This window comes from Noviherbaspirillum album, from assembly GCF_035916955.1.
In the GTDB taxonomy this organism is placed as follows: Bacteria; Pseudomonadota; Gammaproteobacteria; order Burkholderiales; family Burkholderiaceae_D; genus Noviherbaspirillum; species Noviherbaspirillum album.
Map to the genome: position 1 here is coordinate 169265 of NZ_JAWIIV010000003.1, position 56067 is coordinate 225331.

At 59.4% G+C, this 56067-nt stretch carries 59 protein-coding genes and 1 other RNA gene (1 of these 60 running past the window's edge); 43 read left to right on the top strand and 17 right to left on the bottom strand.

Translation table 11 applies throughout. The features are described 5' to 3' along the window. Window positions 1–473 carry the start of a 4-hydroxybenzoate 3-monooxygenase gene (pobA, locus tag RY831_RS05620; RefSeq protein ID WP_326505342.1) on the bottom strand. 709 nt of this gene lie to the left of the window's left edge, so 473 of the gene's 1182 nt are visible here — the first part of the coding sequence; it begins with the start codon at window positions 471–473; its stop codon lies off the left edge, out of view. A 159-nt stretch (window positions 474–632) separates the two neighbouring features. Here pobA and RY831_RS05625 point away from each other — a divergent pair, with 159 nt between their 5' ends. Both RY831_RS05625 and folE read left to right on the top strand, forming a co-directional pair. Beyond that, window positions 633–1562, top strand: coding sequence for a helix-turn-helix domain-containing protein (locus RY831_RS05625; RefSeq protein WP_326505343.1), 930 nt, complete (start codon window positions 633–635; stop codon window positions 1560–1562). 72 nt (window positions 1563–1634) lie between these two features. After that, window positions 1635–2204 carry a GTP cyclohydrolase I FolE gene (gene folE, locus RY831_RS05630; RefSeq protein WP_326505344.1) on the top strand — a complete coding sequence of 190 codons (570 nt, stop codon included), beginning with the start codon at window positions 1635–1637 and terminating at the stop codon, window positions 2202–2204. 163 nt (window positions 2205–2367) lie between these two features. Here folE and RY831_RS05635 read toward each other — a convergent pair whose 3' ends face one another. Next, window positions 2368–3651: an NAD(P)/FAD-dependent oxidoreductase gene (locus tag RY831_RS05635; protein WP_326505345.1), complete on the bottom strand. Its 1284-nt coding sequence runs from the start codon at window positions 3649–3651 to the stop codon at window positions 2368–2370. Window positions 3652–3802: 151 nt separating this feature from the next. Between RY831_RS05635 and RY831_RS05640 the strand changes: the two genes are divergently transcribed. After that, window positions 3803–4765 (top strand): LysR family transcriptional regulator, encoded by a 963-nt coding sequence (locus tag RY831_RS05640; protein ID WP_326505346.1) that lies wholly within the window; start codon window positions 3803–3805, stop codon window positions 4763–4765. Here RY831_RS05640 and hpaI read toward each other — a convergent pair. The 4 genes from hpaI to xseA all read right to left on the bottom strand — a co-directional run bounded on the left by hpaI (window position 4762) and on the right by xseA (window position 8365). Next, the gene (gene hpaI, locus RY831_RS05645; RefSeq protein WP_326505347.1) at window positions 4762–5568 is read right to left on the bottom strand and encodes a 4-hydroxy-2-oxoheptanedioate aldolase; all 807 of its coding nucleotides are present in this window, start codon (window positions 5566–5568) and stop codon (window positions 4762–4764) included. The two genes, RY831_RS05640 and hpaI, sit on opposite strands and share 4 nt — an antisense overlap. Window positions 5569–5704: 136 nt before the next feature. Beyond that, window positions 5705–5923, bottom strand: a complete 219-nt coding sequence (locus RY831_RS05650; RefSeq protein WP_326505348.1) for a hypothetical protein — start codon at window positions 5921–5923, stop codon at window positions 5705–5707. Between the two features lie 316 nt (window positions 5924–6239). After that, complete coding sequence (gene sodB / locus RY831_RS05655) at window positions 6240–6818, bottom strand: superoxide dismutase [Fe] (RefSeq protein WP_326505349.1); 579 nt, start codon at window positions 6816–6818, stop codon at window positions 6240–6242. A gap of 173 nt (window positions 6819–6991) precedes the next feature. Next, the gene (gene xseA / locus RY831_RS05660; protein WP_326505350.1) at window positions 6992–8365 is read right to left on the bottom strand and encodes an exodeoxyribonuclease VII large subunit; all 1374 of its coding nucleotides are present in this window, start codon (window positions 8363–8365) and stop codon (window positions 6992–6994) included. Between the two features lie 312 nt (window positions 8366–8677). Here xseA and RY831_RS05665 point away from each other — a divergent pair, with 312 nt between their 5' ends. From RY831_RS05665 to RY831_RS05710, 10 genes are all read left to right on the top strand, one after another. Next, complete coding sequence (locus RY831_RS05665; protein WP_326505351.1) at window positions 8678–9283, top strand: MotA/TolQ/ExbB proton channel family protein; 606 nt, start codon at window positions 8678–8680, stop codon at window positions 9281–9283. 9 nt (window positions 9284–9292) lie between these two features. Next, window positions 9293–9727, top strand: coding sequence for an ExbD/TolR family protein (locus tag RY831_RS05670; protein WP_326505352.1), 435 nt, complete (start codon window positions 9293–9295; stop codon window positions 9725–9727). Continuing rightward, window positions 9724–10737 carry a tetraacyldisaccharide 4'-kinase gene (gene lpxK / locus RY831_RS05675; protein WP_326505353.1) on the top strand — a complete coding sequence of 338 codons (1014 nt, stop codon included), beginning with the start codon at window positions 9724–9726 and terminating at the stop codon, window positions 10735–10737. The genes RY831_RS05670 and lpxK overlap by 4 nt, the downstream gene beginning before the upstream one ends. Continuing rightward, window positions 10718–10906 carry a Trm112 family protein gene (locus RY831_RS05680; protein ID WP_326505354.1) on the top strand — a complete coding sequence of 63 codons (189 nt, stop codon included), beginning with the start codon at window positions 10718–10720 and terminating at the stop codon, window positions 10904–10906. Before lpxK ends, RY831_RS05680 begins: the two co-directional genes overlap by 20 nt. 161 nt (window positions 10907–11067) lie before the next feature. Beyond that, entirely contained in the window at window positions 11068–11826 is a 759-nt protein-coding gene (gene kdsB / locus RY831_RS05685; RefSeq protein WP_326505355.1) for a 3-deoxy-manno-octulosonate cytidylyltransferase, read from the top strand. A gap of 136 nt (window positions 11827–11962) precedes the next feature. Next, a complete protein-coding gene (gene adk / locus RY831_RS05690) occupies window positions 11963–12619 on the top strand; it encodes an adenylate kinase (RefSeq protein WP_326505356.1) in 657 nt (218 codons plus the stop codon). A 388-nt stretch (window positions 12620–13007) separates the two neighbouring features. After that, window positions 13008–15155, top strand: coding sequence for a sodium-translocating pyrophosphatase (locus tag RY831_RS05695; RefSeq protein WP_326505357.1), 2148 nt, complete (start codon window positions 13008–13010; stop codon window positions 15153–15155). Window positions 15156–15313: 158 nt separating this feature from the next. Next, entirely contained in the window at window positions 15314–16072 is a 759-nt protein-coding gene (locus RY831_RS05700) for a 3-hydroxyacyl-CoA dehydrogenase (RefSeq protein WP_326505358.1), read from the top strand. A gap of 87 nt (window positions 16073–16159) precedes the next feature. Next, the gene (ggt, locus tag RY831_RS05705; protein ID WP_437126222.1) at window positions 16160–17980 is read left to right on the top strand and encodes a gamma-glutamyltransferase; all 1821 of its coding nucleotides are present in this window, start codon (window positions 16160–16162) and stop codon (window positions 17978–17980) included. Window positions 17981–18115: 135 nt separating this feature from the next. Further along, a complete protein-coding gene (locus RY831_RS05710; protein WP_437126223.1) occupies window positions 18116–19339 on the top strand; it encodes a patatin-like phospholipase family protein in 1224 nt (407 codons plus the stop codon). A 103-nt stretch (window positions 19340–19442) separates the two neighbouring features. Here RY831_RS05710 and RY831_RS05715 read toward each other — a convergent pair whose 3' ends face one another. Next, window positions 19443–19784 (bottom strand): hypothetical protein, encoded by a 342-nt coding sequence (locus RY831_RS05715; RefSeq protein ID WP_326505360.1) that lies wholly within the window; start codon window positions 19782–19784, stop codon window positions 19443–19445. A gap of 259 nt (window positions 19785–20043) precedes the next feature. Between RY831_RS05715 and RY831_RS05720 the strand changes: the two genes are divergently transcribed. The 7 genes from RY831_RS05720 (at window position 20044) to RY831_RS05750 (ending at window position 26084) form a co-directional block, all read left to right on the top strand. Beyond that, complete coding sequence (locus tag RY831_RS05720; RefSeq protein WP_326505361.1) at window positions 20044–20418, top strand: guanyl-specific ribonuclease; 375 nt, start codon at window positions 20044–20046, stop codon at window positions 20416–20418. A gap of 4 nt (window positions 20419–20422) precedes the next feature. Beyond that, complete coding sequence (locus RY831_RS05725; RefSeq protein ID WP_326505362.1) at window positions 20423–20881, top strand: barstar family protein; 459 nt, start codon at window positions 20423–20425, stop codon at window positions 20879–20881. Between the two features lie 95 nt (window positions 20882–20976). Further along, window positions 20977–21597 carry a phosphoribosylglycinamide formyltransferase gene (gene purN / locus RY831_RS05730; protein ID WP_326505363.1) on the top strand — a complete coding sequence of 207 codons (621 nt, stop codon included), beginning with the start codon at window positions 20977–20979 and terminating at the stop codon, window positions 21595–21597. 15 nt (window positions 21598–21612) lie between these two features. Further along, window positions 21613–22869, top strand: coding sequence for an RsmB/NOP family class I SAM-dependent RNA methyltransferase (locus RY831_RS05735; RefSeq protein WP_326505364.1), 1257 nt, complete (start codon window positions 21613–21615; stop codon window positions 22867–22869). Beyond that, window positions 22866–23447, top strand: a complete 582-nt coding sequence (locus RY831_RS05740) for a phospholipase D family nuclease (protein ID WP_326505365.1) — start codon at window positions 22866–22868, stop codon at window positions 23445–23447. Before RY831_RS05735 ends, RY831_RS05740 begins: the two co-directional genes overlap by 4 nt. Continuing rightward, window positions 23444–24781, top strand: coding sequence for a mechanosensitive ion channel family protein (locus RY831_RS05745; protein ID WP_326505366.1), 1338 nt, complete (start codon window positions 23444–23446; stop codon window positions 24779–24781). Before RY831_RS05740 ends, RY831_RS05745 begins: the two co-directional genes overlap by 4 nt. 109 nt (window positions 24782–24890) lie before the next feature. After that, window positions 24891–26084, top strand: coding sequence for a DesA family fatty acid desaturase (locus RY831_RS05750; protein WP_326505367.1), 1194 nt, complete (start codon window positions 24891–24893; stop codon window positions 26082–26084). 312 nt (window positions 26085–26396) lie between these two features. On the opposite strand, the gene rpmG is transcribed toward RY831_RS05750, so the two are convergent. From rpmG to radC, 3 genes are all read right to left on the bottom strand, one after another. Further along, window positions 26397–26564, bottom strand: coding sequence for a 50S ribosomal protein L33 (gene rpmG / locus RY831_RS05755; RefSeq protein ID WP_088708878.1), 168 nt, complete (start codon window positions 26562–26564; stop codon window positions 26397–26399). A 23-nt stretch (window positions 26565–26587) separates the two neighbouring features. Continuing rightward, entirely contained in the window at window positions 26588–26824 is a 237-nt protein-coding gene (gene rpmB / locus RY831_RS05760) for a 50S ribosomal protein L28 (protein WP_151636989.1), read from the bottom strand. A 143-nt stretch (window positions 26825–26967) separates the two neighbouring features. After that, a complete protein-coding gene (radC, locus tag RY831_RS05765; RefSeq protein WP_326505368.1) occupies window positions 26968–27642 on the bottom strand; it encodes a RadC family protein in 675 nt (224 codons plus the stop codon). A 180-nt stretch (window positions 27643–27822) separates the two neighbouring features. On the opposite strand from radC, the gene RY831_RS05770 reads away from it, so the two are divergent. After that, the gene (locus RY831_RS05770) at window positions 27823–28278 is read left to right on the top strand and encodes an FKBP-type peptidyl-prolyl cis-trans isomerase (RefSeq protein WP_326505369.1); all 456 of its coding nucleotides are present in this window, start codon (window positions 27823–27825) and stop codon (window positions 28276–28278) included. 81 nt (window positions 28279–28359) lie between these two features. Then, entirely contained in the window at window positions 28360–29298 is a 939-nt protein-coding gene (ispH, locus tag RY831_RS05775; protein WP_326505370.1) for a 4-hydroxy-3-methylbut-2-enyl diphosphate reductase, read from the top strand. A 45-nt stretch (window positions 29299–29343) separates the two neighbouring features. On the opposite strand, the gene RY831_RS05780 is transcribed toward ispH, so the two are convergent. Beyond that, entirely contained in the window at window positions 29344–29580 is a 237-nt protein-coding gene (locus RY831_RS05780; protein WP_326505371.1) for a hypothetical protein, read from the bottom strand. 403 nt (window positions 29581–29983) lie between these two features. Here RY831_RS05780 and RY831_RS05785 point away from each other — a divergent pair, with 403 nt between their 5' ends. The 6 genes from RY831_RS05785 (at window position 29984) to maiA (ending at window position 35350) form a co-directional block, all read left to right on the top strand. Next, window positions 29984–30913, top strand: coding sequence for a branched-chain amino acid ABC transporter permease (locus RY831_RS05785; RefSeq protein WP_326505372.1), 930 nt, complete (start codon window positions 29984–29986; stop codon window positions 30911–30913). Window positions 30914–30930: 17 nt separating this feature from the next. Continuing rightward, window positions 30931–32151, top strand: a complete 1221-nt coding sequence (locus tag RY831_RS05790) for a branched-chain amino acid ABC transporter permease (RefSeq protein ID WP_326505373.1) — start codon at window positions 30931–30933, stop codon at window positions 32149–32151. Between the two features lie 9 nt (window positions 32152–32160). Then, window positions 32161–32931 (top strand): ABC transporter ATP-binding protein, encoded by a 771-nt coding sequence (locus RY831_RS05795; protein WP_326505374.1) that lies wholly within the window; start codon window positions 32161–32163, stop codon window positions 32929–32931. Next, on the top strand, window positions 32931–33656 hold the full coding sequence (locus RY831_RS05800; protein WP_326505375.1) for an ABC transporter ATP-binding protein: 726 nt from the start codon (window positions 32931–32933) through the stop codon (window positions 33654–33656). Before RY831_RS05795 ends, RY831_RS05800 begins: the two co-directional genes overlap by 1 nt. Before the next feature lie 271 nt (window positions 33657–33927). Next, window positions 33928–34623, top strand: a complete 696-nt coding sequence (locus tag RY831_RS05805; protein WP_326505376.1) for a fumarylacetoacetate hydrolase family protein — start codon at window positions 33928–33930, stop codon at window positions 34621–34623. 67 nt (window positions 34624–34690) lie between these two features. Next, entirely contained in the window at window positions 34691–35350 is a 660-nt protein-coding gene (gene maiA, locus RY831_RS05810) for a maleylacetoacetate isomerase (RefSeq protein ID WP_326505377.1), read from the top strand. Between the two features lie 274 nt (window positions 35351–35624). On the opposite strand, the gene RY831_RS05815 is transcribed toward maiA, so the two are convergent. Continuing rightward, a complete protein-coding gene (locus tag RY831_RS05815; RefSeq protein ID WP_326505378.1) occupies window positions 35625–35798 on the bottom strand; it encodes a hypothetical protein in 174 nt (57 codons plus the stop codon). Window positions 35799–36221: 423 nt separating this feature from the next. On the opposite strand from RY831_RS05815, the gene RY831_RS05820 reads away from it, so the two are divergent. Both RY831_RS05820 and RY831_RS05825 read left to right on the top strand, forming a co-directional pair. Beyond that, window positions 36222–36539: a DUF3135 domain-containing protein gene (locus tag RY831_RS05820; RefSeq protein WP_326505379.1), complete on the top strand. Its 318-nt coding sequence runs from the start codon at window positions 36222–36224 to the stop codon at window positions 36537–36539. Between the two features lie 24 nt (window positions 36540–36563). After that, window positions 36564–37028 carry an MgtC/SapB family protein gene (locus RY831_RS05825; RefSeq protein WP_326505380.1) on the top strand — a complete coding sequence of 155 codons (465 nt, stop codon included), beginning with the start codon at window positions 36564–36566 and terminating at the stop codon, window positions 37026–37028. 244 nt (window positions 37029–37272) lie between these two features. Here RY831_RS05825 and ssrA read toward each other — a convergent pair. From ssrA to RY831_RS05850, 5 genes are all read right to left on the bottom strand, one after another. Next, window positions 37273–37649: a transfer-messenger RNA gene (gene ssrA / locus RY831_RS05830) on the bottom strand. Window positions 37650–37699: 50 nt separating this feature from the next. Then, window positions 37700–38365 carry an HAD family hydrolase gene (locus tag RY831_RS05835; RefSeq protein WP_326505467.1) on the bottom strand — a complete coding sequence of 222 codons (666 nt, stop codon included), beginning with the start codon at window positions 38363–38365 and terminating at the stop codon, window positions 37700–37702. A gap of 68 nt (window positions 38366–38433) precedes the next feature. Continuing rightward, window positions 38434–39129, bottom strand: a complete 696-nt coding sequence (ubiG, locus tag RY831_RS05840) for a bifunctional 2-polyprenyl-6-hydroxyphenol methylase/3-demethylubiquinol 3-O-methyltransferase UbiG (RefSeq protein ID WP_326505381.1) — start codon at window positions 39127–39129, stop codon at window positions 38434–38436. 133 nt (window positions 39130–39262) lie between these two features. Continuing rightward, on the bottom strand, window positions 39263–39901 hold the full coding sequence (gene ompA, locus RY831_RS05845; protein ID WP_326505382.1) for an outer membrane protein OmpA: 639 nt from the start codon (window positions 39899–39901) through the stop codon (window positions 39263–39265). Window positions 39902–40195: 294 nt separating this feature from the next. Then, complete coding sequence (locus RY831_RS05850) at window positions 40196–40504, bottom strand: OmpA family protein (RefSeq protein WP_326505383.1); 309 nt, start codon at window positions 40502–40504, stop codon at window positions 40196–40198. 239 nt (window positions 40505–40743) lie between these two features. On the opposite strand from RY831_RS05850, the gene gyrA reads away from it, so the two are divergent. From gyrA to rfaE1, 13 genes are all read left to right on the top strand, one after another. Then, window positions 40744–43359, top strand: coding sequence for a DNA gyrase subunit A (gyrA, locus tag RY831_RS05855; RefSeq protein ID WP_326505384.1), 2616 nt, complete (start codon window positions 40744–40746; stop codon window positions 43357–43359). Continuing rightward, entirely contained in the window at window positions 43356–44459 is a 1104-nt protein-coding gene (gene serC / locus RY831_RS05860) for a 3-phosphoserine/phosphohydroxythreonine transaminase (protein WP_326505385.1), read from the top strand. Before gyrA ends, serC begins: the two co-directional genes overlap by 4 nt. 97 nt (window positions 44460–44556) lie before the next feature. Next, the gene (gene pheA, locus RY831_RS05865) at window positions 44557–45633 is read left to right on the top strand and encodes a prephenate dehydratase (RefSeq protein WP_326505468.1); all 1077 of its coding nucleotides are present in this window, start codon (window positions 44557–44559) and stop codon (window positions 45631–45633) included. A gap of 89 nt (window positions 45634–45722) precedes the next feature. Then, complete coding sequence (gene hisC / locus RY831_RS05870) at window positions 45723–46829, top strand: histidinol-phosphate transaminase (protein WP_326505386.1); 1107 nt, start codon at window positions 45723–45725, stop codon at window positions 46827–46829. A 21-nt stretch (window positions 46830–46850) separates the two neighbouring features. After that, a complete protein-coding gene (locus tag RY831_RS05875) occupies window positions 46851–47750 on the top strand; it encodes a prephenate dehydrogenase (RefSeq protein ID WP_326505387.1) in 900 nt (299 codons plus the stop codon). Further along, window positions 47750–49075: a 3-phosphoshikimate 1-carboxyvinyltransferase gene (gene aroA, locus RY831_RS05880; RefSeq protein WP_326505388.1), complete on the top strand. Its 1326-nt coding sequence runs from the start codon at window positions 47750–47752 to the stop codon at window positions 49073–49075. The genes RY831_RS05875 and aroA overlap by 1 nt, the downstream gene beginning before the upstream one ends. A 20-nt stretch (window positions 49076–49095) precedes the next feature. Next, window positions 49096–49773: a (d)CMP kinase gene (cmk, locus tag RY831_RS05885; RefSeq protein ID WP_326505389.1), complete on the top strand. Its 678-nt coding sequence runs from the start codon at window positions 49096–49098 to the stop codon at window positions 49771–49773. Between the two features lie 129 nt (window positions 49774–49902). Then, window positions 49903–51609, top strand: coding sequence for a 30S ribosomal protein S1 (rpsA, locus tag RY831_RS05890; protein WP_326505390.1), 1707 nt, complete (start codon window positions 49903–49905; stop codon window positions 51607–51609). A gap of 16 nt (window positions 51610–51625) precedes the next feature. Then, window positions 51626–51931 carry an integration host factor subunit beta gene (locus RY831_RS05895; protein ID WP_057289648.1) on the top strand — a complete coding sequence of 102 codons (306 nt, stop codon included), beginning with the start codon at window positions 51626–51628 and terminating at the stop codon, window positions 51929–51931. A gap of 221 nt (window positions 51932–52152) precedes the next feature. Next, window positions 52153–52467 (top strand): LapA family protein, encoded by a 315-nt coding sequence (locus RY831_RS05900; RefSeq protein ID WP_326505391.1) that lies wholly within the window; start codon window positions 52153–52155, stop codon window positions 52465–52467. 21 nt (window positions 52468–52488) lie between these two features. Continuing rightward, window positions 52489–53664, top strand: coding sequence for a lipopolysaccharide assembly protein LapB (lapB, locus tag RY831_RS05905; RefSeq protein WP_326505392.1), 1176 nt, complete (start codon window positions 52489–52491; stop codon window positions 53662–53664). A 29-nt stretch (window positions 53665–53693) separates the two neighbouring features. Then, window positions 53694–55067 (top strand): UDP-glucose dehydrogenase family protein, encoded by a 1374-nt coding sequence (locus tag RY831_RS05910; protein WP_326505393.1) that lies wholly within the window; start codon window positions 53694–53696, stop codon window positions 55065–55067. Continuing rightward, window positions 55064–55996 carry a D-glycero-beta-D-manno-heptose-7-phosphate kinase gene (gene rfaE1, locus RY831_RS05915; RefSeq protein ID WP_326505394.1) on the top strand — a complete coding sequence of 311 codons (933 nt, stop codon included), beginning with the start codon at window positions 55064–55066 and terminating at the stop codon, window positions 55994–55996. The genes RY831_RS05910 and rfaE1 overlap by 4 nt, the downstream gene beginning before the upstream one ends. Window positions 55997–56067: the final 71 nt, after the last annotated feature.

A 56067-nucleotide genomic window follows, 5' to 3' on the forward strand; every position in this document is an offset into this window, starting at 1 on the left:
CAGCCGGCGATGTAATCGCATTCCAGCTCGACCTTTTCGCCATCCTTGACGAAGCTGACGCGCGGCCGGTCTGTCTCGAAATCATGCAGCTGTACATCCTGCGCCTCGTAGATGCTGATGCCGCCGGCGGCCGTCCTCGCCTCCATCAGATCGCGCGTGACTTCGGTCTGGCCGTAAACCATCACGGTTTTGCCGCCGGTCAGTTCCTTCAGGTCGATACGCTCGCGCCGCCCGGAAAACGACAGGCTTACGCCTTCATGGACACGGCCTTCGCGATCCATGCGCTGGCCGGCGCCGGCTTCCCGGATCAGTTCCACGGTGCCCTGTTCCAGCACGCCGGCGCGGATGCGGCCGAGCACATAGTCGGGCGACCTTGCTTCGAGGATCACGGTATCGATGCCTTGCCTATGCAGCAGCTGGCCCAGCAGCAAGCCCGACGGGCCGGCGCCGATGATGGCGACCTGGGTTTTCATGGAAGTCTCCTCGAATGTTGTTCGCTATGGTCGTATCTTCGTTCCGGAACCGCCCGCTGGGAATGGACTTTTTTGAGAATAAATTGTACTTTTCGAATATTTGCTGCCCCCCGAGAGAAAGCGCCACCGATGCGCGGCCCAGGGTCGAGAGGAGATGACATGACCACTGTCGGTGCTGTCCCCATGTACAAGCTGTACGGCGAGCATGACAACTGGCCGACCCCGGAAATGGTGCACTGCGAGTCGATTGCCGCGCGCAGCCGTTTGCACAATTGGCATATCAAACCGCACCAGCACACCGGCCTGTTCCAGATCCTGTATCTCGAGCGCGGCAGCGCGCGCATCCAGCTCGATGACCGCCAGCGGATGATGCATGGCGACCATGTGCTGATGGTGCCGCAAATCTGCATCCACGGCTTCGAGTTCGCGCAGGACACGGTCGGTCATGTGGTCACGCTGGCCTATCCGTTGATCAACAAGCTCAGCCGCCAGATGAGCAAGGGCCTGGGCGCGCTGACCAGCCCCAGCCTCCATGCGCTCGGCGACGATCAGGAAAGCGCGTGCATCAGGATGGCCTTCGGCGCGCTGGATGCCGAGTATCGGGGAAGCGCGCCGCATCGCGACGTGCTGATCGAGGCTCTGCTCGGCGCCATTCTGGTCTGGCTGACACGGCATGCGATGGAAATGCCTTCCGGCATGCAACGCGAGGCGGGCAGGGGCGCAAGGCACTTCGCGCGTTTCTGCGACTTGCTTGAAGAGCATTACCTGCGGCACCTGCCGGTCGTCCAGTATGCAAAGCAGCTGGGCATCACGGCAAGTCACCTTAACTTGCTATGCCGGCAGACAGTCGGCAAATCCGCGCTGGAACTTATTCATGAGCGCGTGCTGCTGGAAGCCAAGCGCAGTCTCGTCTATACCTCGATGACTATCAGCGAGGTGTCGTATGCGATCGGATTTTCCGATCCGGCCTATTTCACGCGCTTCTTCAAGCGCGGCACCGGATGCTCGCCGAAGGAATTCCGGCAGCGCGCCGTTGACGGAATTTCAACGACGTCGGAGGGATTGCCAGTCGATTCACACATGCAATGATTTTTTCGCAGGGCAAGCAATGGCGGCGCGGCTTGGATACAATGCCTGCTTCATGAAATAAGGAGTCCGCACATGGATGACCACGACTTTTCCGAAAAAGACTGGCAGCGATTGTTGCGCCACATCGGCGAAGACCCGAGCCGGCAGGGCTTGCTGGAAACACCCAAGCGCGTCGACAAGGCCTGGCAGCACTGGACATCCGGTTACAAGCAGGATCCGGCCGACATCCTGAAGGTGTTCGAGGATGGCGCCGAGAAATACAACGAGCTCATCGTGGTGCGGGGCATCCCCGTCTACAGCCATTGCGAGCATCACCTGGCGCCGTTCTTCGGCACCGCAACGGTCGGTTATACGCCGAACGGCAAGATTGTCGGCCTGTCGAAACTGACGCGCCTGGTTGAGTGCTTCGCCAAGCGCCTGCAGGTCCAGGAGCGCCTGACCATCCAGGTCGCGGAAGCGCTGATGACTCATGTCGAGCCGCTGTCGGTCGGCGTCGTGATCCGCTGCCGCCACATGTGCATGGAAAGCCGCGGCATCCAGACGCCGGGCGAGGAAACCGTGACCTCGGCCCTGCTGGGCGAAATGCGCACCAACCTCGGATTGCGCACCGAGTTTCTTTCGCTCGCGCGCGAGAAGGGCTAGGACTGATCGAAAGCAGCCGGAAAGCAGGCGAAGCGGTCGGCTGCAGGCCTTACCCGCATTCTCCCGACACACCTCGAAGCACATCGATACACCTCGAAACACCGGCATCGGATGCCGGTGTTTTTTTTCGCCGTCCTCGGTTGTCAGTTCATCGCGCTGGCCCTCAATGCAGCTTGACGGACGGAGTCACCTTGCCGCGCAGCCAGTGCGCAAGGCTTTGCGCCGCCATGCGCAGGAAGCCATGCAGGGCCATGACATGCTTCTGGTACATCAGACCGTACAGCACGCGGGCCGCGACGCCGCCCAGCAGCATTTCACGCTCCGGATTGCTGCAGAGCAGGCTGCCGACCGCGGCGAAGGGGCCCAGGGACACCAGCGAGCCGTAATCGCGATACCGGAAGGGCGGTAATTCACTTTCCGGTTTCGCCGACAGGATTTCGGCAAGGTACATCGCCTGCTGGTGCGCCGCCTGCGCGCGCGGCGGCACGGCGGCGCCCTTGGACGGGCAGACATAGCTGGAACAGTCGCCGATGGCGAAGATATCGCGGTCTTCCAGCGTCTGCAGGCTCGGCGTCACGATGACCTGTCCCAGCCGGTTCAGGGCCAGGCCCATCGTGGCGCAGACTTCGGGACCTTCGACGCCGGCCGCCCAGAGCGTCATGTCCGATGGATGGCGTGTGCCTTCTGCATCCACTACTGCATCATGCTCGACACGCGCCACGGTGGTCGAGGTGCGCACCGCGATGCCCAGCGAAACGAGATGGCGGGCCGCCCTGCGCGACAGGCGCGGATTGAGATGCGGCAGCAACAGTTCGCCGCGTTCGAGGATGCTGATATGCACATCCCGCTCGGGGTCAAGCGCATGTACGTTGTAGCGGGCCAGCTCGCGCACCGCATGAACCAGTTCGGCGGCAAGCTCGACGCCGGTGGCGCCGCCGCCGACAATGATGATGTTGAGTGCGGCGTGACGGCTGCCTGCTTGCATGCAGCCGCTAAGGAAACGCTTGCGGAAATGCTCGGCTTCCCAGACGCTGTCCAGCGTCATGGAATGTTCGGCGGCGCCGGGAATGTTGAAGAAATTGGTGACCGCGCCGAAAGCCAGGACCAGCCTGTCGTAGGCGACTGTCCTGGGCGGCAGGATTTCATTGCCGCCGGCGTCGCGATATGCGCCCAACGAGACGGTCTTGCGGCGCCGATCCACGTCGAGCACTTCGCCGCAAACGAACTCGAAGCCATGCTCGGACGCCTGCGCCGCATACTGCACTTCATGGACCTGGGGATCGCGCTTGCCGGACGCCACCGTGTGCAGCAGCGGCTTCCAGAAATGCGTGGGCGAGCGGTCGACGAGGACGATGCGGGCACGGCCCTGCCTGCCCAGGCAGTCCCCCAGCCGCGTTGCGAGCTCAAGCCCGCCGGCTCCTCCTCCTGCAATGACAATGGTTTGCATGACTTGCCTCCAGACTGTTTGAAATCCCGAACCGATTAGGAATGCGCATCGCCTTGAACTTCCGAATCCCGCCTGCTATTGGCTGTTAATATAAGCGCAAGCAATTCAAAAGAAAAATTAATTTTTCTGCCTATTTGATAAGGAAGGACTTATGAATCCAGCGAGCTTCAAGCAGCTCGAAGCCTTGCTTCTTGTCGCACGGCACGAGAGCGTTTCGCGTGCGGCCGAAGCCCTGCATGTCACCCAGCCGGCGGTATCGCTGCAGTTGCGCATGCTGGAGGAGGCCGCCGGCACGCCGCTCACGCGCAGGGTGGGACGCGGCATACAGCTAACCGCTGCCGGCGAGGTGATGGTCGACTTCGCCGACCGCATATTGCGGCTGTGGGAAGAGGCGGCCGATGAAGTCGCGGCGCTGAAGGGCGCGATCAGCGGCACCTTGCGCATCGGCGCAATCACGACCGCCGAATACCTGCTGCCGCCGATGCTGGTGCAATTCACGACCGAGCGGCCTGGTGTGCGCATCAAGCTCCAGGCCGGCAACCGCAACGAGATCGTCAGCATGCTGACCAAGCATGAAATCGATTTGGCCATCATGGGCACACCGCCGCGTGAACTGAGGACCAATGCTTCCCGCTTCGCCCGGCATCCCATGGCCTTCATTGCCAGTCCCGATCACCCGCTGATGAAGAAAAGGCGAGTGACGCTGGGCGATATCATGGAAGCCAATCTGCTGGTGCGCGAACGCGGCTCCGGCACGCGCACCACGGTCGAAAGATTGTTCAAGGAGGCGAGCATGCCGCTGCGCATCGGGTCGGAGCTCTCCAGCAATGAAGCGATCAAGCGGATGGCGGTGGCGGGACTGGGAGTGGCCTTCCTGTCAGTGCATGCCTGCACGCTGGAGTTCGAGGCGGGACTGGTCGGCCTGCTGCCGATGGCGGAAAATCCGGTGGAGGCGGACTGGTATGTGATGCACCTGACCGACAAGGCCATCCCGACGGTCGCCGCCGCCTTCCAGGATTTCGTGATCGAGAACGGCCAGCAGGTGGTACACAAGCAGCTCGGCGCCTTCCATCGCGATGCGGCCAAGCCGCGGCGTGCCCGCAACCCGCGTTAATACCCCGGGCGTGGCGTACCGGATTGTGCTTGCGCGCCGCCCTTGAAATGGGCCGCCAACGCGCTGGTCGCCTGTGCCAGCATGATAGCGTCGACGCCGACCGCAACGAAGCTGCATCCCAGATCGAGATAACGCTGCGCAAGGCCGCGATCCGTCGCAAGGATGCCCGCCGCCTTGCCGGCTGCCTGCACGGTGCGGATCGCATCGTCGATCGCTGTCATCACATCCGGATGGGTCGGATTGCCGCGATGCCCCATCGATGCCGAGAGGTCGGCGGGACCGATGAATACGCCATCGACGCCGTCCACCGCCGAAATCGCAGCGAGATTCTCCAGGGCGGTCCGGGATTCCGCCTGCACCAGCAGGCAGATTTCCCGGTTGGCCTCGTCCACGTAACCTGGAATGCGATTCCAGCGGGATGCCCGTGCGAGCGCGCTGCCGACACCGCGTACGCCCTCGGGGGGATAGCGCGTGGCGCGCACCAGCTCCGCCGCCTGTTCGGCGGTTTCCACCATCGGCACCAGCAGGCTTTGCACTCCGAGGTCGAGGTACTGCTTGATCAGTGCCGTGTCGCCGATCGGCGGTCGCGCGACGGGATGGGATGCATATGGCGCCACAGCCTGCAGTTGCGCGAGCATGCTGCGCACATCGTTGGGCGCATGTTCGCCGTCAAGGAGCAGCCAGTCGAAACCGGCGCCGGCGCAGATTTCGGCGGAATAGGAATTGGCCAGGCCGAGCCACAGGCCAATCTGGGCTTGACGGCCGGCGAGGGCGCGTTTGAAGGAATTGATCGGCGTTTGCATTCGACGTTACGGGTCGTAGACGGTGGATGAAAGCGCTATGGTACTGCCAGCGAGTAAAGCTTGCCGTTCACTGGTTCGCCAAACCATTTCCGGGCCATGGATGGCCCGGAAATGCGTCCTTGGACGCGCCTTCAATTCAGGTCGTGACCGGCCCGATGGTGCCAGGGAATTCCGGGGGAGTGGCATCCGGCAGGATTTCCGGTCCTTGCGGGCCGGAAGGGGCAATCGGATCCAGCGGCGGAGAAATTTCCGGTTCCGGCTGGGTCGACGGAGCGATCTCCGGCGCGGGATTCGGTGTAACCGGCACTTCCGGCGGCGAATGGGAAGGGTTCTCGTGGGTTTCGGGATGGGACATGGCAGTACTCCTCATTCATTGTTCAAATGGATGGTCGATGCCGCTGATCTGTACTTTTTACCAGGCGATGTATAAAGTGCGATCTCCTTGTCGAGCCAAGCCGTCTTCAGCGGTCGTTACCCGGTTTGCATGAATGTATTGCAACATCCGTTCCATCGGCATGATTGCGCCTCGGGTTATTGCCGTCGCGAAAGCTCTTGGTCAGGACGTCACCTGAGCATGTTGTAAAGGGGGACTGACCTGTCGCATCGCTGCGGCAACTTCAAAAACAAAGCCCGCAAAAGCGGGCTTTGTCATGATGCGGTAACTGGATGAATCAGGCGAAGTTCTTAGCAACGAAATCCCAGTTGACGACGTTCCAGAATGCCTCGACGAACTTCGGACGGGCATTGCGGTAGTCGATGTAGTACGCATGCTCCCAGACGTCGCAGGTCAGCAGCGGCTTGTCGGCGGTGGTCAGCGGCGTGCCGGCGTTGGACGTGTTGGCGATGTCGACCGAACCGTCGCCCTTCTTCACCAGCCATGTCCAGCCGGAACCGAAGTTGGTCACGCAGGACTTGGTGAACTCTTCCTTGAACTTGTCGAAGGAACCGAACTTGGCATTGATGGCATCCGCCAGTGCACCGGTCGGTGCGCCGCCGGCATTGGGCGCCATGCAGTTCCAGAAGAAGGTGTGGTTCCAGACCTGCGCGGAGTTGTTGAACACGCCGCCCGAGGACTTCTTGATGATGTCTTCCAGGGAAGCGTTCTCGTATTCAGTTCCCTTGATGAGGTTGTTCAGGTTGGTGACATAGGCCTGGTGATGCTTGCCGTAGTGGTACTCCAGAGTCTCCTTGGAGATGTGCGGCTGCAGTGCGTCCATCGCGTAAGGCAGAGGGGGCAGGGTATGTTCCATGTGGCTTCCTTTCTGTTATCGGGCGGTTGATGTTGTTTTTGAAAGAGCTCAATTGTATGTCGGATGCGGCGAGGCTGCATGGAGCCCCGGATTGATCCAGCGCCAAGTCAGGCAGGGAACCGGCCCTTGTATTCGGCGGCGAATATCCGCTATGGCAACGCGGATATGGGCGTTCAGTCCAGCGTCGGCTGCACGCTGGCGATGCCGACTTCGGCCGCGCCGTCGGCCAGCCTGACGGAGACCACTTCGCGCGGACGGATATCCTTCGGCGAGCGGATCAGCTTGCCCTTGCCGTCGATAACCATCGCATAGCCGCGCTCCAGCGTTCGTTGCGGGTTCAGAAGTTCCAGCTGCGCCGAAAGCGCGGCCAGCGCCTGGCGGCGCTGCGAACCGGAGGTTGCCATTCTTGTCGTGAGGCGCCGGGCATTGTCGGCCAGCCTTGCCCTGGCCGCCGACGTCTGCGGCAGTTTCGCATGAAGCCGGAGCTGCAGCTGGTTGACGGCAAACCTGGCCTGGTTCAGGGGTGTCCGCGTCGCATGCGCAAGTCGCGTCTGCAGCGACTGGAGTTTCAGCCGCTCGTGGGAAATGTAGGCTGCCGGACTGACCAGCCGCCGCGCCAGCCAGTCGAGCGTCTGGGCAGTGTCGGACATTTGCCTGCGCAACGCGCGCGTGAGGTCGTCGGCATGGGACTCCAGCAATGCCAGCCAGTCTTCGCGCGGCGCTGCCGCCATCTCGGCGGCCGCCGTGGGCGTGGGAGCCCGCAGGTCGGCGGCGAAGTCGGCGATGGTAAAGTCCGTTTCGTGGCCGACTCCCGAAATGACCGGCATCGAACAGGCTGCGATCGCCCGCGCAACCGCTTCCTCGTTGAAGCTCCACAAATCCTCGATGCTGCCTCCGCCACGGCAGACCAGCAGGGTGTCGACCTCGGCCCGGGCGGAGGCGGTAGCGATCGCCTGCGCGATCTTGGCTCCCGCGCCTTCGCCCTGCACCGGCGTAGGATAAAGAATGACCCGCACATGGGGTGCGCGGCGGCGCAGGGTGCTGAGGATGTCGCGCAGCGCCGCCGCCTGCGGACTGGTGACGATGCCGACCGTGCGGGCGAACAGGGACAGCGGCCGCTTGCGGGCCGGGTCGAACAGGCCTTCCGCGGTCAGCTGCTCCTTCAGGCGCAGGAAAGCTTCATACAGGTTGCCCACGCCGGCGCGCCGGATCGCCTCCACGTTCAGCTGGTAATCGCCGCGCGGCGCATACAGCGTAACCAGCGCGCGGACCTCGACCTTGTCGCCTTCGCGCGGCGTGAAGCCGGCATGCTGGGCCCGCCCGCGGAACATGACGGCCCGCACCTGGGCGCCGTCATCCTTGAGCGTGAAATACCAGTGGCCCGATGCGGCGCGAGTGAAGTTGGAGATTTCGCCGGACACCCAGGCCAGCGGAAAATTTCTTTCCAGCATGCGGGCGACCGACTGGTTCAAGGCCGACACCGTCATCACCGGGGCTTGCGCGGGAACGGGCGTCTGCGGTTTTTCATTGAAATTTTCAAATGACATTGGGCTTCCCATCGAGCATCTGTCCACAGATTGGGGATAGTGTCCGCTCACTGTCACAGTTGGTTACAATCAACTTTGGCTTGATATAAGTCATTGATTTAAAAAGTGAGTGCGTTTCGCACGTGTTACTTTGGAGCAAAAGAAAAGTCTTATGAATCAAGCGCTTTGACAGATTCCCACAGACTTGCCCACAAAGTTATCCACAGGGTCGGCGCAGCGGGTTCAAGTCATTTCAAGCGATTTGCATGCTTGATCGCAGCGGCCCAACACGATACATTCTGCATCCGTCTGAAATGAACCAAGGAGCCTGTTTTGCTCGCCATTATCCAAGCTGCCGGCTGGCCCATCTGGCCGCTGCTGATCGCGTCCGTCATCGGGCTGGCCCTGATCATCGAGCGCTTATTGTACCTGCGACGCAATCGCATCCTCCCGCCCAACCTGTTGAATGAAGTGATCCGCGTCTACCAGAATGGCAAGATCGGATCCGACGTCGTTACCAATCTTGAACAGAATTCCCCGCTCGGCCGCGTCCTGGCGGCGGGATTGCGCAACGTGAACGCGCCGCGCGAGGTCATGAAGGAATCGATCGAGGAGGCGGGGCGCGGTACAGCCCACGAGCTGGAACGCTTCCTCACCACACTGGGCACCATCGCGACCCTGGCGCCGCTGATGGGCCTGTTCGGCACGGTGGTCGGCATGATCGAAATCTTCGGTTCGCAGAATGCGGCCGGCACCAATCCTGCACAGCTTGCGCACGGCATCTCCGTGGCGCTGTACAACACCGGCTTTGGTCTTGCGGTTGCCATGCCCACCCTGGTTTTCTACCGCCATTTCCGCGCGCTGGTCGACAGCTTCATCGTCGACATGGAACAGCAGGCCGTGAAATTCGTCGATAGCGTGCACAGCAACCGGAAATAAGGCTTCCCCATGAATTTTCGCAAGGGCAAGGGCAGGGATGATCCGGAAATCAACCTGATCGCATTTATCGATGTTCTTCTCGTGATCCTCATCTTCCTGATGGTGACCACGACCTACAGCAAATTCACCGCGCTGCAGATCACGCTGCCGACGGCCGATGCCGAAAAGGCACTGGAGCAGCCCCAGGAAATCAATGTGGGCATCGATGCCCAAGGCCGCTACGCGATCGACAACAGGCAGGTCGCGGTGCGCGACGCCGGCGGCCTGGCGGAAGAGCTCAAGGCGGCGGCCGGCGCCGGAGGACAGGCGAAACAGGATCCGGTCATCATCATCAACGCCGATGCCACCGCCGCGCACCAGCTCGTGATCAATGTCCTGGAAGCCGCCCGCATGGCCGGATTCGCCAAGGTTACGTTTGCCGCCCAGTCCAGCGGCAAGAAATGAGGCCGGCAGAGGCGGTATTGCTCAAGGCATGGCAGCGCCGCGGCCTGCTCGCCTGCGCGCTGCTGCCGGTATCGCTGGTGTTCCGGCTGCTGGCCGGGCTGCGCCGCCTGCTTTACCGGACGGGCTTGCTGCGGAGCGTCCGCTTGCCGGTGCCGGTGATTATCGTCGGCAACATCTTCATCGGCGGCACAGGCAAGACGCCGCTCACCATCTGGCTGGTGCGGGAGCTTGAGCAGGCAGGCTTCACGCCCGGTGTCATTTCCCGCGGATACGGCAGCAGGCATGAGCACCCCACGGCGGTGACCGCTGCTTCGGCACCTGCGGACGTCGGGGATGAGCCGGTGCTCATCGCCGCCCGCACCCAGTGCCCCGTGATGGTCGGGCGCAGCCGGGTCGAGGCGGCGCGGGCCCTGCTGGCGCAGCACCCGGCAATCGATGTGATCGTGTCCGACGACGGACTTCAGCATTACGCGCTGCAGCGCGATATCGAAATCGTGCTGTGCGACGAACGCGGAAACGGAAACGGCTGGGTACTCCCGGCGGGGCCGCTGCGCGAGCCGGCGACCCGGCGCAGGGATTTCACGGTCGTCAATGCACATGCGATCCCCGACACGATGGCCCGGCCGGCGTACCGCATGCTGCTCGCCGGCGGCAGCGCCGAGCGCCTGTGCGACCGTACCCAGACCCGGCCGCTTGCCGCGCTGGCCGCACCCCGGATCTGGGCCGCCGCCGGCATTGGCAACCCGGCAAGGTTTTTCTCGATGCTCGAAAAAGCCGGCGTAAAGGCAAGCACTCTTGCCTTGCCGGATCATTACGACTTCGCCGATAACCCGTTCGCGAACATCGAAGCCGATATCATCCTGATCACGGAGAAGGATGCAGTAAAATGTACGCAAATTGACATGCTGAAGAATGACCCGCGCTTGTGGGTCGTACCCGTGACGGCGCGCATCGACCGCGTGCTGGCAGAACAAATAGTGGAGAAATGTCGTGGACGCCCGACTGCTTGATATCCTGGTTTGCCCGTTGTGCAAGGGGCCTCTTGAATACGACAAGACCGCGCAGGAACTGATCTGCAACCCGGACAAGCTTGCCTATCCGATCCGTGACGGCATTCCCATCATGTGGGCCGACGAAGCGCGCGATCTCAACGCTCCGGCTCCGTCTTCCGCACCCTAGGCGCGGCAGCCCGACAGCCAGATAGCGACGCAGCGGAGGGGCAAAGCCGCAGAGCAGTCGCACCGCCGCACCGTTGCACCGCCGGCCTGGCGCGACCCCTCATTCATCACCTTATTCGCTGTCATCGATCCGACCGATTCGACCGTCACTGGAATTGCATCATGCCGTTTACCGTCATCATTCCCGCGCGCCTGGCGTCAACGCGCCTGCCCAATAAACCGCTTGCCGATCTCGGCGGCAAACCCATGGTCGTGCGCGTTGCCGAGCGGGCCGCCCTGTCCGGTGCCAGGCAAGTGGCCGTGGCAACGGACCATGCCGACATCGTTGCCGCCTGCCGGGAGCATGGCGTCGACGTCCACCTGACCCGCGCCGATCATCCTTCCGGCACGGACCGCATAGCGGAGGTCGCGGCCGCCCTCGGACTGCCGGAAGAGGCGGTCATCGTGAACGTGCAGGGCGACGAACCGCTGATCGACCCTGGGCTGGTGGCGGCGACCGCCGCGCTGATCGGCCCTGATACACCGATGGCAACTGCGGCGCACGCGATTCATTCGGCCGCCGAGGCGTTCAACCCGAATATCGTGAAGGTCGCGCTCGACCGCGCCGGCAAGGCCCTGTATTTCTCGCGCGCGGCGATTCCCTGGCATCGCGATGGATTCGCGCAAACGAAGGACTTGCTGCCGAGCGGCTACCAACCCTTGCGCCATATCGGCCTCTATGCTTACCGCAATGCCTTTCTGCAGGCGTACCCGCGCCTGGAAATTTCGCCGCTCGAACAGATCGAGGCGCTCGAACAACTCCGCGTGCTCTGGCATGGTTTCCCGATCGCTGTTCACGTCACCGAAAGAGCGCCCGCCGCAGGCGTGGATACCCCGGAAGATCTTGCCCGGGTCAGGACTCATTTTGGTCAAGAAAAATAGAAGAAATCCTTATGGGTCTGCCGGTCAGTCAAGATTCTGTGGTAAGTTTCATGAAAAGTTGGCGTGATACAAACATGCCCATACGGGAAACTCACCCCGCATTGCAAAAAATTTAAAACCAGTCTAGGAAAATGTCATGCGTCTCATCCTTCTCGGAGCGCCTGGTGCCGGCAAAGGCACGCAAGCGAATTTCATCAAGGAAAAATTCAACATCCCGCAAATTTCGACCGGCGACATGCTGCGCGCGGCCGTAAAGGCAGGCACGCCGCTCGGGATCGAAGCCAAGAAGGTCATGGACGCGGGCGGCCTGGTGTCCGACGACATCATCATCGGCCTGGTCAAGGACAGGCTGAAGCAGCAGGATTGCGCCAACGGCTACCTGTTCGACGGCTTCCCCCGCACCATCCCGCAGGCGGATGCGATGAAAGAGGCCGGTGTCGCCATCGACTTCGTGCTTGAGATCGACGTGCCGGATTCGGCAATCATCGAGCGCATGAGCGGACGACGCGTGCATCCGACTTCCGGCCGCACCTATCACGTGGCGTTCAATCCGCCCAAGGTGGAAGGCAAGGACGACGTGACCGGCGAAGAACTGATCCAGCGCGATGACGACAAGGAAGAGACGGTACGCAAGCGCCTCTCCGTGTACCATGATCAGACCGAGGTACTGGTCGACTACTACAACAAGTGGGCCGCCTCCGGCCAGCCGGGTGCGCCGAAGTATCGGAAAATCGAGGGCGTCGGACCGGTGGAGACGATACGGGACAGGGCCTTCGCAGCCTTGGCCGAATAAAACAAAGCGGACCTCGTGTCCGCTTTTTTGTTTTTGCGGGCTGAACCTAATGTGGGCCGGAGAACCAAAATCGGGAAATGCATTTCAAACTCCGCGCTCGGGAGCCGACATTAATCAATAGGCGGACTTCGACACAAAGGACAATATCCAGCGACACCGGAACAAAATCTGAACGGCAAGCGTGGAACGCAAAACCGATCCATGCATTGCCAATGCAATGAGCTTCAACCAGTTGTGTAAAAAGTTTTGCAGTGCGTCGTAGCCGAAGGACGAAGGTAACAGCACCACCAGGTACCAGCCGATGGCGATACGGCAGCATGCGTATCGACAGTCCTCCGGAACATCGTCGTTGTTTTAACTTTGTTGACAACAACATGGAGGAGTCGTTATGGCAACAGGTTTGTGGTTTGCCGTAGCATGCGGCGTGCTCGCTGTCGTCTACGGTCTGGTGTCGCGCAGCTGGATTCTGAAGCAGGATGCCGGCAATGCCCGAATGCAGGAAATCTCGCTCGCCGTGCAACAGGGCGCCGCAGCCTATCTCGGCCGACAGTACCGAACCATTGCTGTTGTCGGCATCATCCTGTTCATCCTGATCGCCATGCTGCCGGGGCTAGGCATGCAAAGCGCGATCGGCTTCCTGATCGGCGCGGTGCTGTCGGGTGCCTGCGGCTTCATCGGCATGAACGTTTCCGTGCGCGCCAATGTCCGCACCGCCCAGGCGGCCTCGGTCGGCATGAATCAAGCGCTGAATGTCGCGTTCCGGGGCGGAGCCATTACCGGCATGCTGGTCGCGGGACTCGGCCTTCTCGGCGTCGCGCTCTTCTACTGGTACCTGACTGCCGCCGGCGGCACGGCGGCCAATCCCCACGATGTCATCAAGCCGCTGATCGGCCTCGCATTCGGCGCGTCCCTGATCTCGATCTTCGCGCGCCTGGGCGGCGGGATCTTCACCAAGGGTGCTGATGTCGGGGCGGACCTGGTCGGCAAGGTGGAAGCCGGCATCCCCGAAGACGACCCGCGCAATCCGGCGGTCATCGCCGACAACGTCGGCGACAACGTCGGCGATTGTGCCGGTATGGCCGCCGACCTGTTCGAGACCTATGTGGTGACGCTGATAGCGACCATGCTGCTGGGCGCATTGATGATCAGGGGCGCGGAGAGCGAGGCGGTGCTGTATCCGATGCTGCTCGCCGCCGTGTCCATCCCGGCATCCATCGTGGGCTGCTCGATGGTCAAGGCCAGGCCGGGCAAGAAAATCATGTCGGCGCTATATACCGGGCTGTGGTGGGCAGCGGGCCTGTCGCTGATCGGTTTCGCCCTGGTGACATGGTGGCTGCTGCCCGAACCGATGCGCATCCCGATGATGGGTTCCGCGCTGGTCGGCATCGTCCTGACCGGGCTGATGGTGTACATCACCGAGTACTACACCGGCACCGAATACAAGCCGGTACGCCATATTGCCGAAGCATCGACCACAGGACACGGCACCAACATCATCGCCGGCCTCGGCGTATCGATGAAGGCGACCGCCTATCCGGTGCTCGCCGTCTGCGCCGCCATCCTGGCCACCTACTGGATAGGCGGTCTGTATGGCGTAGCCATCGCGGCAACGTCCATGCTGTCGATGGCAGGCATCATCGTTGCCCTGGATGCCTATGGCCCGATCACCGACAATGCCGGCGGCATTGCCGAGATGGCCGACATGCCGGCGTCGGTGCGTGCCATCACCGATCCGCTCGATGCCGTCGGCAACACCACCAAGGCGGTCACCAAGGGCTATGCGATCGGCTCGGCGGGACTCGCGGCCCTGGTGCTGTTCGCCGACTACACGCATGCGCTCGACACCGCCGGCAAGAGCACCTCTTTCGATCTGTCGAATCCGATGGTCATCGTCGGCCTGTTCATAGGGGGCCTCATTCCCTACCTGTTCGGCGCCATGGCGATGGAAGCGGTGGGGCGTGCCGCCGGGGCGGTGGTGGTCGAGGTGCGGCGCCAGTTCCGCGACATCAAGGGCATCATGGACGGCAGCGGCAAGCCCGAGTATGACAAGGCGGTCGACATGCTCACCGCCTCGGCGATCAGGGAAATGATCCTGCCATCCTTGCTGCCGGTGGTGGTGCCGATCGTGGTCGGCCTGCTGCTTGGCCCCGCCGCGCTAGGCGGCCTGCTGATGGGCACGATCATCACCGGGCTCTTCGTCGCAATCTCGATGACCACCGGCGGTGGCGCCTGGGACAATGCCAAGAAATACATCGAAGACGGACATCATGGCGGCAAGGGCTCCGACTCGCACAAGGCTGCGGTGACCGGGGATACCGTCGGCGATCCGTACAAGGACACCGCGGGCCCGGCAGTCAATCCGCTGATCAAGATCATCAATATCGTGGCCTTGTTGCTGGTGCCGCTGCTGCCGGCGGTCGGGCCGCAAACAGCCGGCAGAGAATTCAGCTTTCCAGATCCCGTTTCGATGAAATCATCGACCACCGTGGTCTCACCCGGAGCAGCACCCGAGCGCGTACCCGGCCAGAAACCCTGAGCCGGCCTGCTCCAACAAGAAACAAGCAAAAGGCGGCTGCGGCCGCCTTTTGCTTTCCAGGCAAAAAATTGGCTACAATGCCTTCGAGTTACGTTTACGTTAACGTCATGAGCAGTGTCGGACGTCATTGAAATTTCCAATTTGAAAAAGGGACGAAGATGCAGATTCAGAACAGTGTGTTCATCATCACGGGCGGGGCTTCGGGGCTGGGTGCGGCGACCGCGCGCATGATCGTGGCGAATGGCGGCAAGGTGGTGCTGGCGGATGTCCAGGTAGAGGCCGGCGAGAAGCTTGCGGCAGAGCTGAATGGACTCTTTCTGAAGTGCGATGTGACTTCCGAGGCCGATGGCAAGGCGGTGGTCGATGCGGCAACCGGCCTCGGCACCCTCCGCGGGCTGATCAATTGCGCAGGCGTGGCGCCCGCGGTCAAGACGGTCGGCAAGGACGGGCCGCATCCCCTGGACGCATTTCAGCGCGTCATCAACATCAATCTGGTTGGCACGTTCAACATGGCTCGCCTGGCAGCCGATGCGATGTCCAAGACCGAAGGCAACGAGCAGGGCGAGCGTGGTGTCATTATTAATACGGCTTCGGTGGCCGCCTATGACGGCCAAATCGGCCAGGCCGCATATGGCGCCTCCAAGGCAGGAGTGGTCGGCCTGACGCTGCCGATGGCCCGCGATCTTTCCCGCAACGGCATCCGCGTCATGACGATCGCTCCGGGCATCTTCGAAACGCCGATGCTGCTGGGCATGCCGCAGGAAGTGCAGGATGCGCTGGGCCGGATGGTGCCGTTCCCGCCGCGTCTCGGCAAGCCGGATGAATATGCGCATCTCGCCAAGACGATTATTGAAAACACGATGCTCAACGGCGAAGTCATCCGTCTCGACGGCGCAATTCGCATGCAGCCCAAGTAAACCGCGAGCGCGGCCGCCTTGGCCGCATGACGGCAGGGCGCCGGCATCGTGAGCCGGCCTGCGCCCGTTCGTCGCCAGGAGCCTGCAGTGAATCTAACAAGAGCATTGTTGCTTGCCGCCGCAGTCTTGATCTGTGGTTGTGCCGGCACCGCACGGGTACAGCCACTGTCGCAGCCGCAATTGCAGTCGCAGGCAAATCCGCAATCGCCAGGCATGCAGGCGCCCGAACCCGCCACCGGCTTTACCGACAAACCCGGTTGGTCAGCCAGAAAGTTCATGGTGGCGGCCGCCAATCCGCTCGCCGCCGACGCCGGCTACCAGGTGCTGCGCGCCGGCGGTTCGGCCGTCGATGCGGCAATCGCCGTGCAACTGGTGCTGACCCTGGTCGAGCCGCAGTCGTCGGGCATCGGCGGCGGCGCCTTCCTCATGCATTTCGACGGCCGGCACGTGAAGGCCTTCGATGGACGCGAGACCGCTCCGATGGCCGCCACGGAAAAGCTGTTTCAAGGGCCGGACGGCAGGCCGGTCAAATTCCATGAGGCTGTGGTCGGCGGCCGATCCGTCGGCGTTCCCGGCGTGTTGCGCATGCTCGAACTGGCCCACAGGGAGTACGGCAGGATGCCATGGGCTTCCCTGTTCTCCCCCGCCATTCGCCTGGCGGAGGAAGGTTTTGCGGTCAGCCCGCGGCTGCATGCCATGCTCAAGGCCGAGCCACACTTGAAGAAGGACCCGGTCGCGGCGTCCTACTTCTATGACCGCGACGGCAATCCCCGCCCGCCCGGTCATATTTTGAAGAATCCCGAGCTGGCCGAAGTCCTGCGCGAAATTGCGGCGAGGGGCGCGAATGCTTTCTACCGTGGCAAGATCGCACGCGATATTGAAGCCAAGGTGAAAAGCCATCCCGTCAACCCGGGATTGCTCACCGCGTCCGATATCGCTGCTTATCGGGCAAAAGTGCGGGAACCGGTCTGTTCGGATTACAAAACGTGGAAAGTGTGCGGCATGCCGCCGCCGTCATCCGGCGGCATCGCCATCGCGCAGATGCTGGGCATCCTGGAAAACCGGAACATGCTTACCCTGGTTCCCCGCGAAGGCGTGGTGGATGCGCAAGCCGTACACCTGTTTTCCGAAGCCGGCCGGCTGAGCTATGCGGATCGCGACCGCTATGTCGCCGACACCGATTTCATTCCCCTGCCGGGCAACAGTACGAAAGCCTTGCTCGACAAAACCTATCTCGCCGAACGCGCGGCGCTGATCGGCGACAGATCGATGGGCCTGGCCAAGGCCGGCACGCCGCCCGCCACCGCGCTGGCACAGGGCGTCGACACGTCACCGGAGCCGCCATCCACGTCGCATATCTCGATTGTCGACGCCAGGGGCAATGCCATTTCCATGACGACGACAATTGAAGACGCATTCGGCTCACGACAGATGGTGCGCGGTTTCCTGCTCAACAATCAGCTTACCGACTTTTCCTTTGACGCCGCCGATGCGGCCGGCCCGATTGCAAACCGGGTGCAGCCGGGCAAGCGCCCGCGCAGCTCCATGGCGCCGACCCTGGTATTCGAAAAGCGCGGCAACAGGCTGCTGATGTCGATCGGCTCGCCCGGCGGCTCCGCGATCATCAATTACGTGGCCAAGACGCTGATCGGAACGCTGGACTGGGGGCTCGACATGCAACAGGCAATCAGCCTCCCCAATTTCGGAAGCCGCAATGGTCCTACCGAACTGGAGCAGGGCCGCGTCGACGCGGCGGTGATCGATCAGCTCAAGGCCAGGGGCCACAACGTAAGGCTGGTCGAGCAGACGTCTGGCCTGCAGGGAATCATGCGCATGAAACGACACGGCGAGGACATATGGTTCGGCGGCGCCGACCCGCGCCGGGAAGGCATAGCCAGGGGTGACTGATCCGCCCGCGAAGCAACGGGCAAGGCGTAAGCGGCAAGCAGCAAGCAGCGTGCAATTCGCGATGCCGTTGTTTCCTTGATTGCTGAATGCAGGCTGCTTCACCCAAAGCCGCACCCGCCTGTTAATCTCTCAGTCATGAGCGAGAGCATGAAAACCGGACTTGTGCTGACTGGCGGCGGCGCGCGGGCTGCCTACCAGGTCGGCGTGCTTGACGGCGTGGCATCCATCCTTTGCGAAGAGGGGTGGCTGCCCCAGCGCAACCCCTACGACATCATTTGCGGCACTTCGGCCGGCGCCATCAATGCCACGGCACTGGCATGTCATGCCGACAATTTCGGCGAGGGATTGCATCAGGTATTGCACGTCTGGGAGCATTTTACCGCCGAGCAAGTCTACCGGACCGATTCCCTCGGCGTCCTGCGTTCCGGCGCTAGATGGTTGTCGCTGCTCTCGTTTGGCTGGCTACTGCGCCAGTGGCGGTCCAACCCGCCGAATTCCCTGCTGGACAATACGCCGCTCGTTACGCTCCTGAACCGGATGCTGGATTTCCCGAGGCTCGATGCCGCCCTCATGGACCGCAAGCTCCATGCGCTGGCGGTGACGGCGTCTTCGTACACGGCCGGCCGGCATATCACTTTCTTTCAATGCGATGCGGATATCGAACCCTGGATTCGTTCCCAGCGGCTGGCGCTGCGCGGCCAGATAGGGGTGGAACACCTGCTGGCATCCGCGGCAATACCGTTGCTGTTCCCGGCCGTGCCGCTGTATTGCGAAGGGCGCCGCGAGTACTTCGGCGATGGATCGATGCGCCAGCTGGCACCTATATCTCCAGCCATTCATCTCGGCGCCGACCGGGTGCTGGTCGTCGGCGCGGGACGCCTGAACGACCAATCGCACGGCACATCGTCATCGGCCGGGTATCCCAGTCTCGCGCAGATCTCGGGTCATGCGCTGTCCAGCATTTTCCTGGACAGCCTCGCGGTCGACATTGAACGCATGAATCGCATCAACCTGACGCTCTCGATGCTGAACAAGGAACAGCTGGCGCGCACTCCGTTGCGGCCCATCCGGATGCTTGTGATTGCGCCGTCCGAGCGGCTGGATGATATCGCCGCCCGGCACGTGAAGAGCCTGCCGCGTCCGATCAGGATGCTGCTGGGCGGCATTGGCGCAACCGAAGCCGGCGGATCAGCTTTGGCATCCTACTTGCTGTTCGAATCCGGCTATACGAAGGAATTGATTGCGCTTGGAAGGCGCGATGCGGCTGCGCGCCGAGAAGACATTCTCGGATTCTTCGATGCGGCCGAAGGTGCCGAGACATCCGCTGCGAGTGCAGGGCATGCCGCAAGAGTTGCATGATGGGTGCGTGAAGAATACATGACTCGCGCATAAAACACGCTATGCAAGTCCAAGGCCGGCAGGCGCCGGCCGCCAAGTCAAACGGCAGGGCAGGTGCTGCCGATCAATAGCGATAGCCGTGGTGATGATAGTGGTGATGGCGGTGTTGATGCTGATGCTTCCAGTGATGCTTGTGCATCTTTTTCCCATGGCGTTTTTCTACGTAGTAGGGTGTGCCATAGGTGACGACGGTGACCGGCTGGACATAGACGGGCTGAGGCCGCACATATACCGGCTGCGGCTGGACATAGACCGGCGGCGGGGTGTAGATGCCAACCGCCGGGTAACCCGAATTCACGGTGACCGACCAATTGACATTGGGACCGCCGGCCAGCGACAGCGGAGCGGCCGCCAGCAGCAGGATACCGGCAATGGTTTGCAAGGCGGATTTGCGGTTTGTTTTCATGGCGTTCTCCTCGAAAGTGCGTTGCTGCTTATTTAACGACGGTGAGCGGGTTTCGCACCAGCGTATCTTGTTCAAATGCAAGTAAAAGCTGCAACAAAGTGTTAGCAGAACGCTACAAATCCGTGTTTTTCAAGAAGAGATACAAGCGCATACCATATTTTTGCCAGCAGGGTTGATTCGCATTTCGCAAGCAGTTACCCTACGGTATTCGTGGATTTGTCGATTTTTTAACGCTATGGGTAATGTGGGTAACGGTTCCATGAGAACGAGCTTCCTCGGCAGGTGGGCAGTCTTTCTTGCCATGCTGCTTTTGTCGTTCAACCTGTTCGCGAAAGGTCCGGTCCCAGTCGGGGACGTCAGGCTCAAGGAGCTTCCCAGGGAGGCGCAGCACACGCTAGCGCTGATCAAGCAGGGCGGTCCTTTTCCTTACTCCAAGGATGGGCGCGTGTTTGGCAACTACGAGGGGATTTTGCCCAAGCAAAAGCGCGGGTATTATCACGAATTCACGGTAAAGACGCCGGGAGCCCGCAACCGCGGCGCCCGCCGCATCGTTTCGGGCGGGGAACCGGCATCCTCTGGCGAATACTATTACACCGATGATCATTATGCGACTTTCCGACGCATCAGAGAGTAATCATATGCGAGTCGATTCTCCGCACAACGAATCCCTCAACCTCATTGCTTCCGTTGAGGGCGACATGGACCTGTTCAAGACCGTTCCTCCCAACGTAGTGCAGTCCATTCGCGCATTCAGGGTCACCGAGCTGCAGGAGGAAGCGGCCCGTCTGGGACAGCATTTTCTCTACGCATACTGTGCCGATGCCTCGACCAAGCAGCAGGTGTTATCCTGCATCGCTACCGCATTTCATTTTCCAAGGCATTTCGGCAAGAATTTTGATGCCCTCAGCGACTGCCTGACCGATCTCGCCTACAAGGCCGGTCCGCAGCCAGGCTTTCTGGTCGTGATCGAACAGTTGCCCAATACGCCGAAATTCGACCGGGAGGCGAGGGAAACCCTGCTCGACGTGTTTCGCGACGCGGCGGACTTCTGGGCGGAAAAAAAAGTCGCTTTCCGCGTGTTCTATTCTTTCCAATGACGCCATGTTGAAAGTCGAGCAAGGCCGGCCTCGATGCCGGCCTTTTTATTTCCAGTATGTCGGTGGGCCAAGTCGGGTACGGTAAAATGCGCGCCATGAAAAATATCGTCATCCTGATTTCCGGGCGCGGCAGCAACATGCAAGCCATCGTCCGCGCCGCGCGGAGCGAGCAGTGGCCCTGCCGGATCGCGGCGGTCATCAGCAACCGCGCCGATGCGGAAGGCTTGCAGTTCGCCGCCCAGCATGGCATTCCCGCCGAAGTGGTAGTCAGCAAGAGTTTTGCCACGCGCGACGCGTTTGACGCGGCGCTGCAGTCCGTCATCGACCGTTTCGAACCCGACCTGATCGTGCTTGCAGGATTCATGCGCATCCTGACGCCGAAGTTCGTGGAACACTACGCCGGGCGCATGCTCAATATCCATCCATCGCTGCTGCCCAGCTTTCCGGGCCTGGCAACGCATCGTCAGGCCCTGGCGGCCGGAGTGAAAGTGCATGGAGCAACGGTGCACTTCGTGACGGCGGAACTCGATCACGGTCCCATCGTGGCACAGGCGGTCGTGCCGGTGCTGCCGGCCGATAACGAACAGTCCCTCGCCGAACGCATTCTCGTCGAAGAGCACAAGATCTACCCGCAAGCCGTGAAATGGTTTGTAGAAGGCCGGTTGTCCATCGATAACGGCGTGGTACGCATTGCCGACGAGCCCCAGCTCGTCTGAACTGAAAGAATCCCCATGAGATTGCACCCTGCAGTCATCGGCGCTGCCGAAGAAGTCCTGCGTGAAGTCATGCGCTTTACCGGACCTGCCGATGTCACTTTGTCCCGTTATTTTAAAGAGCACCCCAAGCTCGGCTCGCGTGAACGAAACGCTGTCGCCGAGGGTGTCTATGCGGTATTGCGCAACAAACTCGCCTATGCCAGTTTTTCCGAATCGGGCCAGGGCTCGGCCATGCGCCGCATCGCCTTGCTCGGCCTGGGCGAAACGGTCGGAGCCGACGCTCTGGCAGGCCTGTCGGAAGAGGAAGCGGCATGGCTGAACCGCATCGCCCAGATCGACCGCCAAAGCCTGCCGATCAACCTGCGCACCAATATGCCGCAATGGTTGCTGGACAAACTGCTTGCCCGTGACGGCGAAGCGGCCGCGCTGGCGCTGGCCGACGCGCTCAATCGGCCGGCCCCGCTGGACCTGCGCGTGAATGCCCTCAACTGGAAGCGCGAGGATGTCATCGCCGAACTGGCCAAGGCGCCGATCGTGTGCGAACCGACGCCGTATTCCCCGATCGGCATTCGCGTACCGAAGAAGCCGGCACTGCAGAATCTCCCTCTGTTCAAGGACGGTGCGATCGAAGTGCAGGACGAGGGAAGCCAGCTGCTGGCATTGATTCTCGGCGCCAAGCGGGGCGAAATGGTCGTCGATTTCTGCGCCGGCGCCGGCGGCAAGACATTGGCTCTGGGCGCGGCCATGCGCAATACCGGCCGCCTGTATGCGTTCGACGTGTCCGAGAAACGTCTGGCCAAGCTCAAGCCGCGCCTCGCGCGCAGCGGCCTGTCCAACGTGCACCCGGTCGTCATCGCTCATGAAAACGATGCAAAGGTGAAGCGCCTCGTTGCCAAGATTGATCGGGTGCTTGTGGATGCGCCTTGCAGCGGTCTCGGCACCTTGCGCCGCAATCCCGACATGAAATGGCGGCAAACCCCGGAGACGGTGGCCGAACTCACGGTCAAGCAGGCATCCATTCTTGCCAGCGCCTCGCGGCTGGTAAAACCGGGCGGCAGACTGGTCTATGCCACCTGCAGCCTGCTGGACGAGGAAAATGAAGCCATTGCCCAGCAGTTTCTGGCAGCCAATGACAGTTTTTCGCTGTTGCCGATGCGCGATGTCCTTGCCGAGCAGAAGATTGCCCTGGAAATGCAGGATTACCTGAAGCTCCTTCCCCAAGTACACCAGACGGACGGTTTCTTCGCCGCCGTATTCGTCAGGAACAAATGATATCCAGGGCGTTTGCTGGTTCAACAGGTTTGGCGCTGGTGCTTGCTCTTGCAGCGGCGCCAGCGGCGGAGGCAAAGCGTCCCGCGGCCCCGGACGCCGCTCTTGTCGCCGAAGGCACGCTGCAAACCTTGTTCGCACCCTGGGACGATATCGAAAAAGCCATTGTCGATACGCTCGGCGCGGCACGGCAGCAAATCCTGGTCCAGGCATATCTGCTGACCAACAAAAAGATATCCGTGGCGCTGATCGCGGCCCGGCGGCGCGGCGTCGACGTGCGCGTCCTGGTCGATGGCGCCCAACTGGAAAGAGTCGGTTCATCTACGGCACCGCGTCTTGCCGCGGCCGGAATTCCGGTCTGGATCGAAACCGCCTACCAAAATGCGCACAACAAGGTCATGGTGATCGATGCCGCGACTTCCCACGCCACCGTGCTGACAGGCAGCTTCAATTTCACCTGGACAGCGCAGCGCAGGAATGCGGAAAATGTGTTGATAGCCAGGAATAATCCAAAGCTGGCCGCGCGTTATGCGCGAAACTGGGAACGACACCGCAACGACGCAACCCCTTACAAGAAATGAGACAAAGCCTGCTTTCCAGCCTGTTGTCCGATCTGTGGACAGACCTGCATGATCCCAACCTGCTCTGGCAAATCGTGGCCTTGCTGGCCAGCCTCGGCACTGCCTGGCTGCTCGCCAGATTGTTCCGCCAGCGTCTGACCGCGCACGATGTGCAGCTTCGCGTCATGCGTTTCGGCGTCGAGAGTTTCGCGCCGGTCCTGTGGCCGCTATTGTCCCTGGGTCTGATTGCGCTTTCCCAATTCCTGCTTCAGCAATGGATGCATGTGAACCTGCTGCGCGTAGCAATCCCGCTGGTAGGCTCGTTTGCATTGATTCGCCTGGTTTTCTATGTATTGCGCCGGGTTTTCGCGCGCGACGGAGAGGCTGGAGCGCTCGTGCTGCTCGCGGAAAAAGCCTTCGCCACCGCGGTCTGCCTGGGCGTTGCCCTGTACGTGACCGGGTTATGGCCGGATCTTGTCGCCTATCTTGAAAATACCGCCATACCCGTCGGGCGGCACAAGGCGTCGCTGCTGGTGGTATTCCAGGCCGCGGCCTCCGTCGTCATTACCCTGATGTTTGCCCTGTGGGCCGGTGCCGCGCTTGAAGAACGCCTGATGCGAATGGACAGCGTGCATTCTTCCCTGCGCGCTGTCGCGGCCCGCATGAGCAAGGCGGTGCTGATCCTGCTTGCCGTCCTGATCAGCCTTTCGCTAGTGGGTATCGATCTGACCGTGCTCTCCGTATTCGGCGGCGCACTCGGTGTCGGCCTCGGTCTCGGCTTGCAGAAGATCGTGAGCAGTTATGTTTCCGGTTTCGTGATCCTGATCGAGCGCAGCCTTGCCATTGGCGATGTGGTTAATGTCGACAAGTACTTTGGCCAGGTCACCCAGATCAATACCCGCTACACGATCGTGCGCGGATTCGACGGCGTCGAGACCGTGGTGCCGAACGACATGCTGCTGTCGACGCCGGTCCAGAACTATTCATTGACGGACCGTACCCTGCGCCTGGCGACGCGCGTCAGTGTCGGCTATCAAACCGATGTCGAGCAGCTTCTTGCCATGATGGAAGAGGTTGCGAAGGGTATCCCCCGCATTTTGCAGCAGCCCACCCCGCAGGCATTGCTTGTACGCTTCGAGCCGGACGGCTTCGAACTCGAAGTCGGTTTCTGGATCGCCGATCCCGAGAACGGACGTGGAAATGTATTGTCTGATTTGAACCGCGCAATCTGGAAATTGTTGCAAAAACTTCAAATTGACGTTCCTCGTCAGCAACGTGAAATCCGATTCCTTGATCTAGCACCTGGAATTGAAAGCAGGATTTCAACGAAAATGCCGATTACCGAAGTGCCATAACAGCGTACAATCTGCCCCAGATTGCAGATAGGCTCTTGTTTTTGCAAGGAAAACGAAGCGGCCTGCCGGAATCCGTTATCAACCAGGAGTATTTATCATAGAAACCACCATGCTTGACACAGTTCTTCATTTCTTGTCAAACGGACTCTTATCTGCAAGCGGCTGGGAGATCGTTGCCTGCACGCTGATCCTGACGCACATCACCATTGCCGCTGTCACGATTTATCTTCATCGTTGCCAGGCACATCGCGCACTGGATCTCCATGCGATCCCCAGCCACTTCTTCCGTTTCTGGTTATGGCTGACTACCGGCATGGTAACGAAGGAGTGGGCGGCGATCCATCGAAAGCATCACGCGAAATGCGAAACCGAAGACGATCCGCACAGCCCGGTGACTCGCGGCATCAAGAAGGTGCTGCTGGAAGGCGCCGAGCTCTATCGCGCCGAGTCGAAGAACCTCGAAACCATGGAAAAGTACGGGCACGGCACGCCGGACGACTGGATCGAGCGCAATCTGTACAGCAAGTATTCGTGGCAGGGCGTAGGCCTCATGCTGATCATCGACGTCCTGCTGTTCGGCGTCGTCGGCTTGAGCGTATGGGCAGTACAAATGCTGTGGATTCCCATCACGGCGGCAGGCATCATCAATGGCATCGGACATTACTGGGGCTATCGCAACTACGAGTGCGCGGATGCGGCCACCAATATTTTCCCGCTTGGCATCCTCATCGGCGGTGAGGAGCTGCACAATAATCACCATACGTTCGGTACTTCCGCCAAGCTTTCATCCAAGTGGTATGAATTCGATATCGGCTGGATGTATATCCGCATTCTCGAAACCTTCGGCCTGGCCAAGGTGAAGAAGGTGGCACCGGAGCCGAAATTCAATCCCGAAAAGCGAGTGGCCGACTTCGATACGCTGCAGTCTGTAATCTCGAACCGCTATGACGTGATGGCCAAGTACGCAAAGTCGGTCAAGCGCGCATGGCACGATGAGATGGAGCACCTGGCCGGCAAGGCGAAGCTCGAATCGAAGTTCCTGAAGTCGTCCAAGAAGCTGCTGCAGCGTGAGCCGGCGAAGCTGGAAGCTCCGCAGAAACAGCAGCTGAGCGAATTGTTCGCGCATAGCAAGGCGCTGCAAACCATGCACGAGATGCGTGTGGAACTTGCCGCCATCTGGGAACGCTCCAATTCGAGCCGTGACCAGCTGCTTCATCAGCTGCAAGACTGGTGTGTAAGGGCGGAAGCCTCGGGCATCCGCGCATTGCAGGAGTTCTCGCAGCGCCTGCGCAGCTATGCCTGACGGGAAGCACGGTTTCTCGGGCGTCATGGCCCAATGAGAAGCCAGTTGCAAGAAACAAGGAAGCGCAGCCAATTGTCGGCTGCGCTTTTTTGTTGGGCGCTGCAATTTCAATCCGCCGCAGGGCAGCAGGGCAAGTCTCCATGTAGAACAGCATCGGAGGCGCCAGAGAAGTCCGATCAGCGCCAATGGCTGCACAAAGTGCGAGGGAAATAAAAAAGCCGTTCAATGAACGGCTTTTTTACTGTTGCAACAACTGTTGCAACAACTGTTGCAACAACTGTTGCAACGATTGCTGCAAGTGAGAAGACCAGATTACTTGATCTTGGTCTCTTTGTACTCCACATGCTTGCGTGCCTTCGGGTCGAACTTCATGATCGACATTTTTTCCGGCATGGTGCGCTTGTTCTTTGTGGTGGTATAAAAGTGGCCGGTTCCTGCAGTGGACTCCAGCTTGATTTTGTCACGGTTAGATTTTGCCATGATAGTTCCCTAGTAATTTCCGCTTAGACTTTTTCGCCGCGTGCGCGCAGGTCGGTCAGCACAGCGTCGATGCCGATCTTGTCGATGATGCGCAGGCCGGCGTTGGAGAGGCGAAGCGAAACCCAGCGGTTTTCGGACTCGACGAAGAAGCGACGACGCTGCAGGTTGGGCAGGAAACGACGCTTGGTCTTGTTGTTAGCATGGGAAACGTTGTTGCCGACCATCGGCCCTTTCCCGGTGACTTGGCAAACACGTGCCATGGCTTACTCCTTAAAAGATCCAAATTTGGAAAAACGAGAGTATATCCAGAAATATGTTCTTTTTCAATGACTTGCGAAAATTAACTGTGTCTTTGTATTTTTCGAGAATTTAACATTTGCTCTGGCTTCAGAAATTTTCCGATTCAGAGCTCTCCATGCTCGGCAAATGAGTACACCTGGCTCCCCGCCAAAACGAAATGATCCAGCAGACGAACGTCAACCAGGCCGAGTGCCTGCTTCAGGGTATGGGTCAGTGCGCGGTCGGCATGACTGGGTTCAGGCGTGCCGGAAGGATGGTTGTGCGCAACGATGATCGCAGCGGCGTTATGCGCTAGCGCAGCCTTGACCACTTCCCGCGGATATACGCTCGCTTGCGTCAAGCTGCCCCGAAACAGCTCCTCGGCATGGATCAAACGATTCTTCACATCCAGGAACAGTGCGACGAAGGATTCGTGAGGCTTCTTCGACAGTGTCAGTTGCAGATACTGTTTCACCGCTTGCGGTGATCCAAATGCCTCTCCCTGTCTCAGTTGTTCAGAGATGGCGCGTCGCGCGAGCTCCAGGACGGCCTGCAATTGTGCATATTTCGCCGGACCCAATCCATTGACGATGCTGAAGTCGGTCAACGATGCGGCGAACATGGCGTGCAGGGAGCCGAAATGCTGAAGCATGTCGCGTCCTAGATCGACCGCACTTTTTCCGCTGACGCCGATGCGAAGGAAAACGGCAAGCAACTCGGCATCCGATAGCTGCTGCGGTCCGTGCCGGATCAGCCGTTCGCGCGGCCGCTGCTCTTCGGGCCAATGATTGATTGCCATAGATTGGTGCCTGTCCGTGACTGTCTCGCAAAGCGGCAATTATAGGGAAGAACATTGAATATTTGCCAACTATTTTCCTGGCTTTGCTCGACCTGTTCGTTTTGCGTCATGGAGCCTCCCGCATGAGCCAAAAGAGAATCGGGCTTACAATATCGGGTTGTCACATGATTTCGAGCCCCCATGCAAACTCCCGACACGCCAGTCGTTACCGAATCCGCTTACCTGACTTTGCACTACCGTCTTGCGGCAATGGATGGTACCAACATCGTTAGTACATTTGAAGAAAAGCCGGCAACGCTGCAGCTTGGCACAGGCCAGCTCGCGCCTTTTCTCGAAGCTTGCCTGATCGGTTTGCCGGAAGGCGCGCATCAGACATTCGAACTGCCGCCCGAAAAGGCCTTCGGTCCGCGCAACCCCGATCTCATTCAGCATGTGTCGCGTGCGACGCTGACTGAAAATTCCAATTTCGGCGAGGAGTACGTCGTGGGAGATCTCGTTGAATTTTCCGCTCCCGGCGGTGGACGCTTCGCCGGCGTCCTGCGGTCGATCGACAATGAAAGCGCCTTGTTCGATTTCAACCATCCCCTCGCCGGTCAGTCGGTAAAATTCGAAGTCAGGATCATCGGCATTCTCTGATCCCGGCGTCAGCCCATATCACCGGACCACAAATACAGATCCCTCGAACCTCCGCTTTCGGAGCATGCAGAGTTAAGGAAAATGGATAAGGAAATCTTGCTTGCACAGCCGCGCGGATTCTGCGCCGGCGTCGACCGTGCCATCGACATCGTTGAACGCGCGCTGGAGCAGTTCGGCGCCCCGATTTATGTTCGGCACGAGATCGTGCATAACGCCTATGTCGTGGAGGATCTGCGCCGCAAGGGGGCGATCTTCATTGAAGAGCTCGAATCCGTGCCCAAGGGCAATACCGTCATCTTTTCCGCCCATGGGGTTTCCAAGGCTGTGCAGGCCGAGGCAGCCGAGCGCGGACTGCGCATATTCGATGCGACCTGCCCGCTCGTGACCAAGGTCCATGTCGAGGTCGCCAAGATGCGCAAGGAAGGGCGGGAGATCATCATGATCGGCCATGACGGCCATCCCGAAGTCGAAGGCACCATGGGGCAGGTGGACGAGGGCATGCACCTGGTGGAGACCGTTGCCGACGTTGAGGCGCTTCAGGTGCGCAATCCAGGCATGCTGGCGTACGTTTCGCAAACCACGCTTTCCGTGGACGATACCGCCGATATCATCGCGGCCCTCAAGCGCAAATTTCCCTTGATCGCGGAGCCCAAGAAAGGCGATATCTGCTATGCGACGACCAATCGCCAGGAGGCGGTTAAGTTCATGGCGCCCCAGGTGGACGTCGTGATCGTGGTGGGCAGTCCGAACAGCTCGAACTCCAACCGCCTGCGCGAAGTGGCGCAGAAAAAGGGCGCGGTTGCCTATATGGTGGACAATGCCGCGCAGATCGACCCTGCATGGATCGAAGGCGTACACCGGATTGGCGTCACTGCCGGCGCGTCGGCCCCGGAGGTGCTGGTGGAAGCCGTGATCGGTCGTCTGAAAGCGCTCGGCGCAAGAAGCGTGAGGGCACTGGAAGGGGTGGAAGAGAACGTGACTTTCCCCTTGCCGAAAGGCTTGCAGACAGCGCAGCCGTAGAATCTTTGCCTCAAGTCTTTTCTTCAACACGCTCCGGAATTTAATTCAGACCACCCACTTTTTTTCCATCGATTGTTTTCTACTTTCCTCGTTATTATTGCAGCCTGCGAGGATGGCAGGATGCAACTTGTCAAAAGCGACACGAAGCCAATCCTTTGGCATTCCTCGAGTCTTCGCATTCTTGAAAATATCCAAAAACTGCGCTTGTTTTTGGATATAACGTAAACATTCTTGTTGCGCTCCCTGTGACGCTGCCGGCATGGCGACCGTGCCGGTTTGCATGGCAGGAGCAGCATGAATTTGTACGTTAATAGAAGAAAGAGTCTATTTCTCGGCCTGATGTCGCTAAATAAAAACATTCAGGCACGTTCGAGACATTTCTTTCTGGAACATGTTGGGTATAATGCCGCCCGATTCGGGTGGGCTTGCAAGGCTGCATACAACTACAAAAAGTTTTAACCAAGATAGGAACAGGAGACACGATCATGCACAAGACTTACGCCCCGGCCACTCGCAAGAACGCGGCATGCCTCTTCCGATAACAATCGAAAATATCGAGCGGCACCCCAGAGGATCTCATCCGGGTGCCGTTTTTGTTATCTGAAGCGCCGTGCCGTATCGCATATGAATATGGCAATGATGTTGTAAAACGATTTGAACGTTCCTTATAGAGAGTAGGCAAACTATGGATACCTTTATCCAACAAATCATCAATGGACTGGTGCTGGGGAGTATGTATGCGCTGGTCGCGCTTGGATACACGATGGTGTACGGCGTTCTCAACCTGATCAACTTCGCCCATGGCGATGTGCTGATGATCGGGGCGATGGCCGGCATAACAATTCTCAAGATCGTGCAGTCGGTTGCGCCTGACCTGCCGGGAATCGTCAAACTGGGCATCGCCATTCTCGGCGCGATCCCGGTCTGCGTGCTCGTCAACGTGATCATTGAGCGGGTAGCCTATCGGCGCCTGCGCAACGCGCCGCGCCTGGCTCCGCTGATTACGGCCATCGGCGTATCCATCCTGCTGCAGACATTTGCAATGATGATCTGGGGCCGTAACCCGATTCCGTTCCCGCAGGTTATGCCGGCTGAACCGTTCACCATCGGCGGCGCGCTGATCTCGCCCACACAGGTCATGCTGCTGGTGCTGGCGACCGCGGCAATGCTTGCCCTGGTTCTGCTGGTCGAGCGCACCCGCATGGGCCGCGCGATGCGGGCTACCGCGGAGAACCCGCGGGTTGCCGGACTGATGGGCGTGGATTCCAACAAGGTCATCGTCATGACCTTTGCCATCGGCGCCGCATTAGCTGCGGTGGCCGGCGTGATGTGGGGCGCCAACTATGCTTCGGCGCAATTCGCAATGGGTTTCGTTCCCGGCCTGAAGGCATTCTCGGCAGCGGTGCTGGGCGGTATCGGAAATATCTACGGCGCGATGGTGGGCGGCATTCTGCTGGGTCTCATCGAGAGCCTCGGCGCCGGCTATATCGGCGATCTGACCGGCGGTTTCCTCGGCAGCCACTACCAGGACATCTTTGCATTCGTCGTGCTTATCATCGTACTCACACTGCGTCCGTCCGGCATCATGGGCGAACGTGTTGCGGATCGTGCCTAAGCGTAAAGGAGAGATTCATGTCGACACTATTTGACGTCAAACACAATCCGCGCAAGGCCTACACCAGCTTTGCCATTCTCGGCATCGTGCTGATCGCCTTCCCGTTCATTGCATCGAACTTCGGCAATTCCTGGGTCCGCATCATGGACCTGGCGCTGCTCTACATCATGCTGGCGCTCGGCCTGAACATCGTGGTCGGCATGGCGGGCCTGCTCGACCTCGGCTACATCGCGTTCTACGCGCTGGGCGCCTACATGACTGGCCTCCTGGCATCGCCTCAGTTCGCCAGCGTGCTCGAATCCTTCGTCAACAATTATCCGGCGGTGGGCGAGACCTTGAGATGGATAGTCGGCGAGGAGGCGGCCCAGAACGGCATACACCTGTCGGTGTGGTTGATCGTGCCGCTGGGTGCGGCGCTGGCGGCCGTCTTCGGCGCTCTGCTCGGCGCTCCGACGCTGAAACTGCGCGGCGACTACCTGGCCATTGTGACGCTGGGCTTCGGCGAGATCATCCGCATCTTCATGAACAACCTGAATGCGCCGGTCAACATCACGAACGGTCCGCAGGGCATCAACATGATCGACCCGATCCGCATTTTCGGCGTTTCGCTGGCCGGTGAGCCGGGTTCGCGCGCCACCGTGTATATCGGCGAGTGGGGCATGCCGTCGGTCAATGCGTATTACTTCCTGTTCCTGTTCCTCTGCGCGATCATTGTCTTCATTTCGATCCGCCTGCAGCATTCGCGTCTCGGACGGGCCTGGATTGCCATCCGCGAAGATGAAATCGCCGCCAAGGCGATGGGCATCAATACCCGCAACGTCAAGCTGCTGGCTTTCGGCATGGGCGCCTCCTTCGGCGGCGTTGCCGGTGCGATGTTCGCCTCGTTCCAGGGCTTCGTCTCCCCCGAGTCGTTCTCGCTGACCGAATCGATCGCGGTGCTGGCCATGGTGGTGCTGGGTGGTATCGGCCACATCCCCGGCGTCGTGCTGGGCGGCGTGATCCTGGCCGCACTGCCGGAAGTGCTGCGCCACGTGGTCGAACCGGTGCAGCGCCAGCTGTTCGGCGCCGTGCTGATCGACGCCGAAGTCCTGCGCCAGCTGCTCTACGGTCTGGCCATGGTTGTCATCATGCTCTACCGTCCGGAAGGCCTTTGGCCGTCGCCGAAGCATGAAGACCGGATGGATGCCAATGCGAAAAAACGTCTGGATGAAAAAGAACCTGCTGCGCTGGCTGCATAAGGAAAAACAATGAGCGAACATGTCATTCTGAAGATTGCAGGCGTCAACAAGCGCTTTGGCGGCCTGCAGGCGCTGTCGGACGTCAGCATCAAGATCATGAAGGGCCAGATCTATGGCCTGATCGGCCCCAACGGTGCCGGGAAGACCACATTCTTCAACGTCATTACCGGCCTGTATCAAGCCGATACCGGCATTTTCGAGCTGGACGGGAAGCCTTACTCGCCTTCGGCGCCGCATGAAGTCGCCAAGGCGGGGATTGCGCGCACATTCCAGAACATCCGTCTCTTCGGCGAGATGTCGGCGCTCGAGAACGTCATGGTAGGACGCCATGTGCGGACCAAGCAGGGCGTGTTCGGCGCCGTGTTCCACCACAAGGCAGCCCGCGAAGAGGAAGCGGGAATCCGTCAGCGCGCGATGGAACTGCTCGACTTCGTCGGCATCGCCAAGTTCGCGCACCGCACGGCGCGACATCTGTCGTACGGCGATCAGCGCCGTCTCGAGATTGCGCGGGCACTGGCCACCGATCCGCAGCTGCTTGCGCTCGACGAGCCGGCGGCCGGCATGAACGCCACGGAAAAGCTCGCGCTGCGCGAACTGCTGGTGAAGATCAAGGCGGAAGGCAAGACCATTCTGCTGATTGAACATGATGTGAAACTGATGATGGGACTCTGCGACCGCCTTACGGTGCTCGATTACGGCAAGCCGATTGCGGAAGGCTTGCCGGCCGAGGTGCAAAGCAACCCGGCTGTTATCGAGGCGTATCTGGGAGGGGGGCACTAATGAACGAAAACATTCTGAAGGTCAGTGGCCTGAAGATCGCCTACGGCGGCATCCAGGCGGTCAAGGGCGTTGACCTCGAAGTCAACAAGGGTGAGCTGGTGACACTGATCGGTGCCAACGGCGCGGGCAAGACTACCACGCTCAAGGCCATCACCAACACGCTGCCGGGCTGTAAGGTCGAAGGCCAGATCCATTACTCCGGCCAGTCGATCCAGGGCACGACATCGTTTTCGCTGGTGAAGAAAAACCTGGCAATGGTGCCGGAAGGGCGGGGCGTGTTCACCCGCATGACGATTCTCGAGAATCTCCTGATGGGTGCCTACATCCGCAATGACAAGGACGGCATCCAGGCTGATATCGACAAGTGGTTCGGAGTATTCCCGCGTCTGAAGGAACGTGCCAGCCAGCTCGCCGGCACGCTGTCGGGCGGCGAGCAGCAGATGCTGGCGATGGCGCGCGCGCTGATGAGCCATCCCAAGCTGCTGCTGCTGGACGAGCCGTCGATGGGCCTGTCGCCGATCATGGTCGAAAAGATCTTCGAAGTCGTGCGCAACGTGTCGGCGCAGGGTGTGACCATCCTGCTGGTGGAGCAGAATGCGAAACTTGCGCTGCAAGCCGCGCACCGCGGCTACGTAATGGAATCGGGCCTGATCACCATGAGCGGCGATGCCCAGGGCATGTTGGACGATCCCAAGGTCAAGGCCGCATATCTCGGCGAAGGCTGACCGCGCTGTACGTTCATACGTATACGCATCGAGGCCCTTCATCAACCGCCTTGCCGGCATCGTCGGCAAGGCGGTTTTCATTTGCGGCGCATGCTTCGGTGGGCGCGGGATACGGGCCAGTTGAAGCGGTGGCATAATTTAAATCCGTTCCATATTGATACCGGCACTTTCAGCTGTAGCAGAACGATCACCGGCCATGCCGCGCAATCCACGATCCCGGCATTCCAATGAAAACCGGATACAAAACCTGACAACCTCCTAGGAGACCGACATGCAGTTCGTGATTCCCCAACCCGCGGTGGCCACCGTCCCTGTAGCAGGCAGCGACGCCGTCTTTCCCGTGCACCGCATCTACTGCGTAGGTCGCAATTACGTCGAGCATGCAAAGGAAATGGGCGGCACAGGACGGGAAGCGCCTTTCTTCTTCATGAAGCCAGCCGATGCCGTATTGCCGGTGGTGCCGGGTGTAATCGGGGAGATGCCTTACCCCAGCATGACCAGCGACCTGCACCACGAGATCGAACTTGTGGTTGCAATTGGCAAAGGCGGCCGCAACATCGCCGCAGCAGATGCGCTGCAGCACATCTGGGGCTACGCCGTCGGTCTCGACATGACCCGGCGCGATCTGCAGGGTGAAGCCAAGAAGACCGGCCGTCCATGGTCGACCGGCAAGGGCTTCGATCATTCGGCGCCGATCGGACCAATCGTTCCCGCAGCGCAGGCTGGCGATGTCGAGAAAGCGCAGATCCGGCTTCATGTCAACGGCGCACCGCGTCAGCAGAGCAGCATTGAAAAGCTGATCTGGAACATCGGTGAAACGATCGAGCACCTGTCGAAGTATTTCGCGCTCCAGCCCGGCGACCTCATCTTTACCGGCACTCCGGAAGGCGTCGCCGCGGTGAAGCAGGGCGATCTGCTTGAAGGCGCGATTGACGGCATCGGCGAACTGAAGGTCCGGATCGGCTGAGGCCGCTAAGGCCGTTTAATAACGTGCCTGTTTAACGGGCGCATCGTATTGGTGGGCGGAGGGCAGCATGCAGCTTTACAGTTACTTTCGCAGTTCGGCATCCTACCGTGTGCGAATCGCATTAAACCTGAAAGGTCTTGCCTTCGAGACCGTTCCGGTGCATCTGCTCCGGAACGGCGGCGAGCAGCTGACGCCGGAATACCGAAAGCTCAATGCCGACGGACTCGTGCCGGTACTGACGGATGAGAAGGGGGATGGCGAGCCAGCGGTGCTTGCGCAGTCACTTGCCATCATCGAGTACCTGGAGGAAAAGTACCCCCGACCCGCGCTCCTGCCCGACAATCCCGTCGACAGGGCCTATGTGCGCAGCCTCGCTCTGTCAATCGCCTGTGACATTCATCCATTGAACAATCTCCGTGTGCTGCGGTATCTGGTGCGCAATCTAAAGATCAGCGAGGAAGACAAGAACAGCTGGTATCGGCACTGGTGCGAACAGGGCCTCGCCGCAATGGAGAGAAACCTTGCAAGCGCAGGGAAGAGCGGGCTGTTCTGTTTCGGGGATATTCCAGGCCTTGCCGATTGCTGTCTGGTGCCGCAGATCGCGAATGCCCAGCGGCTTGAATGTGATTTGTCGAACATGCCAACCATCATGCGCATCAATGACGCATGCCTTGCACTCGAGGCATTTGCCACCGCTGCTCCGGCAAGGCAGCCGGACGCGGAATAGGGAACGGGCAGAGTCGGTAGCAGCCTGAATTACGGGACCTCAGAGTACGTCCCTCAATTCTCAGGCTGCCGCTGCACCCATACCCGTCTGCAAATCAGCGAAAAATTCACCTGCAATTCATGGACATGGCTCCATGAATGGTTGTGCCGTTCCATTGCCCGCAACAGGACTGGTCACGGACTGGTCGAGGCTGCGGTGGGCAATGGAATGAAGCCGTGGCAGCTTCTCGCGTATCCGGATATAAAACCACCCGCTCTCGGGTAGCGGATCAGCGTCAGGGAAGCGATCTCGGGATGATCAGTTTTCCCAGCAGGTTCCTGCGCATCGCCATATCTGACATCGCTTGTACCGATTCATCAATGCTTTCGGAATCGCCAAGCGGATCCTGACCCGGAATCTTCTCTTCATCGCCATTGGTAGGCAAGACATCATTGTTGACACTGGACATGACTATCTCTGGTGGGTAGGTGCAATGGGAACTATCGTACCGCTGCAATCACTCATAAATATTGAGATTGCTCATTCGCGTCCGGCTCTGTAAAGCAGTCTCGACCCGCCGGCATGTGAAAGCGCAACGACATCAGCCATCCCAAATGCTTGAATGATTCACATAACAAGATCGAGGAGGAAGCATATGCTGGCAGCAATGGTATCTCTGATCGCAGTGGTGGGCGGCGCGCTCGTTTTCACCGCTTGTCTTGAGGCGTTACTGCAACTGGAAGACTGCAAAAGCAAGGAATGAATCGACTTCACCGGTGCATTTGAGCGGTCACAGCAGTATCGGCTTTGTTGATTGATTGACCACAAGGGGCCAAGGTGACGGCGCGTTATACATGTCATATCGACAATGTTGAATCCTACAGGAGCCGAAATGAGCGTCACCATGCCCGATTTTGATACCTTGGTCTCCCTTCATCAGCAGGATCCCGAAGCCTTGGAGATGTTTCGCCGCCATCTACTGCGTGAAGCCGTTGATTCCGCGCCGCCGGAACAGCGCCCTGCCTTGGAAAAGCTGCTGGAGCGCATTGAAGCGGCGCGCAGTTCAGCTGCCACACCTATCGAAGCAGCCGGTATCGCCTTTCGCATGATGCGCGATTCAGTCAATGAACTAAATGCCACCTGGGATCATGCAATGCAGGAAATGGCACATCTGCAAACCTCCCTGCTCATTGAGCGGCTGCGCCGATAGAAGCCTTGGAATGGTCCAGGATTGATGGAAGAGGTATGGGCGACGATCCGGTCGGAATTCTCCGATCTGGCGGATATCGTTGAACTGACACGCGCACTCACCCGGATGCTGGTCGCCGTTGCACTTGGTGCAGCCATTGGCATGGAGCGGGAGCTGAGGGGAACGGGGGCAGGGCTGCGCACCCATATGCTGGTCGCACTCGGCGCGGCATTGTTTGTCCTTGTTCCCTTGCAAGCCGGCATGGAGGTTGGCGACCTCAGCCGGGTCTTGCAGGGCCTGATATCGGGCATCGGTTTTCTCGGCGCCGGTGCCATCATCAAGCTTTCGCATGATCGCGAAATACACGGCCTGACTACGGCGGCAACCGTGTGGCTTACCGCGGCAATCGGTGTCGCAGCGGGAATGGGACGTGAATTGACCGCCGTCCTCAGTACCCTCCTGGCCTTGTGCATACTGTCGTTGTCACACCCCAGGAAGCGGCGTCATTAATTCCGTATCCATGAATGAAGAATGCAGTTTCTTGCGTCATTCGAGCAAGAATGCGAGATGTCTTCGTGCTGCCTGAGTGAGAAGTGAATTGGATTGTGGAAGGGCTGGCGACATGGCCGACGGAACGTGGCCGGATCAGGAACGGGCGGCAGATGCGAGCACGCAAGCTGCTGGCAGCCAAGTGCTCACTCCCGGGGGGTGAGAATGACAAATGGTCTGGAATGATCCAGACCATTGAGAATATTGGTGGAGACGGCGGGAATCGAACCCGCGTCCAGAAGCACTCTACAGACAGTTCTACATACTTAGTGCAGCCTATTGGTTTTGACCCTGCCGACGCGGACGCACGCGCTTCAACAAGGCGAGTCACCTATTTTTAACGCTACGCCAAGTGACCCGACGCAACGCGATTCCTTGTAAATGACTCTACTGCTGTTGCCAGCCCGCCCCAAGGACAAGACGGTGTAGAGCTAGAAAGTTATTAAGTTTCTAGGGGATTACGCTGCGAGAGCGTAAGTTTCATCGTTTGCATTTAAGCATTTCCGGTTGGATTTACGAGGTGACCAGCCCTCGGTATGCCCTGCGCTGCTTTGCAACCCCTGTCGAAACCAGGTCGTCCCCAAAACAGAACTGCTATTGTACTTCACCAGATGGGGAGGGCGGCTGCGAATTCAAGAGCTCGATTGAATTAATCCGAGCAATTCCTGCGGCGAGGCTGCAATCGCATCGGCCAGCCATTCTACCGGCTCTTGGTTGCCGCAATAACCCCAGGCCGCGGCGATGGTGGTCATGCCGGCAGCTCGCCCAGCCTGTATGTCGCGCAGATCATCACCGACATACCAGCATCGCTCTGGAGGGATGCCCAGTCGGCGCGCTGCTTCCAGGAGCGGTTCGGGATGCGGTTTCGAATGTGGCGTCGTATCGCCGGCGATCACGCAGCCGGCGTGCTGCAAATTCAGCTTGGGAACAAGCAGGTGAGTGAGCCTGCCAGCCTTGTTGGTAACGATGCCCCATGCAATGCCTTTCTCGGCTAGCGCCGCCAGCAAGACATCCATGCCGTCGAACAAGTGCGATTCAACCGCAATCGATGCCTCGTAGGTGTCAAGGAAGGCGGTCCGTAGTTCGTCAAACCCCGAGTCTTCCGGCTTTAGACCGAATGATGCACCGATCAACCCGCGCGCGCCGGCAGAGGCGACGGGGCGGAGAATCTCGTACGGCGTGGGAGGCAAGCCGCGTGCGGCTCTCACGCGGTTCATCGCGCCCGCGAGATCGGGCGCCGTGTCGGCCAGAGTGCCGTCAAGGTCAAAAAGAACTGCACGAGGGAAAGGCAATGACATTGTCTTGAATTCTTCCATTCGATCCATGGCTGCTCGCCTGGTGCCTGCACTGCCGAGTCCGTTTTCCTTCAGGCAGGTCGGGAACACGCCACCAGATAATTGACATCCGTGTCCTGATTCAACGAGTAAATTTTGGTCAGGGGATTGTATCCCATGCCTTTCAGGCCATCGACAGTCAATCCGGCGCTGCGCGCGAACTGGGCAAGTTCGGCCGGCGTGATGAACTTCGCATAGTCGTGCGTGCCCTTGGGCAGCAGGCGCAGCACATACTCGGCGCCAATCACGGCAAACAGGTAACTCTTTGGATTGCGGTTGATCGTCGAGAAGAACACATGGCCGCCGGGCTTTACCAACGTGGCGCAGGCTTTCACCACGGCTGCGGGGTCCGGTACGTGTTCAAGCATTTCCATGCAGGTGACAACATCGTAGCGGCCGGCTTCACGTGCAGCGAGATCTTCGGCCGACACCAGTTCGTAACGAACCTGAATCCCCGATTCCAGGCTATGGAGGTCGGCAACCTTGAGTGCCTTTTCCGAGAGATCGATCCCCGTTACGTTTGCTCCCTTGCGCGCCATGGATTCGGCAAGAATGCCGCCGCCGCAACCGATATCGACCACTGCCTTTCCGGCAAGGGGGACGCGGGCATTGATCCATTCCAGGCGTAGCGGATTGATTTCATGCAACGGACGAAATTCGGAAGTGGGATCCCACCAGCGATGCGCTAGATCGCTGAATTTCTGCAATTCAAAAGGGTCGGCGTTCATGACTGAATGATAGCGGGATTCGTGGCAGCGCGTCGCTTCATGAGTAAGCATTTATGCGCAACGGAATAGCAATGCGGAGGCGTAAAAACAAAACCCCGCCAAGAGGCGGGGTTTTGGACTGCATGTCTATCGATTAGCGGTTGCGTGTACCGACAACTTCGATTTCGACGCGGCGGTTCTTGGCACGGCCAGCGGCGGTCTTGTTGTCAGCAACAGGCTGCTTCTCGCCCTTGCCTTCGGTGTAGACACGGTTAGCTTCGACGCCTTTGGACACCAAGTATGCCTTGACTGCTTCGGCGCGGCGGACGGACAGTTTCTGGTTGTAGCTGTCGCTGCCGACGGAGTCAGTATGGCCGACGGCGATCACGACTTCGAGGTTCATGCCCTGGAGCTTGGAGGAGAGGTCGTCCAGCTTGGCCTTGCCGTCCGGCTTCAGAACAGCGCGGTCAAAGTCGAAGAAGGTGTCAGCAGCAAAAGTGACTTTTTCGGAAGTGGGAGCCGGTGCCGGTGCCGGTGCCGGTGCAGGAGCCGGTGCGGGAGCGGGAGCCGGTGCGGCAGCAGGTTTTGCAATTTCGCCATCGCAGCCCGGAACGGCGTCAGCCGGTGTCCAGGTGCCAGTACGCCAGCACAGACCAAACGGGTCACGAGCGATGACGCCGCGGCTGTCCTGCAGATAGGCGCTGTTCGGTTTGCGGGCCTGAATATCCTGCTGGGCCGATGCAGAGAACGAAACAACTGCGGACGCAGCAAAGACGAGTGCTAATTTATTCATATTTTTCCTCTTGGTTGAGATATCCGCAGATTAACTGCGCAACAAGTACCACTTTTTTTAAAAAAACTTCCGGTCGCTATTAGATCATCTTTTTTATAAGGTTGTTCAACTGCAATGATCTTTAGTTAACTACATTTTGCCATAGGCGCGCTAAACATCGATTGTTGCCAAATCAATGCCTTCGCGATTTTAACGGCTCGTTGGGTTTTTGCAACGGACTATTAAAATTTGGTGGTGTATTCTCATTGATTTACCGAAAAATCCGCAATTTTTTCAATTTCTCTTACACCTTTTCTATTTCGCGATGCCTTGAATTTCACTCACGACGCGGCGGTCGGGTGCCAGGCAATCAATCAAGGCGCAAGGAGGCAGCCTGCTTTTGCAGTAAGTCGATGGCTGCGCTGCGCCAAGGCCGAATGTTTCAATTTTTGCAAAATCCACTTTGTTTCTCAAGTAGTTCGCCACTGCGTTGGCCCGTCTCTCGGAAAGTCTCCGGTTATATTGCGGTGCACCCAATCGGTCGGTATGCCCACGAATTTTCATTCGTTCAACATTCGCACAGGCCGACACCTTGCCGCTTACATCTCCGATGACTGCATGCAAATTCGTTTGTGCCCAGAAAATTAACTGGTTGCAACATTCAATTTAAACACATTTCCCTTGCCAGGTCCTGCACAGGATCAAACATGGGATCGAATGCCGGTTGAAAACTGTCTTGCCGTCCGTCCGCTTCGGGAATAGGGCTGTCAGCATGGTAAAATTCGGGGTTTGGCATCGTTTTACTGCTGAGATGCCAAAAAACGATAAACAGCTCAACATCGCATAGACAGGCTTGCCCGCCAATGGATCAATTCGCAAAAGAGACTATCCCGATTTCCCTCGAAGAAGAGATGCGCAAGAGCTATCTCGATTACGCGATGAGCGTCATCGTGGGTCGCGCGCTTCCCGACGTGCGTGATGGCCTGAAGCCGGTACATCGGCGCGTGCTGTATGCCATGCACGAAACGAACAATGTCTGGAATCGGCCCTATGTGAAGTGCGCCCGCGTGGTCGGCGAGGTCATGGGTAAATACCATCCCCACGGCGACCAGGCAATCTACGACACACTGGTGCGTATGGCGCAGGATTTTTCCTTGCGTTATACATTGGTGGATGGTCAGGGCAATTTCGGCTCGGTGGATGGCGATAACGCCGCCGCGATGCGATACACCGAGTGCCGTCTTGACAAGATTTCGAGCGAACTGCTGGCTGACATCGAAAAGGAAACGGTCGATTTCGTTCCCAACTACGACGGCAAGGAAAAGGAGCCTTCGGTTCTGCCGACCCGCATTCCCAACCTGCTGATCAACGGCTCGTCCGGTATCGCAGTGGGAATGGCGACCAACATTCCGCCGCATAACATTACCGAAGTCATTGATGGCGCGTTGCATGTGCTGCGCAATCCCGAGTGCAGCGTCGACGAGCTGATCGAGATCATTCCCGCGCCGGATTTTCCGACCGCCGGCATCATCTACGGCGTCTCCGGCGTGCGCGACGGTTATCGTACCGGCCGCGGCCGTGTCGTCATGCGGGCTAAGACCCATTTCGAGGAATTCGGCAAGGATAGCCGTACCGCCATCATCGTCGACGAGCTGCCGTACCAGGTCAACAAGAAGTCACTGCTTGAGCGAATCGCCGAGCTGGTGCGCGACAAGAAGCTGGAAGGCATCTCCGACATCCGTGATGAGTCCGACAAGTCCGGCATGCGCGTGGTCATCGAGCTCAAGCGCGGCGAAGTGCCCGAGGTGGTGCTGAACAACCTCTACAAGCAGACCCAGCTGCAGGATACCTTCGGCATGAACATGGTGGCGCTTGTCGACGGCCAGCCGAAACTGCTGAACCTCAAGCAAATGCTGGAGTGCTTCCTGTCGCATCGCCGCGAAGTGGTGACGCGTCGCACGGTATTCGAATTGCGCAAGGCTCGCGAGCGCGGCCATGTGCTGGAAGGCCTTGCTGTCGCCCTGGCCAATATCGATGACTTCATCGCCATCATCAAGGCTGCGCCGACGCCGCCGATCGCAAAATCCGAGCTGATGGCGCGAGCCTGGGATTCTTCCGTGGTGCGCGAAATGCTGACGCGTGCAAGCGGCGAGAATTCCGGCGGCATCGATGCGTTCCGTCCCGAGAATCTGCCCAAGCATTACGGCATCCAGGCCGACGGCCTGTACAAGCTGTCCGACGATCAGGCCCAGGAAATCCTGCAGATGCGCCTGCAGCGCCTGACCGGCCTGGAGCAGGACAAGATCGTCAATGAATACAAGGAAGTCATGGCGCAGATCGCCGATCTGCTCGACATCCTCTCCAAGCCGGAACGCGTGACTGCCATCATCGTCGATGAGCTGAGCTCCGCTCGCAACGAGTACGGCGAGGGCAGCAAGGATGTGCGCCGTTCGCAGATCGAGCTCAATGCCACCGATCTCGGCACTGAAGACCTGATCACGCCGCAGGACATGGTGGTTACCCTGTCCCATTCCGGCTACATGAAATCCCAACCGGTGTCCGAGTATCGTGCCCAGAAGCGCGGCGGACGCGGCAAGCAGGCTATGGCGACCAAGGAAGACGACTGGATCGACCAGCTCTTCATTGCCAATACGCATGACTACATTCTCTGCTTCTCCAACCGGGGGCGCCTGTACTGGCTGAAGGTATGGGAAGTGCCGCAAGGCTCCCGCAATTCGCGGGGCAAGCCGATCGTCAACATGTTCCCGCTGCAGGATGGTGAAAAAATCACCGTGGTGCTGCCGCTGTCGGGCGATAACAGGTCGTTCCCGGAAGACCGCTACGTATTCATGTCCACCAGCCTGGGCACCGTGAAGAAGACGCCGCTGATCGAATTCAGCAATCCGCGCAAGGCAGGCATCATCGCGGTTGACCTGGACGAGGGCGATTTCCTGATCGGCGCAGCCCTGACCGACGGCAAGCACGACGTGATGCTGTTCTCCGATTCCGGCAAGGCGGTGCGCTTCGATGAAAACGATGTCCGCCCGATGGGACGCAATGCCCGCGGCGTGCGCGGCATGAGCCTGGAGGAGGGGCAGCAGGTTATCGCGTTGCTGGTGGCTGAAAACGAGCAGCAGTCAGTGCTGACCGCGACCGAGAACGGTTTTGGCAAGCGCACTCCCATCACCGAGTACACCCGTCATGGACGGGGCACCAAGGGCATGATCGCCATTCAGACCAGCGAGCGCAACGGCAAGGTCGTGGCAGCTACGCTGGTGGAGCCGACTGACGAAATCATGCTGATCACCACGGGTGGCGTGCTGATTCGTACCCGTGTCGCGGAAATCCGCGAAATGGGACGCGCAACGCAAGGCGTAACGCTGATCGCGGTGGAGGACGGCACCAAGCTGTCCGGCCTGCAGCGCATCCTGGAATCGGATGTCGAGGACGACAACGGCGGCGAGACGGAGGAGGCATGACACGCGTGTTCAACTTTTCCGCCGGCCCCGCGGTCCTGCCGCAGGAAGTCTTGCAGCAGGCCGCCGAGGAGATGCTCGACTGGCACGGCAGCGGCATGTCGGTGATGGAAATGAGCCATCGCGGGAAGGAATTCATTTCTATCTATGAGGCCGCGGAGCGGGATCTTCGTGATCTGCTCGGCGTGCCCGGCAACTACCGGATCCTTTTTCTGCAGGGCGGCGGCATCGGTGAAAACGCCATCGTGCCTTTGAACCTGGTGGGCAGAAAGAGCCAGCCCGCTGTGGTTGACTTCGTCAACACCGGTTCCTGGTCGAGCAAGTCGATCAAGGAAGCGAAGAAATACTGCCAGGTGAATGTTGCCGCTTCGTCGGAAGCGCAGAAATTCACGGCCATTCCGCCGCGCGAATCCTGGAAGCTTTCCAGGAACGCCGCCTATGTGCATATCTGCACCAATGAAACCATTGACGGCGTTGAATTCCAGTACACGCCGGATATCGCCGCCGACACTGATGGTGCGCCGCTGGTGGCCGACATGTCGTCGCATATCCTGTCGCGCGAGATCGATGTGTCCAAATACGGTGTGATCTTCGGCGGAGCGCAGAAGAACATCGGTCCCGCCGGATTGACGCTGGTCATCGTGCGTGACGACCTGATCGGTCAGGCTTTGCCGATCTGTCCTTCCGCCTTTGACTGGAAGCTGGTTGCAGATAACAATTCCATGTACAACACGCCGCCAACCTATGCCATCTATATCGCGGGGCTGGTGTTCCAGTGGCTGAAGCGCCAGGGCGGCGTCAAGGCAATGGAACAGCGCAACATTGCCAAGGCGGCGCTGTTGTACGACTATCTTGATTCGACCGGTTTCTACAGCAACAACATTGCGAAGGAATCCCGGTCGCGCATGAACGTACCGTTTTTCCTGAAGGACGAGACGTTGAATGAAGCGTTCCTCGCTGGCGCGAAGGAACGCAACCTGCTGCAGCTGAAGGGCCACAAGTCGGTCGGCGGCATGCGAGCATCGATCTACAATGCGATGCCCGTCGAGGGAGTGCAGGCGCTAGTCGATTATCTGAAAGAATTCGAAAAGAAGCACGGCTAATCCCGTTCCAGCGAAGCCGGCCGCCCATGCGTCCGTACTTACATAGTAGGTACATCGTTTGATTGGGCCGCCCTTCGCAGGCATGACCTCATTGACTATGACGGACGACAAACTCAAACCTCTTCGTGAGCAAATTGATGCGATCGATGCGCAATTGCTCGACCTCTTGAATCGCCGCGCACGTGTCGCGCAGGAAGTCGGCCATGTGAAAGCCGAGACCAATGCACCGGTGTTTCGCCCGGAGCGGGAAGCCCAGGTGCTGCGCAAGGTGGCCGACAACAATCCCGGCCCGCTCGACAGCCATGATGTCCAGACCATCTTCCGCGAAATCATGTCGTCCTGTCGCGCGCTTGAACGGCGCGTGACGGTCGCCTATCTCGGCCCGTCCGGGACCTTCAGCGAGCAAGCCGTCTACCTGCAGTTCGGCCGCGCCGTGGAAGGCCTGCCGTGCGCCACGATCGATGAAGTCTTTCGTGCCGCCGAAGCGGGTACGGCCGACTTCGGCGTCGTACCCGTGGAAAATTCCTCTGAAGGCGCCATCAACCGTACCCTTGATCTGCTGCTGCAGACCACCTTGAGCATCAGCGGCGAGCTGTCAATCCCCATCCACCACAGCCTGATGACCAAGTCCGGCGCGATGGATGGCGTGACCCGCATCTGCGCGCATTCGCAGGCGCTTGCACAATGCCAGGCATGGCTGAACCAGCAGTATCCGAACATCGAACGACAGGCCGTGGCATCCAACGGCGAAGCTGCGCGCCTGGCCAGTGAGGATCCGGCCACGGCGGCCATCGCCGGAGAGATTGCCGGGCAGCGGTACAACCTCGGCATCGTCAAGGCGCACGTCCAGGACGACCCTCACAATCGCACCCGGTTTGCGGTTGTCGGCCGCCTGCAGCCAGCGCCGAGCGGCAAGGACCAGACCTCGCTCGTGCTTGCCGTCCCCAATAAGGCCGGCGCGGTGCACAACCTGCTCGCACCGCTCGCAAGGCATGGTGTGTCGATGACGCGGTTCGAATCCCGTCCGGCGCGCATCGGGACCTGGGAATATTATTTCTATGTGGATGTGGAAGGGCATGCGGAAGAGGCGAAGGTGTCCGCCGCCCTGGTGGAACTGCGCCAGAATGCCGCATTCTTCAAGCTTCTCGGCTCCTATCCTTTCACTCTCGATTGAGAGTGCCGCCAGCGGCGCGGTGTCCCGGTGCTCCTGAGTCCGGGTGCAGCTGCTGGTTCGCCTTTCGTGCAAATTTTTGGAAATAGTTCATGTCCATTCAATTCGGTCCAGATTATGTTCGCGCAATTGCCCCTTATCAGGGCGGCAAACCCATTGCAGAAGTTGCAAGGGAGTTCGGCCTTGACGAGGCGAAGATCATCAAGCTCGCATCCAACGAAAATCCGCTCGGCATGCCGGAATCGGCAAGACAAGCCATGCTCGCTGCGATGAACGAGCTCGGGCGTTACCCCGACTCGAACGGCTACGAATTGAAGCAGACCATCACTGCGAAATATGGAGTCCCGGCGGACTGGGTCACGCTGGGCAACGGCAGCAACGATATCCTTGAACTCGCGGCGCACGCGTTTGTGCAGCCTGGCCAGGCGGTGATCTATGCCCAGTATTCCTTCGCCGTTTATGCGCTTGCCACCCAGGCGGTCGGCGGCCGCGCCGATGTCGTGCCGGCAAAGAACTACGGCCACGACCTGGGCGCCATGCTGGAGGCGGTGACCGGCGATACACGTCTGGTGTTCATCGCCAATCCCAACAATCCCACCGGCACCTTCATCGCTCCCGGCGAGATCGAAGCCTTTCTGCGCAAGGTGCCGGCAAATGTGGTGGTCGTACTCGACGAGGCATACAACGAATACCTCGCGCCCGAACTGCAATACGATTCCATTGCGTGGGTGCGCCAGTATCCGAACCTGCTGGTATCGCGCACCTTGTCCAAGGCCTATGGCCTGGCCGGACTGCGCATCGGGTTCGGCATAGCGCAGCCGGGCATCACCGACCTGCTCAATCGTATTCGCCAGCCGTTCAACGTCAATTCCATGGCGCAGGCGGCTGCCATTGCCGCGCTCAACGACGATGCCTTCCTGCGCAGGAGCGCGCAGATCAACACCGATGGCTACAGGCAGCTGACGCAGGCCTTCATTGAGATGGATCTCGAGTACGTGCCATCGTACGGAAACTTCGTGCTGTTTCGCGCCGGCAGCGACGATGCGGCGGGTGCCCGGATCAATCTCGAACTGCTCAGGCGCGGCATCATCGTGCGTCCGGTCGGCAATTACGGCATGCCGCAATGGCTCCGCGTTTCCATCGGACTGCCTGAAGAGAACGCCGCGTTCATTGCTGCGCTCAAGGAAATCCTGTCCTGACCCATCATCCGAGCGACTGTCGTGTTCAAGAAAATATCAATCTTTGGCGTTGGCCTGATCGGCGGCTCGTTCGCGCTCGCGCTCAAGCGCGCGGGCGCAGTCAATGAAGTCGTTGGCGTCGGCCGGCGAATGGAAACGCTGGAGCGCGCAAGGCAGCTCGGCATCATCGACCATGCATGCAGCTCCGTGGAGGATGCGGTCAGCGGAGCGGATCTGATCCTGGTGGCCGCACCGGTGGCGCAGACGGAAACCATCCTGGCTTCGATTGCGCCGCATCTGCGGCCCGGCACCGTGGTGACCGACGCGGGAAGCACCAAGAGCGATGTGGTTGAAGCCGCCCGCATGGCGCTGGGTCCGAAGATCGCGCAATTCGTGCCCGGCCATCCGATCGCCGGGCGCGAACAGAATGGCCCCGACGCGGCGATCGTCGACCTCTATGCGGGCAAGAAGGCGGTGCTCACGCCACTGCCTGAAAACAGTGCCGAAGATGTGGAGAAGGTGGCGAGCGCCTGGAAACATTGCGGCGCGATCATCCATCGGCTTTCCGCGGAAGAGCATGACAAGGTCTTCGCCGCGGTCAGCCACTTGCCGCACCTGCTCGCTTATGCGCTGGTCGACGACATTGCGCACAAGCCGCATGCCGGCCTGCTGTTCCAGTATGCCGCGAGCGGCTTCCGCGATTTCACCCGGATCGCCGGTTCTTCTCCGGAAATGTGGCGCGACATTACGCTGGCCAACCAGCCGGCGCTGCTGTCCGAACTCGACTCCTACCTGGAACAACTTGCCTCCCTGCGAGCTCTACTTGCTGAGCGAAACGGAAGCGCCATCGAGGCGATCTACGCCAATGCGCAGCGTGCCCGCCATCAGTGGATCACCACTATCGAGGCGGCTGAAAAGCAGAATACACAAGGCGGCGACTAATGAAACACTATCCTCATCACCTCGATCTGCAACCCGCGCTGCGCGCGCAGGGAAGCATGCGGCTCCCAGGCTCCAAGAGCATTTCCAATCGCACGCTGCTGCTGGCGGCTCTGGCCGGCGGCGTCACGAGAATCCATGATCTGCTCGCTTCCGATGACACCCATGTCATGCTGATGGCATTGCAAAAGCTGGGCGTGCGCTGGGAGCAGGTCGGCGAATCGCAGGAATATGTTGTGCATGGAGTGGATGGCGTATTGCCGGTGCACCAGGCGGATTTGTTCATGGGCAACGCAGGTACCGCGATTCGTCCATTGACGGCGGCGCTGGCCGCGATCGGCGGCGACTATACGCTGCATGGCGTTTCACGCATGCATGAACGGCCGATCGGCGACCTTGTCGATGCGCTGAACGCCGCCGGCATGCGTATCGAATACACCGGCGAGCCCGGCTTTCCGCCGCTGCATATCCGGCGCGGCCAGATCCATACGCGCCGCATGTCGGTCAAAGGCAACGTATCGAGCCAGTTTCTCACCGCGCTGCTGATGGCGGCACCGCTCATGGCACGCGAGGAAGCGGTCGTGATTGACGTCATCGGTGAACTGATTTCCAAACCCTACATCGAAATCACCCTGAACCTGATGAAGCGGTTCGGCGTCATCGTCGAGCGTGAAGGCTGGCAGTCATTCACCGTTGCGGCAGGCCAGCGTTACTGCAGCCCGGGCAGCATTCACGTCGAAGGCGATGCATCCTCCGCTTCCTATTTTCTCGCGGCGGGCGCGATTGCCGGCGGACCTGTGCGGGTGGAGGGTGTCGGACGCGACAGCATCCAGGGTGACGTGCGTTTCGTGCAAGCCCTGGAGCAGATGGGCGCGGCGGTCACGCTGGGAGACAACTGGATCGAAGCCCGCTCGAACGGGATGCTCAAGGCGATCGATGCCGATTTCAATCATATTCCCGATGCCGCGATGACAATTGCCGTCGCTGCCCTGTATGCGGACGGCGTCAGTACGCTGCGCAATATCGGAAGCTGGCGCGTCAAGGAAACCGACCGCCTGAGCGCGATGGCGACCGAACTGCGGAAACTCGGTGCGGCGGTGGAGGAGGGCGATGACTATCTGCGTATCGCCCCGCCCGAACGAATTGCTCCCGCCGCCATCGATACTTATGACGACCATAGAATGGCGATGTGCTTTTCGCTTGCTTCTCTCGACGGCGCGGCGCGGCGCGGCGCGCAGATTCGGATCATGGATCCGAAATGCGTCGCCAAGACCTTTCCCGATTACTTCGAAGCCTTTGCCATGGTGACGCGTGGCGATCTTATCTGACTGATAACCGATAACCTACGATGCAGCATTCCCAACCGATCCCAGTCATTACCATCGACGGACCAACCGCCTCGGGGAAAGGTACCGTTGCTCATCGCGTGGCACTGCAATTGCGGTTTCACTACCTCGATTCCGGCGCCTTGTATCGGCTGACCGCATTGTCGGCGCTACGTCACAAGGTTTCGTTGACCGATGAACATGCGCTGTCCAAGCTCGCCGAAAAACTGCAATGCCGTTTCGAGGGCGATCAGATCTGGCTTTCCCAGGAAAACGTCACCGCGGCGATCCGTGCAGAGGAGGTCGGCAATACGGCGTCGCGGATTGCCGTATTGCCAATGCTGCGCCACGCTCTGGTCGGATTGCAGCACAGCTTTCGCACCGCGCCTGGGCTAGTAGCAGACGGCCGTGACATGGGAACCGTGATTTTTCCGAGCGCAAGCCTCAAGGTTTTCCTGACTGCAAGCGTCGAGGCACGCGCCGGCCGCCGATATAAGCAATTGATTGACAAAGGTATTCCTGCTAATATGGACGACCTTCTCAAGGATTTGAGAGAGCGCGATGCGCGCGATTCAAGTCGCGCGGTGGCGCCATTGAAACCGGCGGAAGGGGCGCACATATTGGACACTTCGGAGTTGACGGCCGATCAGGCGGTTGATCAGGTGCTCAAGTGGTACGCAGCCGTAAGGAAGCAGGTGTAGAAGTCGTACGCTGTTTTGCCGTTGTTGTTCGATTGGTGCCCGGCTTGGCGCAAGGCCTTGGCGGGTGTTGATTAACTTAACCCAGATGATCGTCATGTTGGCGATTGCTGGCTAACCCCATTTCTATTTATGTCTACTGCGCAACAAGAATCAACCGGTATGGAAAGCTTTGCAGCCCTGTTCGAGGAATCGCTTTCTCGTCAGGACATGCGTTCCGGTGAGGTCATTTCGGCTGAAGTCGTTCGCCTTGATCACAACTTCGTGATCGTGAACGCCGGCCTGAAGTCCGAAGCTTTCATCCCCGTCGAAGAATTCAAGAACGACAACGGCGAACTCGAAGTCCAGGTTGGCGACTTCATTTCCGTTGCGATCGAATCGCTGGAAAACGGTTTTGGCGACACTATCCTGTCGCGCGACAAGGCCAAGCGTCTGGCATCGTGGCTCTCGCTGGAAAAGGCGATGGAGTCTGGCGAGATCGTTACGGGCACCGTCAACGGCAAGGTCAAGGGCGGTCTGACTGTCCTGACCAACGGCATTCGTGCATTCCTCCCGGGTTCGCTGGTCGATACGCGTCCGGTCAAGGACACGACGCCGTACGAAGGCAAGACCATGGAATTCAAGGTCATCAAGCTGGATCGCAAGCGCAACAACGTTGTGCTGTCCCGCCGCGCCGTCATCGAGGCTTCGATGGGCGAAGAGCGTGCGAAGCTGATGGAAACCCTGAAGGAAGGCACAGTCGTCACCGGTATCGTCAAGAACATCACCGACTACGGTGCGTTCGTTGACCTCGGCGGCATCGACGGCCTGCTGCACATCACCGACCTCGCATGGCGTCGCGTGCGTCATCCGTCGGAAGTGCTGTCCGTCGGTCAGGAGATCACCGCAAAGGTCCTCAAGTACGATCAGGAAAAGAACCGCGTCTCGCTGGGCGTCAAGCAGCTGGGCGACGATCCCTGGACCGGTCTGTCCCGTCGTTATCCGCAAGGCACACGCCTGTTCGGCAAGGTCACCAACCTGACCGACTACGGTGCATTCGTTGAAGTGGAGCAGGGCATCGAAGGCCTGGTCCACGTTTCCGAAATGGACTGGACCAACAAGAACGTGGCGCCGAACAAGGTTGTCCAGCTGGGCGACGAAGTCGAAGTCATGGTTCTGGAAATCGACGAAGAGCGTCGCCGCATCTCCCTCGGCATGAAGCAGTGCAAGCCGAATCCCTGGGACGATTTCGCGATGTCGCACAAGAAGGGCGACAAGGTCCGTGGCGCGATCAAGTCGATTACCGACTTCGGCGTGTTCATCGGCCTGGCTGGCAACATCGACGGCCTGGTCCACCTGTCCGACCTGTCCTGGACTGAAGCCGGCGAAGAAGCCGTCCGCAAGTTCAAGAAGGGCGACGAGCTGGAAGCAGTCGTGCTGGCGATCGATGTCGAGCGCGAGCGCGTTTCCCTGGGCGTCAAGCAGCTTGAAGGTGATCCGTTCAACAACTACGCTGCGATGAACGACAAGGGTGCAATCGTGTCCGGTACGGTCAAGTCGGTTGAGCCGAAGGGCGCTGTGATCCAGTTGTCCGATGAAGTCGAAGGCTATCTGCGTGCATCCGAAATCTCCCGCGACCGCGTGGAAGATGCCGGTACGCACCTGAAGGTCGGCGACAAGGTCGAGGCTCTGGTGATCAATATCGATCGCAAGGCACGCAGCATCCAGCTGTCGATCAAGGCAAAGGACAACGCCGAGACACAGGAAGCCATGCAGAAGATGTCTGCTGACTCCAATGCGGCTTCGGGCACCACCAGCCTGGGCGCACTGCTGAAAGCAAAACTCGACAACAAGCAGTAAGCATCGAGAGCATTAAATGACTAAGTCGGAGCTGATAGCCCGTCTCGCCGAGCGTTATCCGCAGCTTGTTGCAAAAGATGCGGATTACGCGGTGAAAACCATCCTGGATGCAATGGCCGACGCTCTGTCGAATGGCCAGCGCATCGAGATTCGTGGCTTCGGCAGTTTTGCATTGAATAGCAGGCCGCCACGCATCGGCCGCAACCCCAAGTCAGGGGACAAAGTGATGGTCCCGGAAAAACGGGTGCCGCATTTCAAGCCTGGCAAGGAATTGCGGGAACGTGTCGATGCGATGGTTGGGCAGCCGATCAAAGAAGACTGAGTCCTGGCTGATGCAGTCGATGTAGCGGCGATAAGTGGTTTCATTTCCGTTGCATTGGCTTGGCAATCAAGCAGCATGGAAGTATCAAAACGGCATCTCAGGATGCCGTTTTTTTTACCCTAATGTTTTCACGTACAATTTCAGATTCTTCCACACCATCCCGCAACATTCCTTCCCATGGTCAGACAACCGGATCGATTCGCTAATGGAGTTGCCGCAGCATGAAAATTCTTTTTCGCATCCTTGCTGCCATCCTGTTTATCTTGTTCTTCGGATTTGCGCTAAAAAATACGCAAGAAGCGGCGCTGCGCTTTTTCTTCGACTATGAAATCCGGGGGCCGCTTGTCATGCTGCTGCTCGCCTTCTTCATAGGCGGCGCTACGCTGGGCATCCTGGCCATGCTGCCGACATTGTTCCGTTACCGCCGAGAACTCGGCCGCCACAAGAAAACCCTTGTTGGCATCGAGCAGGAAAAAGCCCAGGTACTCAAAGCACGCGCGCTTCCGCCGCAACCGGATAGCGTCATCAATACATGATTGCCTACAACAAGAAAAAGCATGGAATTTGAAACCTGGTGGTTACTTGCTATTCCCGTATTCTTTGGCCTGGGCTGGATCGCTGCCCGGGTGGACATCAAGCACTTGGTTTCCGAGTCGCGCAGCTTGCCGAAGGGCTATTTCAAGGGTTTGAATTTTCTTCTCAATGAACAGCCGGACAAGGCGATCGATGCATTCATCGAGATCATGAAGCTTGATCCCGAGACGATTGAGCTGCATTTTGCCCTAGGCAACCTGTTCCGACGCCGCGGCGAAATCGAGCGCGCCATTCGCGTGCACCAGAACCTGCTGGCGAGGCCCGACCTGCCTCAGGAATACCAGGTGCATTCCCAATACGAACTCGGCCAGGATTACCTGAAGGCCGGTCTGCTGGATCGCGCCGAGGAAACCTTCAACAGTCTTGTAGATACCCAATACGGGGCGCAGGCGCGTCGCGCACTCCTGGAAATTTACCAGCGCGAAAAGGAATGGACGCGAGCCATCGAGGCGGCAAAGGCCCTGCAGGATTCCGGTGCCGGCGCCCGACAGAAGGAGATTGCGCAGTTCTATTGCGAACTGGCGCAGGACGAGTTGGTGCATACCCATCCCGATGCGGCACTTGCCCTGCTTGAAAAGGCGCTTGCCACCGATCGGAGCAATGTGCGGGCGGCCATGCTGATCGGCGATGCCTATCTTGCCAAGGGGGATACCGAAGCGGCACTTATGGCTTGGCGCAGGGTCGAGCAGCAGAGCGTTCCCCATGTCGCCCTAGTGGCGCAGCGCCTGATGGAGGGTTACAAGGCAGTTGGCCGAGCGCAAGAGGGCCTCAATCTCCTCAAGAACTATCTTGCACAGGCACCATCCATTGATTTGCTTGAAGTTGTTTTTAAAGCAGTACTCGAGTTGGATGGAGTCGACGCGGCCAATCATATCGTCAGCGATGAATTGCGGCGCACGCCGACCCTGTTGGGGCTGGACAAGTTCCTGGAGGCTCGCCTGCTGGATGCGCCACCCGAAGTTCGCCCGGAACTGTCTCTTGTCAAGAATCTCGTTCATAGCTACACGCAGAAACTTGCGCGTTACCAGTGCAGCCATTGCGGATTCAAGGCGCGCCAATACTATTGGCAATGCCCCGGTTGCAGCCACTGGGAATCCTATCCACCTCGTCGTACGGAAGAGTTGAATGTCATGAATTGATCCCAATAAACCATCATTGATCGGACAATATGAAAGTGACCATCATCGGCACTGGCTACGTCGGTCTCGTTACCGGAGCGTGCCTTGCCGAGGTCGGCAATGAAGTATTCTGTCTCGACCTCGATCAGCATAAAGTTGACCTTCTGAACCACGGTGTCATACCGATTCATGAAGCCGGACTCGAAGAACTTGTGGCCCGCAACCGCGCATCCGGAAGGCTGATTTTTTCTTCCGATATTGCTGCCAGCGTTGAGCATGGCGATATACAGTTCATCGCTGTCGGCACGCCACCGGATAAAGATGGCGCCGCCGATTTGCAATATGTCTTTGCCGCGGCCCGTCATATCGGGAAGTACATGGACGGCTACAAGGTTGTGGTCGACAAATCGACCGTACCCGTCGGCACTGCCCACCGCGTGCGTGAAGTGATCCTGGAACAGTTGGCCGCCCGTGGCAGCACTATCGATTTCGCGGTGGTATCGAATCCGGAATTCCTGAAGGAAGGTGCGGCGATCGAAGATTTCATGCGGCCTGACCGGATCGTTATCGGCTGTGACGAGACGTTCGGAGGCCAGCGGGCCCGGTCCATGATGAAGCAGCTGTACCTGCCGTTCAACCGCAACCGCGAGCGCACGTTCTGGATGGATGTCCGTTCTGCGGAATTCACCAAGTACGCTGCCAACGCCATGCTGGCCACCCGCATTTCCTTCATGAATGAATTGGCCAACCTGGCAGACAAGGTCGGGGTGGATATCGAAGCCGTGCGCCACGGCATCGGTTCCGATCCTCGCATCGGGTACAGCTTCCTGTATGCCGGTTGCGGGTACGGCGGCTCCTGTTTTCCGAAAGATGTGCAAGCACTGCGGCACACCGGTGCGCAGTACGATCACAAGATGCAGATCCTGCAAGCGGTGGCGGAAGTCAATGAACGTCAAAAGCATGTGCTGGGACGGAAAATCATCCAGCGTTTCGGGGACGATCTCGGCAGGCGGCATTTCGCGATCTGGGGCCTGGCGTTCAAGCCGAATACCGACGACATGCGCTATGCGCCGTCGCGCGCGCTATTGCGCCAACTTCTCAAGCGCGGTGCCAGCGTGGCCGTGTATGATCCGGTGGCAACGAAGGAGGCGCGCCGGGTCCTGCAGGAGGATTTCGCCGAAATGCCGCACTTGCTGGAGCAGATCCGGTTTTGCGACAGTGCGCTGCAGGCGCTGCAGGATGCGGATGCGCTGGCCATCGTTACGGAGTGGAAAGCGTTTCGCAGTCCGGATCTCAACCAGATCAAGAATCTCCTGAAGGAGCCTGTCATCTTTGACGGGCGTAATTTGTTCGAACCCTGGGCCATGGCGAATGCCGGTATCGAATACCATGGCATCGGGAGAACCGCAATCAAGCACACATGAATGAAATAACAAATCCCTTGAAAGCTCCAAGCATTCTGGTTGTCGGCGATGTCATGCTGGACCGCTACTGGTTCGGCGATGTCAGCCGTATTTCTCCCGAAGCGCCAGTGCCCGTGGTTCGCGTCGAGCGGCGCGACGAGCGACTGGGTGGCGCGGCCAACGTCGCGCGCAACGCCGTGGCCTTGGGCGCGAAGGCCGGATTGCTCGGCGTCGTCGGCAAGGATGAGGCGGGTGACGTGGTCGAGCAATTGCTGCTGGATCTCAAGGTCAACAGCTATCTGAACCGCGACCCGGCCATTTCCACCATCATCAAGCTGCGTGTCATCGGGCGCCAGCAGCAACTGCTGCGGATTGACTTTGAACATCCGCCCACCGACAGCGTGCTGCGCGACAAGCTTACGCAGTTCAACGCCTTGCTTCCCGACTACGATGTCATCGTATTTTCCGATTATGCAAAGGGCAGTCTCGTCAACGTGCGCGAGATGATCTCGTCGGCACGGCGCTTGGGAAAGCGCATCCTCGTGGATCCCAAGGGCGACGACTTCAGCCGTTATAAGGGAGCATCGATCCTCACGCCGAACAAGTCGGAACTGCGCCAGATCGTTGGATCATGGAACAGCGAGGAAGAGCTTGCCACCAAGGCGAACCAGTTGCGGCAGTCGCTGGAACTCGAGGCGCTGCTGCTCACGCGCTCGGAAGAGGGAATGTCCTTGTACACCGACAGCAGGGTCCTGCACATTCCGACATTGGCGCGCGAAGTCTATGACGTATCCGGCGCCGGCGACACCGTTATTGCGACGCTCGCAACGATGCTGGGGGCTGGCAAGTCGGTGTCGGAAGCCGTTGCCATCGCCAATCGCGCAGGCGGCATCGTCGTCGGCAAACTGGGCACCGCAACTGTAACATACGATGAACTGTTTGGTGGCTGATTGACAACAAAGCACTGAACAGCATCATATTATTTTCACAACTTTCTATAAGTTGATATATCGTTAACTTT

Coding starts and splice junctions, on each gene's coding strand:
- RY831_RS05625 (WP_326505343.1), top strand. CDS start 633: ATGACCACTGTCGGTGCTGTCCCCATGTACAAGCTGTACGGCGAGCAT.
- folE (WP_326505344.1), top strand. CDS start 1,635: ATGGATGACCACGACTTTTCCGAAAAAGACTGGCAGCGATTGTTGCGC.
- RY831_RS05635 (WP_326505345.1), bottom strand. CDS start 3,651: ATGCAAACCATTGTCATTGCAGGAGGAGGAGCCGGCGGGCTTGAGCTC.
- RY831_RS05640 (WP_326505346.1), top strand. CDS start 3,803: ATGAATCCAGCGAGCTTCAAGCAGCTCGAAGCCTTGCTTCTTGTCGCA.
- hpaI (WP_326505347.1), bottom strand. CDS start 5,568: ATGCAAACGCCGATCAATTCCTTCAAACGCGCCCTCGCCGGCCGTCAA.
- RY831_RS05650 (WP_326505348.1), bottom strand. CDS start 5,923: ATGTCCCATCCCGAAACCCACGAGAACCCTTCCCATTCGCCGCCGGAA.
- sodB (WP_326505349.1), bottom strand. CDS start 6,818: ATGGAACATACCCTGCCCCCTCTGCCTTACGCGATGGACGCACTGCAG.
- xseA (WP_326505350.1), bottom strand. CDS start 8,365: ATGTCATTTGAAAATTTCAATGAAAAACCGCAGACGCCCGTTCCCGCG.
- RY831_RS05670 (WP_326505352.1), top strand. CDS start 9,293: ATGAATTTTCGCAAGGGCAAGGGCAGGGATGATCCGGAAATCAACCTG.
- lpxK (WP_326505353.1), top strand. CDS start 9,724: ATGAGGCCGGCAGAGGCGGTATTGCTCAAGGCATGGCAGCGCCGCGGC.
- kdsB (WP_326505355.1), top strand. CDS start 11,068: ATGCCGTTTACCGTCATCATTCCCGCGCGCCTGGCGTCAACGCGCCTG.
- adk (WP_326505356.1), top strand. CDS start 11,963: ATGCGTCTCATCCTTCTCGGAGCGCCTGGTGCCGGCAAAGGCACGCAA.
- RY831_RS05695 (WP_326505357.1), top strand. CDS start 13,008: ATGGCAACAGGTTTGTGGTTTGCCGTAGCATGCGGCGTGCTCGCTGTC.
- RY831_RS05700 (WP_326505358.1), top strand. CDS start 15,314: ATGCAGATTCAGAACAGTGTGTTCATCATCACGGGCGGGGCTTCGGGG.
- RY831_RS05710 (WP_437126223.1), top strand. CDS start 18,116: ATGAGCGAGAGCATGAAAACCGGACTTGTGCTGACTGGCGGCGGCGCG.
- RY831_RS05715 (WP_326505360.1), bottom strand. CDS start 19,784: ATGAAAACAAACCGCAAATCCGCCTTGCAAACCATTGCCGGTATCCTG.
- RY831_RS05720 (WP_326505361.1), top strand. CDS start 20,044: ATGAGAACGAGCTTCCTCGGCAGGTGGGCAGTCTTTCTTGCCATGCTG.
- RY831_RS05725 (WP_326505362.1), top strand. CDS start 20,423: ATGCGAGTCGATTCTCCGCACAACGAATCCCTCAACCTCATTGCTTCC.
- purN (WP_326505363.1), top strand. CDS start 20,977: ATGAAAAATATCGTCATCCTGATTTCCGGGCGCGGCAGCAACATGCAA.
- RY831_RS05735 (WP_326505364.1), top strand. CDS start 21,613: ATGAGATTGCACCCTGCAGTCATCGGCGCTGCCGAAGAAGTCCTGCGT.
- RY831_RS05740 (WP_326505365.1), top strand. CDS start 22,866: ATGATATCCAGGGCGTTTGCTGGTTCAACAGGTTTGGCGCTGGTGCTT.
- RY831_RS05745 (WP_326505366.1), top strand. CDS start 23,444: ATGAGACAAAGCCTGCTTTCCAGCCTGTTGTCCGATCTGTGGACAGAC.
- RY831_RS05750 (WP_326505367.1), top strand. CDS start 24,891: ATGCTTGACACAGTTCTTCATTTCTTGTCAAACGGACTCTTATCTGCA.
- rpmG (WP_088708878.1), bottom strand. CDS start 26,564: ATGGCAAAATCTAACCGTGACAAAATCAAGCTGGAGTCCACTGCAGGA.
- rpmB (WP_151636989.1), bottom strand. CDS start 26,824: ATGGCACGTGTTTGCCAAGTCACCGGGAAAGGGCCGATGGTCGGCAAC.
- radC (WP_326505368.1), bottom strand. CDS start 27,642: ATGGCAATCAATCATTGGCCCGAAGAGCAGCGGCCGCGCGAACGGCTG.
- RY831_RS05770 (WP_326505369.1), top strand. CDS start 27,823: ATGCAAACTCCCGACACGCCAGTCGTTACCGAATCCGCTTACCTGACT.
- ispH (WP_326505370.1), top strand. CDS start 28,360: ATGGATAAGGAAATCTTGCTTGCACAGCCGCGCGGATTCTGCGCCGGC.
- RY831_RS05780 (WP_326505371.1), bottom strand. CDS start 29,580: ATGCAAACCGGCACGGTCGCCATGCCGGCAGCGTCACAGGGAGCGCAA.
- RY831_RS05785 (WP_326505372.1), top strand. CDS start 29,984: ATGGATACCTTTATCCAACAAATCATCAATGGACTGGTGCTGGGGAGT.
- RY831_RS05790 (WP_326505373.1), top strand. CDS start 30,931: ATGTCGACACTATTTGACGTCAAACACAATCCGCGCAAGGCCTACACC.
- RY831_RS05795 (WP_326505374.1), top strand. CDS start 32,161: ATGAGCGAACATGTCATTCTGAAGATTGCAGGCGTCAACAAGCGCTTT.
- RY831_RS05800 (WP_326505375.1), top strand. CDS start 32,931: ATGAACGAAAACATTCTGAAGGTCAGTGGCCTGAAGATCGCCTACGGC.
- RY831_RS05805 (WP_326505376.1), top strand. CDS start 33,928: ATGCAGTTCGTGATTCCCCAACCCGCGGTGGCCACCGTCCCTGTAGCA.
- maiA (WP_326505377.1), top strand. CDS start 34,691: ATGCAGCTTTACAGTTACTTTCGCAGTTCGGCATCCTACCGTGTGCGA.
- RY831_RS05815 (WP_326505378.1), bottom strand. CDS start 35,798: ATGTCCAGTGTCAACAATGATGTCTTGCCTACCAATGGCGATGAAGAG.
- RY831_RS05820 (WP_326505379.1), top strand. CDS start 36,222: ATGAGCGTCACCATGCCCGATTTTGATACCTTGGTCTCCCTTCATCAG.
- RY831_RS05825 (WP_326505380.1), top strand. CDS start 36,564: ATGGAAGAGGTATGGGCGACGATCCGGTCGGAATTCTCCGATCTGGCG.
- RY831_RS05835 (WP_326505467.1), bottom strand. CDS start 38,365: ATGTCATTGCCTTTCCCTCGTGCAGTTCTTTTTGACCTTGACGGCACT.
- ubiG (WP_326505381.1), bottom strand. CDS start 39,129: ATGAACGCCGACCCTTTTGAATTGCAGAAATTCAGCGATCTAGCGCAT.
- ompA (WP_326505382.1), bottom strand. CDS start 39,901: ATGAATAAATTAGCACTCGTCTTTGCTGCGTCCGCAGTTGTTTCGTTC.
- gyrA (WP_326505384.1), top strand. CDS start 40,744: ATGGATCAATTCGCAAAAGAGACTATCCCGATTTCCCTCGAAGAAGAG.
- serC (WP_326505385.1), top strand. CDS start 43,356: ATGACACGCGTGTTCAACTTTTCCGCCGGCCCCGCGGTCCTGCCGCAG.
- pheA (WP_326505468.1), top strand. CDS start 44,557: ATGACGGACGACAAACTCAAACCTCTTCGTGAGCAAATTGATGCGATC.
- hisC (WP_326505386.1), top strand. CDS start 45,723: ATGTCCATTCAATTCGGTCCAGATTATGTTCGCGCAATTGCCCCTTAT.
- aroA (WP_326505388.1), top strand. CDS start 47,750: ATGAAACACTATCCTCATCACCTCGATCTGCAACCCGCGCTGCGCGCG.
- cmk (WP_326505389.1), top strand. CDS start 49,096: ATGCAGCATTCCCAACCGATCCCAGTCATTACCATCGACGGACCAACC.
- rpsA (WP_326505390.1), top strand. CDS start 49,903: ATGTCTACTGCGCAACAAGAATCAACCGGTATGGAAAGCTTTGCAGCC.
- RY831_RS05895 (WP_057289648.1), top strand. CDS start 51,626: ATGACTAAGTCGGAGCTGATAGCCCGTCTCGCCGAGCGTTATCCGCAG.
- RY831_RS05900 (WP_326505391.1), top strand. CDS start 52,153: ATGAAAATTCTTTTTCGCATCCTTGCTGCCATCCTGTTTATCTTGTTC.
- lapB (WP_326505392.1), top strand. CDS start 52,489: ATGGAATTTGAAACCTGGTGGTTACTTGCTATTCCCGTATTCTTTGGC.
- RY831_RS05910 (WP_326505393.1), top strand. CDS start 53,694: ATGAAAGTGACCATCATCGGCACTGGCTACGTCGGTCTCGTTACCGGA.
- rfaE1 (WP_326505394.1), top strand. CDS start 55,064: ATGAATGAAATAACAAATCCCTTGAAAGCTCCAAGCATTCTGGTTGTC.